Source organism: Pseudaquabacterium rugosum (assembly GCF_038066575.1).
In the GTDB taxonomy this organism is placed as follows: domain Bacteria; phylum Pseudomonadota; class Gammaproteobacteria; order Burkholderiales; family Burkholderiaceae_C; genus Pseudaquabacterium; species Pseudaquabacterium rugosum.
On record NZ_JBBUTF010000016.1, the window covers coordinates 112,536 to 170,206 of the forward strand.

At 74.3% G+C, this 57,671-nt stretch carries 36 protein-coding genes and 2 tRNA genes; 17 read left to right on the plus strand and 21 right to left on the minus strand.

Annotation, left to right across the window (positions count from 1 at the left end):
* Nucleotides 1-68: 68 nt before the first annotated feature.
* A complete protein-coding gene (locus AACH11_RS17450; RefSeq protein WP_341375535.1) occupies nucleotides 69-482 on the plus strand; it encodes a YbaN family protein in 414 nt (137 codons plus the stop codon).
* A gap of 64 nt (nucleotides 483-546) precedes the next feature.
* Here the strand turns inward: AACH11_RS17450 and dinB are convergent, their stop codons facing one another.
* On the minus strand, nucleotides 547-1,695 hold the full coding sequence (dinB, locus tag AACH11_RS17455) for a DNA polymerase IV (RefSeq protein WP_341375536.1): 1,149 nt from the start codon (nucleotides 1,693-1,695) through the stop codon (nucleotides 547-549).
* A gap of 213 nt (nucleotides 1,696-1,908) precedes the next feature.
* Here dinB and AACH11_RS17460 point away from each other — a divergent pair, with 213 nt between their 5' ends.
* The 3 genes from AACH11_RS17460 (at nucleotide 1,909) to AACH11_RS17470 (ending at nucleotide 5,749) form a co-directional block, all read left to right on the plus strand.
* Nucleotides 1,909-3,213 (plus strand): DUF5666 domain-containing protein, encoded by a 1,305-nt coding sequence (locus AACH11_RS17460; protein WP_341375537.1) that lies wholly within the window; start codon nucleotides 1,909-1,911, stop codon nucleotides 3,211-3,213.
* Nucleotides 3,214-3,384: 171 nt separating this feature from the next.
* Nucleotides 3,385-4,452 (plus strand): DUF6502 family protein, encoded by a 1,068-nt coding sequence (locus AACH11_RS17465; RefSeq protein WP_341375538.1) that lies wholly within the window; start codon nucleotides 3,385-3,387, stop codon nucleotides 4,450-4,452.
* The gene (locus AACH11_RS17470; RefSeq protein WP_341375539.1) at nucleotides 4,442-5,749 is read left to right on the plus strand and encodes a DUF5666 domain-containing protein; all 1,308 of its coding nucleotides are present in this window, start codon (nucleotides 4,442-4,444) and stop codon (nucleotides 5,747-5,749) included. The genes AACH11_RS17465 and AACH11_RS17470 overlap by 11 nt, the downstream gene beginning before the upstream one ends.
* Before the next feature lie 25 nt (nucleotides 5,750-5,774).
* Here AACH11_RS17470 and AACH11_RS17475 read toward each other — a convergent pair whose 3' ends face one another.
* The 15 genes from AACH11_RS17475 to argH all read right to left on the minus strand — a co-directional run bounded on the left by AACH11_RS17475 (nucleotide 5,775) and on the right by argH (nucleotide 27,486).
* A complete protein-coding gene (locus tag AACH11_RS17475) occupies nucleotides 5,775-6,341 on the minus strand; it encodes an MSHA biogenesis protein MshP (protein WP_341375540.1) in 567 nt (188 codons plus the stop codon).
* On the minus strand, nucleotides 6,338-7,216 hold the full coding sequence (locus AACH11_RS17480) for a prepilin-type N-terminal cleavage/methylation domain-containing protein (RefSeq protein WP_341375541.1): 879 nt from the start codon (nucleotides 7,214-7,216) through the stop codon (nucleotides 6,338-6,340). The genes AACH11_RS17475 and AACH11_RS17480 overlap by 4 nt, the downstream gene beginning before the upstream one ends.
* A 74-nt stretch (nucleotides 7,217-7,290) precedes the next feature.
* Entirely contained in the window at nucleotides 7,291-7,776 is a 486-nt protein-coding gene (locus AACH11_RS17485; RefSeq protein ID WP_341375542.1) for a type IV pilus modification PilV family protein, read from the minus strand.
* A gap of 4 nt (nucleotides 7,777-7,780) precedes the next feature.
* Nucleotides 7,781-8,284 (minus strand): pilus assembly FimT family protein, encoded by a 504-nt coding sequence (locus AACH11_RS17490; RefSeq protein WP_341375543.1) that lies wholly within the window; start codon nucleotides 8,282-8,284, stop codon nucleotides 7,781-7,783.
* Nucleotides 8,281-11,745, minus strand: coding sequence for a DUF6701 domain-containing protein (locus AACH11_RS17495; protein WP_341375544.1), 3,465 nt, complete (start codon nucleotides 11,743-11,745; stop codon nucleotides 8,281-8,283). The genes AACH11_RS17490 and AACH11_RS17495 overlap by 4 nt, the downstream gene beginning before the upstream one ends.
* The gene (locus tag AACH11_RS17500) at nucleotides 11,742-16,130 is read right to left on the minus strand and encodes a DUF6701 domain-containing protein (protein WP_341375545.1); all 4,389 of its coding nucleotides are present in this window, start codon (nucleotides 16,128-16,130) and stop codon (nucleotides 11,742-11,744) included. Before AACH11_RS17500 ends, AACH11_RS17495 begins: the two co-directional genes overlap by 4 nt.
* A gap of 212 nt (nucleotides 16,131-16,342) precedes the next feature.
* Nucleotides 16,343-16,747 (minus strand): prepilin-type N-terminal cleavage/methylation domain-containing protein, encoded by a 405-nt coding sequence (locus tag AACH11_RS17505; protein ID WP_341375546.1) that lies wholly within the window; start codon nucleotides 16,745-16,747, stop codon nucleotides 16,343-16,345.
* 114 nt (nucleotides 16,748-16,861) lie between these two features.
* Nucleotides 16,862-18,094 (minus strand): type II secretion system F family protein, encoded by a 1,233-nt coding sequence (locus AACH11_RS17510; RefSeq protein ID WP_341375547.1) that lies wholly within the window; start codon nucleotides 18,092-18,094, stop codon nucleotides 16,862-16,864.
* Nucleotides 18,095-18,105: 11 nt separating this feature from the next.
* Nucleotides 18,106-19,821 (minus strand): GspE/PulE family protein, encoded by a 1,716-nt coding sequence (locus AACH11_RS17515; protein WP_341375548.1) that lies wholly within the window; start codon nucleotides 19,819-19,821, stop codon nucleotides 18,106-18,108.
* Nucleotides 19,822-19,854: 33 nt separating this feature from the next.
* Entirely contained in the window at nucleotides 19,855-21,624 is a 1,770-nt protein-coding gene (gene mshL / locus AACH11_RS17520) for a pilus (MSHA type) biogenesis protein MshL (protein WP_341375549.1), read from the minus strand.
* Nucleotides 21,621-22,364 carry a hypothetical protein gene (locus AACH11_RS17525; RefSeq protein ID WP_341375550.1) on the minus strand — a complete coding sequence of 248 codons (744 nt, stop codon included), beginning with the start codon at nucleotides 22,362-22,364 and terminating at the stop codon, nucleotides 21,621-21,623. The genes mshL and AACH11_RS17525 overlap by 4 nt, the downstream gene beginning before the upstream one ends.
* Nucleotides 22,364-23,692 (minus strand): BAR domain-containing protein, encoded by a 1,329-nt coding sequence (locus AACH11_RS17530; protein WP_341375551.1) that lies wholly within the window; start codon nucleotides 23,690-23,692, stop codon nucleotides 22,364-22,366. Before AACH11_RS17530 ends, AACH11_RS17525 begins: the two co-directional genes overlap by 1 nt.
* Nucleotides 23,689-24,777 carry a PilN domain-containing protein gene (locus AACH11_RS17535; RefSeq protein ID WP_341375552.1) on the minus strand — a complete coding sequence of 363 codons (1,089 nt, stop codon included), beginning with the start codon at nucleotides 24,775-24,777 and terminating at the stop codon, nucleotides 23,689-23,691. The genes AACH11_RS17530 and AACH11_RS17535 overlap by 4 nt, the downstream gene beginning before the upstream one ends.
* 35 nt (nucleotides 24,778-24,812) lie before the next feature.
* Entirely contained in the window at nucleotides 24,813-25,721 is a 909-nt protein-coding gene (locus AACH11_RS17540) for a hypothetical protein (RefSeq protein ID WP_341375553.1), read from the minus strand.
* Nucleotides 25,722-26,088: 367 nt separating this feature from the next.
* Nucleotides 26,089-27,486 (minus strand): argininosuccinate lyase, encoded by a 1,398-nt coding sequence (argH, locus tag AACH11_RS17545; protein WP_341375554.1) that lies wholly within the window; start codon nucleotides 27,484-27,486, stop codon nucleotides 26,089-26,091.
* A gap of 260 nt (nucleotides 27,487-27,746) precedes the next feature.
* On the opposite strand from argH, the gene AACH11_RS17550 reads away from it, so the two are divergent.
* Nucleotides 27,747-28,964 (plus strand): sensor histidine kinase, encoded by a 1,218-nt coding sequence (locus AACH11_RS17550; protein WP_341375555.1) that lies wholly within the window; start codon nucleotides 27,747-27,749, stop codon nucleotides 28,962-28,964.
* A 17-nt stretch (nucleotides 28,965-28,981) separates the two neighbouring features.
* Nucleotides 28,982-30,109 (plus strand): LytR/AlgR family response regulator transcription factor, encoded by a 1,128-nt coding sequence (locus AACH11_RS24835; protein ID WP_423228769.1) that lies wholly within the window; start codon nucleotides 28,982-28,984, stop codon nucleotides 30,107-30,109.
* Nucleotides 30,110-30,255: 146 nt separating this feature from the next.
* Here the strand turns inward: AACH11_RS24835 and ppc are convergent, their stop codons facing one another.
* Nucleotides 30,256-33,117 carry a phosphoenolpyruvate carboxylase gene (gene ppc / locus AACH11_RS17565; RefSeq protein WP_423228770.1) on the minus strand — a complete coding sequence of 954 codons (2,862 nt, stop codon included), beginning with the start codon at nucleotides 33,115-33,117 and terminating at the stop codon, nucleotides 30,256-30,258.
* A 301-nt stretch (nucleotides 33,118-33,418) separates the two neighbouring features.
* Here ppc and hemC point away from each other — a divergent pair, with 301 nt between their 5' ends.
* From hemC to AACH11_RS17595, 6 genes are all read left to right on the plus strand, one after another.
* The gene (gene hemC / locus AACH11_RS17570; RefSeq protein ID WP_341375556.1) at nucleotides 33,419-34,366 is read left to right on the plus strand and encodes a hydroxymethylbilane synthase; all 948 of its coding nucleotides are present in this window, start codon (nucleotides 33,419-33,421) and stop codon (nucleotides 34,364-34,366) included.
* A 42-nt stretch (nucleotides 34,367-34,408) separates the two neighbouring features.
* Nucleotides 34,409-35,335, plus strand: a complete 927-nt coding sequence (locus tag AACH11_RS17575) for a uroporphyrinogen-III synthase (RefSeq protein WP_341375557.1) — start codon at nucleotides 34,409-34,411, stop codon at nucleotides 35,333-35,335.
* Nucleotides 35,336-35,675: 340 nt separating this feature from the next.
* Nucleotides 35,676-36,821, plus strand: a complete 1,146-nt coding sequence (locus AACH11_RS17580) for a uroporphyrinogen-III C-methyltransferase (protein WP_341375558.1) — start codon at nucleotides 35,676-35,678, stop codon at nucleotides 36,819-36,821.
* Entirely contained in the window at nucleotides 36,821-38,065 is a 1,245-nt protein-coding gene (locus AACH11_RS17585) for a heme biosynthesis HemY N-terminal domain-containing protein (protein ID WP_341375559.1), read from the plus strand. Before AACH11_RS17580 ends, AACH11_RS17585 begins: the two co-directional genes overlap by 1 nt.
* Nucleotides 38,066-38,140: 75 nt before the next feature.
* Nucleotides 38,141-38,217: transfer RNA gene (locus AACH11_RS17590), tRNA-Arg, on the plus strand.
* Nucleotides 38,218-38,337: 120 nt separating this feature from the next.
* Nucleotides 38,338-38,414, plus strand: a tRNA-Arg gene (locus tag AACH11_RS17595).
* A gap of 40 nt (nucleotides 38,415-38,454) precedes the next feature.
* On the opposite strand, the gene recD is transcribed toward AACH11_RS17595, so the two are convergent.
* The 3 genes from recD to AACH11_RS17610 form a co-directional block, all read right to left on the minus strand.
* Nucleotides 38,455-40,983, minus strand: a complete 2,529-nt coding sequence (gene recD, locus AACH11_RS17600) for an exodeoxyribonuclease V subunit alpha (protein ID WP_341375560.1) — start codon at nucleotides 40,981-40,983, stop codon at nucleotides 38,455-38,457.
* A 518-nt stretch (nucleotides 40,984-41,501) separates the two neighbouring features.
* Complete coding sequence (locus AACH11_RS17605) at nucleotides 41,502-45,800, minus strand: UvrD-helicase domain-containing protein (RefSeq protein WP_341375561.1); 4,299 nt, start codon at nucleotides 45,798-45,800, stop codon at nucleotides 41,502-41,504.
* A complete protein-coding gene (locus AACH11_RS17610; protein WP_341375562.1) occupies nucleotides 45,797-49,369 on the minus strand; it encodes an exodeoxyribonuclease V subunit gamma in 3,573 nt (1,190 codons plus the stop codon). The genes AACH11_RS17605 and AACH11_RS17610 overlap by 4 nt, the downstream gene beginning before the upstream one ends.
* Nucleotides 49,370-49,900: 531 nt before the next feature.
* Here AACH11_RS17610 and AACH11_RS17615 point away from each other — a divergent pair.
* Both AACH11_RS17615 and AACH11_RS17620 read left to right on the plus strand, forming a co-directional pair.
* Nucleotides 49,901-52,600, plus strand: a complete 2,700-nt coding sequence (locus AACH11_RS17615; RefSeq protein ID WP_341375563.1) for a zinc-dependent metalloprotease — start codon at nucleotides 49,901-49,903, stop codon at nucleotides 52,598-52,600.
* 88 nt (nucleotides 52,601-52,688) lie between these two features.
* Complete coding sequence (locus tag AACH11_RS17620; protein ID WP_341375564.1) at nucleotides 52,689-53,069, plus strand: arsenate reductase; 381 nt, start codon at nucleotides 52,689-52,691, stop codon at nucleotides 53,067-53,069.
* Between the two features lie 62 nt (nucleotides 53,070-53,131).
* Here the strand turns inward: AACH11_RS17620 and AACH11_RS17625 are convergent, their stop codons facing one another.
* Entirely contained in the window at nucleotides 53,132-53,968 is an 837-nt protein-coding gene (locus AACH11_RS17625) for an enoyl-CoA hydratase/isomerase family protein (protein ID WP_341375565.1), read from the minus strand.
* A gap of 224 nt (nucleotides 53,969-54,192) precedes the next feature.
* On the opposite strand from AACH11_RS17625, the gene AACH11_RS17630 reads away from it, so the two are divergent.
* From AACH11_RS17630 to AACH11_RS17640, 3 genes are all read left to right on the plus strand, one after another.
* On the plus strand, nucleotides 54,193-55,185 hold the full coding sequence (locus AACH11_RS17630; RefSeq protein ID WP_341375566.1) for a DNA ligase: 993 nt from the start codon (nucleotides 54,193-54,195) through the stop codon (nucleotides 55,183-55,185).
* A 166-nt stretch (nucleotides 55,186-55,351) separates the two neighbouring features.
* A complete protein-coding gene (sbcB, locus tag AACH11_RS17635) occupies nucleotides 55,352-56,809 on the plus strand; it encodes an exodeoxyribonuclease I (protein WP_341375567.1) in 1,458 nt (485 codons plus the stop codon).
* A gap of 214 nt (nucleotides 56,810-57,023) precedes the next feature.
* Nucleotides 57,024-57,656 carry a PEP-CTERM sorting domain-containing protein gene (locus AACH11_RS17640; protein ID WP_341375568.1) on the plus strand — a complete coding sequence of 211 codons (633 nt, stop codon included), beginning with the start codon at nucleotides 57,024-57,026 and terminating at the stop codon, nucleotides 57,654-57,656.
* Nucleotides 57,657-57,671: the final 15 nt, after the last annotated feature.

Sequence of the window (57,671 nt, forward strand, 5' to 3'; positions counted from 1 at the left end):
CAGCGCAAGGGCGGGCCACCGCCTGCGGGCGCGCCGCCCCGGCCGCGGCGCTGGTTAGCATCGGGGGCATGAACCTGCCCGCCGTGCCACCGCCCGAGCCGCCCGCCCCGCCTGCGGCGCGTCCGGCCTGGCTGCGTGCGCTGTGGCTGGCCGGCGGCGTCACGGCGCTGGCGCTGGGCCTGCTGGGGCTGTTCCTGCCGCTGCTGCCGACCACGCCCTTCGTGCTGCTGGCGGCCTTCTGCTTCACGCGGGGCAGTCCGCGCGGGGAGCGCTGGCTGCTGGCCCATCCGCGCTTCGGTCCGCTGGTGCGCGACTGGCGCGCCCGGCGCGCGATCCCGCTGCGCGCCAAGCGTCTGGCCTGGACGATGATGGCGCTGAGCTCGGTCTGGGCGCTGTGGGCGCTGCCGTCCCGGGTGGGCTGGATTCCGGCCGTGTGCTGTGCCGCGGTCGGGCTGTGGATGGCGCGGCTGCCCTCGCGCTGATGTCGCGCTGACCTTGCGCTGATGTCGTGCGGACGTGGCGCCGCACGTCCACGGCCGCGATCGCTCAGGCCCGGCTGAGGTTGGCCACCCGCACGCCCAGCAGGCGGATGCGCTGGCTCAGGTCGACGCGTTTCAGGCACAGGCCGGCGGCCTGGCGGATGGCCTGGGCATCGGCCGTCGGCGCGGTGATGGTCTGGTCGCGGGTGACGGTGCGGAAGTCCTCGAAGCGCAGCTTGATGCCGATGGTGCGGCCGACATAGCCCTTGCGCTGCAGGTCGGCCGCCACCTGGCGCGCCAGCTGGGTGAACACCGTGCCCAGCGTCTCGCGGTCGCGCCGGGCGTGCAGGTCGCGCTCGAAGGTGGTCTCGCGGCTCAGGCTGACCGGCTCGTGGTGGGTGACCACCGTCCGCTCGTCGCGGCCGTGGGCGGCCTGGTGCAGCCAGGCGCCGTAGCTGCGGCCGAAGCGCTCGATCAGCCCGCCGGGCTCGGCCCGGGCCAGCTCGCCGATGGTGCCGATGCCCAGGCCTTCGAGCTTCGCGCCCGCCTTCGGCCCGATGCCGTTGATGCGGCGCACCGGCAGCGGCCAGATGCGCTCGGCGATGTCGTCTGCGGTCAGCAGGCACAGGCCGTCGGGCTTGTCGAGGTCGCTGGCGATCTTGCTCAGCAGCTTGTTCGGCGTCAGGCCGACCGAGCAGCTCAGGCCGGTGGCCGCCCGCACGTTGTTCTTGATCTCCTGCGCGAGCGCGCGCACGCCGCCGTGCGGATCGTGGCCGACGGCCTCCTGGGCGCCGGGCACCTCGGTCAGGTCGATGTAGATCTCGTCGATGCCGCGGTCCTCGATCACCGGCGCGATCTCGGCCACCGCGGCCTTGAAGCGCCGCGAGTACAGCCGGTAGCGCTCGAAGTCGGTGGGCAGCAGCACCGCCTGCGGCGCCCGCAGCGCGGCCTTCATCAGCCCCATGCCGCTGTGCACGCCGAGATCGCGCGCGGCGTAGGTGGCGGTGGTGATCACGCCGCGGCCGGTGTAGTCGCCCAGCAGCGCGTAGTGCCGGCGGCCCTCGGCGTCGGTTTCCGGCTGGTGGCGCCGGCCGCCGCCGATGACCACCGGCTGGCCCCGCAGGTCCGGATAGCGCAGCAGCTCGACCGACGCATAGAAGGCGTCCATGTCGAGGTGGGCGATCCAGCGGCGGGGCGCGGGGCGGGGCGGGGCCATCGGGCCATTGTCGGGGCCCCCGCAGCCGGGTGTGACGCGCCGCACGCATCGCGCAACACGGCTCTACAAATGTGCAGGATGCACATATACTGTGGTCGTGACGGCGCCTGGCGTCGTCACCGCCCGCCGGGGGGAGGGGCGATCCGCGTCATCGCGGCCCGGTCGTACGGGGCCGCCCCACAGCACCTCAGCCTCTCGCACAGGAGAACGGCCATGTCCGATCGACCGTCCCGTCACCGCAGCGCCACCGGCGTCGTGAGCCCCGCCCGCCCGTCCACCATCGCCTTCGCCGCGGCGGTGCGTCCGCGGGGGCGTGGCTCGCTGGCGCTGGCGGCCTGCGCCGTCTCGGCCGTGCTGGCCCTGGTCAGCGCCTGCGGTGGCGGCGGTGGCGCCAGCGGCACGGCCCTCACCAGCACCGACAGCACCACCAGCAGCGCCTCGGCCTGGTCCGAGGGCACGGTCAGCGGCTTCGGCTCGGTCATCGTCAACGGCGTGCGCTACGACGACAGCACCGCCACCGTGGTCGACGACGACGGCCTGACGACGAAGGTGACGCTCGGCGCCCGGGTCGAGGTCACCAGCAGCAGCGTGACCACCGCCAGCGACGACAGCAGCACCGCCGTGGCCGGCAGCATCACCGTGCGCTCGCAGCTCACCGGTCCGGTGGCCAGCGTCGACACCGCCAGCTTCGTCGCCCTCGGCCAGACGGTGGACGTGACCGAGGCCACCGTCTTCGACAGCACGCTGGCCAGCGGCCTGTCCTCGCTGGTGGCCGGCAGCACCGTGGTGCGCGTGCACGGCCTGGTCGACAGCGTGACCGGCCATCTGCTGGCCACGCGGGTCGAGTCCGTCACCGCGGCCACCGCCTACGCGCTGCGCGGCACCGTCAGCGCCCTCGACACCACGGCCACCACCTTCAACCTCGGCGGTGCGGCCATCGTCTACGGCAGCGCCAGCAACATCCCGACCGCGCTGGCCGATGGCCAGTCGGTGCGCGTGGTGCTGTCGACCACGCCGGACAGCGCCGGCCGCTGGGTCGCCACCGCCTTCGGCAAGGCCGCCCGCAGCACGACGGCGGCCACCGACGCCCGCGTGCGCGGCACCGTCACCACCTACACCAGCGCCACGAGCTTCGCCGTCAACGGCATCACCGTCGATGCCAGCGCTGTCACCAGCCTGCCGTCGACGCTGGCCGTCGGCGTCGAGGTCGAGGTCCAGGGCACGCTGGCCAACGGCGTGCTGGTGGCCAGCGCCGTGACGCTGAAGTCCGAGGCCCGCGGCAGCGGCAGCCAGGCCAAGGAGCGCTACGAGCTGCACGGCACGATCAGCGCGCTCGATGTCACGGCGCAGACCTTCGTCGTGCGCGGTGTCACCGTCGGCTATGGCAGCGTCACCAGCTGGCTGCCGAGCGGTGCCAGCGCCGCCAGCCTGGTCGATGGCGTGAAGGTCACCGTCAAGGGCGCCCTCGGCAGCGACCGCAGCACGCTGACGGCCACCACGGTGCGCATCCGCAGCTGATCCGGCGGCTGCGGCATGATCGCCGCCCGGCCGTGGTGACCGGGCGGCGGTGCGTGCCGATGGCCGGTGGCGGGTCCCGCAGGCTTCGCCGGCCGTGCCGACCGACCGACCCGCCCCGACCGTTTCTCTTCACCTGTCACGTCCCCTCGTCCTGCCTTCCCGCCCTGAGCCGTGAGCGATCCGACCGATCCCCCACCGTCGCCCGCGACCCCCGCCGAGGCGGCCGCCGCAGCCGCCGCGCCGCTGGCCGCGCCCGCGCTGGCCCAGGCGCTGCGCGCGCTGCTGCAGCCGCTGGCGCAGCTGGCGCTGGCCCACGGGCTGACGCACGCCACGCTCGACGAGCTGTTGCGCCAGGCCCTGGTGGCGGCGGCCGACGCGCGGCTGGAGGCCGAGGGCGCGCTGCCGGCGCACCGGCGGGCCAGCCGCATCACGACGGCCACCGGCATCCACCGCCGCGACGTCACCCGGCTGCTGGCGCAGCGGCGTGATGGTGGCGAGGCCCAGGCCGTGGCGCAGCGCTCGCAGGCCAGCGAGGTGTTCGCCCGTTGGCGTGCGCTGCCCGACTACTGCGACCGCCGCGGCTCGCCGCGCGAACTGCCGCGCCAGGGCCCGTTGCCCAGCTTCGAGACCCTGGCCCAGGGCGTGACCCGCGACGTCCACCCGCGCAGCCTGCTCGACGAGCTGCTGCGCCTGGGCGTGGCCGCCCACGACACCACGCGCGACAGCGTGCGCCTGGTGCGCGAGCACTTCGTGCCCGCCGGTGACGGCGACGCGATGCTGCAGGTGCTGGGCCGCAACGTCGGCACCCATCTGCAGGCGGCCGTCGACAACGTGCTGGGCGCCGGGCGTCCCGGCGCGCGCCGCCATTTCGAGCAGGCGCTGTTCGCGCGCGGTCTGTCCGACGAGGCCCTGCGCGAGCTGCAGCCGCTGGTCGAGGGCCAGTGGCAGCAGCTGATCGACGCCCTGGTGCCGCGGCTGCAGGCGCTGGTCGACCGCGACGACGCGGCGGCCGAGGCCGATCGCGCCGCCGGCCATGCCCCGGCCGCCCGCGCGCAGTGGCGCCTGGGCCTGTATGCCCACGACCGCGCGCTGCCGCCGCCGGCCCCGGATGCGCCGCACGCCCCGGATGCCCCGCCGGCCCCGGAGGCCGGGCACCCCCCCGATGCCGATGCCGCCGTGCCCGCGGCGCCCCGCCGCGCCCCGCGCCGCACCCGCAGGAATGCCGACGATGCCGTCTGATCCCCACCTGGTCGCCCCGTCGACCTGCCCCCCCGAGCGCGCCGCCGCCGCCGCGCCGCCACCGGCCCTGCGCCGATGGTGGCGGCAGATCCGCGAGTACCTGCCCGACGTGCTGGCCTTCACCGGCGCGCTGCTGGTGGCCGCGCTGGCCGCGGTGCTGCTGGTGGTGCTCGGCGGCTGTGGCGGCGGGGTCGGCACCGAAGGCACCGGCTCCTACACGATCTCCTCGTCCGGCACGATCAGCGGCTATGGCTCGATCGTCGTCAACGACGTGCACTTCGATGAATCGACCGCCGCCATCGTGGCCGACGACGACAGCGCGACCACCGCCGACGTGCTGGCACTCGGCATGACGGTCGAGGTGCAGGCCGGGGCCATCAGCACCGACAGTGCCGGTCGCCAGCGCTCGACCGCCCGCCAGGTGCGCGTGGTGCGCGCCATCCTGGGTCCGGTGACGGCCGTCGACACCGCGGCCGGCACCGCCACCGTGCTGGACCAGACCGTGCAGGTGCGCGCCGACACCGTCTTCGGCGATGGCCTGGCCGATGGCCTGTCGGCGCTGGGCGTCGGCCAGGTGGTCGAGGTCTACGGCGACTGGGATGCCACGGCCCAGCGCTGGCTGGCCACCCGCATCGCGTCGGTGACGACGCCGGTCACCCAGTACAGCCTGCGCGGCGTGGTGACGGCCGTGGCCGGCGCCACGGTCGAGGTCTGCGGCCGCCGCTATGACGCCAGTGCGCTGTCGTCCAGCGGCGTCCAGGCCGGCAGCGAGGTGCGGCTGGTGCTGGCGGCCGCCACGGCCGAAGGCGCCTGGAAGGCCACCGACGGCCAGGCCCGCGAGCGCGACGACGACGACGGCCGCCAGGCCCAGCTCGAAGGGGTCATCGGCCAGCTGCTGAGCGCCCGCCTGCTGCTGCTCGACGGCGTGGTGGTCGACATCGGGGCGGCTGTGGTCTCCGGCACGCCGGCCGCCGGCGCACCGGCACGGGCCATCGGCTACTGGCGCAACGGCCAGCTGGTGGCCACCCAGCTGGTGGTCCGGGCGACGACCCAGGTGCAGACCTTCGTCTTCGAGGGTCAGCTGCGGGCGGTCGACACCACCGCGCGCACCGTGACGCTGCGCAGCGGCAGCGCCGGCCAGGACCTGACGATCAGCCTGGCCGGCAGCAGCCTCGAATGGAAGAACGGCCTGAGCCTGCAGGCGCTGGCCGCGCTGGTCGGCCGCCGCTTCGAGGTCAAGGCGGTGCTGGCCAGCAATGGCGTGCTGCAGGCCACGCAGATCAAGCTGGAGCGATGAGCGCGGCCGGCGCCGCGCGTCCGGCCTATCTGACCACCGTCGCCTGGCTCTTGCGTTCGACGTACCCGCTGCGGGTGGCGGCCGTGTTGTCCGGGCAGCTGGCGGCGCTGCCGTTGCAGGCCACCGATTCCAGCGTGTAGAAGGTGCGCTGCTGCGAGACGCCGGCGCTGCTCTCGCCTTCGTCATAGAGGAGGGCGCTGCAGCGCACGGTGACCTGCACGCCGGTGAGGGTCCTCAGGTCCAGCGTCTGGCTGGTGACGGCGCTGGCGCAGGCGGTGCCCCAGCTCCCCTTGAGCACCTGCCACAGCGCCCAGTCCAGCCCGCTGCGCGCGGCCGCGGCGGCGCGCGTGGCCTGCAGATCCTGCTGCATCGCGGTGTTCGACTGCACCGACAGCCGAAGCACGGCCGCGGCCATCGCCGCCAGCATCACCAGCAGCAGCACGACGGCGATCGCGCCCAGGCCTCGGGCCGGCGGGCGCGGGGCAGGGCGCGACGGTGCCCGGCGGCGCAGGCCGTGGGCGGGGCGGGCGGGACCGGCGGGTCGGGCCGGGCCGGTGGCGGTCAGGGTCGGGGTCGGGCGCGGGGCGGTCATGGCACGTTCATCACGTGGGCGCCCATCGTCAGGCTGGCGCGGGTGTTGGCACGGGTCAGCTCGATCTGCACCGAGATGAAGCCGCTCTGCTGGGTGGCCGCCTGGTTGGCCGTGTAGACGAAGCGGCAGGCGCTGACCTGGCGCGTGACCACGGCGGCGCCGGTGGTCGACGGGCAGGCGTTTGGCGCGCTGGCGTTGAAGCCGTAGTTCTTCAGCCGGTAGAGCACGCCGGGGGCGTCGCCCCGACCGTCCAGCGTGCTGCTGGCGCCGGCGCAGACGTAGAACACCGCGCCCTCGCTGGCCGGCACCACGCTGAAGCGCCCGCCGTCATAGCCGAGCGGGAACTGCTGGGTGTCCACGCGCAGGCGCAGCGTGCCGGCGCTGGCCGGCGGCGTGCTGACCTGGCGGATCACGCTGCGGTTGCTGCCGCTGTAGACATCGTCCGGGTTCTGGTTGTCGACCACCAGCCAGTCGTTGACCTGCGGCGTCGCGCTCAGCGGCCCCAGCACGTCGAACTCGGTGGTCGTGGTGCTGGTGTCCAGCCACAGCGCGCCGTCGCCCGGATGGGCGATGTCGGGGCCGGCGCGGTAGCGGCCGCCGGTGCGCGTGGGCACCAGCTCGAAGCAGCTGGTGTCCGGGCTGCGGATCGAGTTGGGCACCGCGCTGCGCACGTCGCGCAGCATCAGGCGCAGCGCGCCGTCGGCCTCGTCGACCAGCGCGGCGCGGGTGCGCAGGCCGAGAAAGCTCTCGACCGCCGGCCGGTAGAACACCGCCGTCGTCGCCCCCAGTGCCGCGAAGATGACGATGGCCACGATGACCTCGATCAGCGTGAAGCCCGGGCGCGGGCCGGGCCGCACGGCCGGCACGGGCCGCATCGGCCGCATCGGCCGTATGGCTGTCGCGCTGCGGCCGCGGTGATTCCGGGGCTGACGGTGGCTGGGGCGGCTCATCATGAGGCGTAGTCCGTGCGCCAGCCCACCAGCGTGTAGCTGCGGCCGCCGTGGCTGACGGTGATCGTGATGCGCTTGGCCGCGGTCACGCCGACCAGCGTGTCGGTGGCCACGCTGACGCTGACGGTGTAGGCCGCCAGCGCACTGATCGCCGTGCCGTTGACGGTGCAGATGCCGCTGGCCGCATAGCCGTGGTAATCGCTGACGTCGTTGTAGGTGTCGCGCGCGCAGCCGGCCGCGGCGGTGTTGGCCTGCGGCTGCCAGGTCTTGAGCCGGATCTCCTCCAGCAGGTCCTGGGCGATGGCGCTCATCTGGCGCGTGACCACCGGCTCGGCACTGGCCCGGGTGGCGGTGCCGAAGGCGCCCATCACGCCGACCAGGCCGATGCCCAGCACGACGATGGCCATCAGGGCCTCGATCAGCGTGAAGCCGCGGTGGCGGCGGCGGCCGTGGCCGTGGCGGTGCTGGACAGGCACGGACCTCATGGGCTCACTCCACATGACCGGTGTCGCCGGTCACGCTGATCGCGGTCTGGCCGCTGACCGTGATCACGGCGTTGACCGGGGTGTTGCCGGCGCCGTCGCTGGTCACGCGGCCGTCGGACTGGACGTACAGGGTGGCCGGGCTGGCCGCGGTGGCCGGCGCGCGGCTGCTCCAGGCCCAGCGGGCGTCGCCGTCGGGGCCGCGCAGGGTCGCGTCGCAGCTGCTGGCCGGCTGGGCGCTGGCCATCGACAGCGTCACGCTGCCGGTGGCGACGGTCACGCAGACCAGGCGCCGATGGCCCTGGGCCGTGGCGCGGGCCGTGCGCAGCGCGCTGATCACCTGTTCGCGCCAGGCCGTGTCGGCGCTGGCCAGCGCGCTCTCCAGGCGCGGCAGCGCGACGACGGCCAGCACCGAGGCCGCCAGCATGACCACCACCAGCTCCATCATCGTGAAGCCCCGGGAAGCGGCGCGCGGGCCTGGCCGGTGGGTACATCGCGGACGGGTGTTCACGGCAGGTCCTCCTCGCGGATCGAGCGCAGGGTGGTGGCCGGATCGCCCAGCCATTCGGGGCGGTAGATGCCGAAGCCGGCGCGCGCGGCCGGATCGGCCGCCCAGCCGCTGGCGCAGGCGCCCCACTGGCTGCGCAGCCAGGGCCGCAGCCCGCCGCTGGTCGACGGACGCAGGCCGTTGCAGCTGGCGTCCGTGGCGGTCGCACCCAGGTTGAGGGCGACGTCGAACAGCACGCTGGTGCCGGTCGGCGTCGGCGCGGCCAGCGTCAGCTCGCCCAGGCCGGCGCTCAGCGTGGGGGTGATCGACAGCACGCTGCTGTTGGCGCTCACCGTCCGGCCGTCGGCGCCGCGCGGGGCCGACAGGGCGATCTGGGCCGTCGACAGCGTGGTGCAGTGGTCGGCCGTGTGCGGCACCCAGCTGCTGCCGCTCCAGTACTCGGCGCGCAGCGGCAGGCGCAGCGTGCCGGCGGCCGGCCCGTAGCGGCCGAGCAGGCGCAGCCGGCCGCTGCGCAGCAGCACGCTGGCCTCGCTGCCGCCGCCGGCCGGCGCCGAGCTGACCCCGCTGGCATCGGTGGCGCGCCAGCGCAGCGTGGCCGGTCCGCTGGTCTTGCTGCTGAAGGCGTAGACCGGCGCGCCGCTGCCCACGCCCTGGCTGAAGGCGCTGGCGGCCAGGCTGTCGGCGCTGGTGCTGCCGGCCACCGACGGCGTGGGGGTGGCGGTCAGCGTCACCGTCTTCGCGTAGGTGGGGCTGGTGGCCGCCGTGCCGTCGTAGTTGCGGGTCACGCCGCCGGCGGCGTTGCGCGCGGTCACCGTCACCGGCGTGGGCTGGCCGGCATAGGTGTAGCCGCCGCTCAGGCAGGCGGCGCTGGCCGTCAGGTCCAGGTGGTGCGGGATGAAGGGCCCGACGCTGCCCGACGAGGCGCTGTTGATGCCGCTGGTGGCCAGGTAGAAGCAGGTCTTGGTCTGGCCCGGCGCCGGATCGACGCCGCCGAACTGCGCCACCGTGCACGGCAGGCTGCCGCTGCGGTTGCCCAGCGTGCGCCAGGCGGTGGTGGTGCCGTAGGCGACGATGGCGACCACGCCGGTGGGCAGGGTGCAGGTGGCGCCGTCGGCCGCGCAGGTGAACACGCTCAGGTTGCTGCCGCCGCCGGTGTTCCAGCCGGTGCCCAGGTAGTCGGCGCTGGTCAGCAGCGTGGTCAGGTCGATGGTGCCGACCTCGTCGTAGCGGATGTCGCTGATGGCGGCCACGCCGTTGACGAAGCTGCCCAGGCTGGCGCTGAAGGTGCCGCTGACCGCGCCGGCGCCGGTCGGCCGCGCCCGCACGAAGTTCAGCTGCGCCGTCTCCGGCGGGCTCTCGCGGCCGAAGTTGGGCGTCACCGCGCCGGCGTTGTTGATCGCCTGCAGGGTGGCCGTGAACGGCGTGCCGGCCACCTTGGCACCGGCGGCCACGGTCACCGCCAGATACCAGGGCTGGGCGACGAAGGTGTCCGAGCCGGTCATCGACAGCCCGCTCTCGTAGACCGTCGTGCCGGTGTAGCTGGCGCTCACCCGCATCTGGCCGACGTCGGCATAGCGCAGCGTGGTGGTGGCCACGCCGCTGGCATTGAAGTCCAGGCCGATGGCCCGGCCGCCGGCATCGCAGGCCGCGTTGGCATTGGCGCTGGCGTTGAGCGCGCTCTGGAAGCCGGCGGGGCCGAGGCGCACCGCGCGCGTGCCGCTGGCCGGGTTCAGGTAGGTGCAGCTGAACTGGATCGATTTCGTCACCGAGGCGAAGGCCGGTGTGCAGGCCAGGCTGGCGTCGTCGGTCTTGACGGCCGAGACGGTGATCGTCTTCGTCAGGTCCGAGACATGGTGCGGGATGTCGAACAGGAAGCCCGAGGTGGCCGAGGTGTGGGTGCACTCGGGGCTGCCGAAGTCGCAGCGGTTGGTGCTGGCGGGGGCGGGTGATTCGTTCTCGGTGAGGAACTTCAGCGTGCCGGCCTTGGTGACGTGGGCCCGCATCGTCGTCGTGCTGGCGCCCGCGGCGATGGTGAAGGCGGTGGTGTCGGGCCAGCCCACGCTCATGCCGGGCTGGGTGTCGCTGATGCCCAGCGTGCCGCTGACGCCGCCGGTGTAGCGGGTGCTGCAGTCGGCGTTCTGGCAGGCGATCAGGGTCAGGGTGGCGGGCGCGCAGGTCACGCCCTGGCCGGCGCCGGCATGCGCGATGCGCACGTGGTGCAGGCCGCTGACCACCGTCAGCGCGCAGCTGTTGCCGGCTGCGGCGGTCACGCCGAAGCCGCAGTAGAGCGCGGGTGCGGTGGTGGCCGCCGGCGAGACGCCGGTGCTGCCCAGCGTGACGCTGCCGCCGGGGCTGAACGCGGCCTGCACCGTGGCCGTGCTGGCGCCGCTGGCGATGGTGAAGGCCGGGCCGCTGCTCCAGCTGGCCGTGGGCGTGCCGCTGCTGCTGAGGCTGCCGCTGACGCCGCCGGTGTAGAGGCTGGAGCAGCTGGCATTGGCGCAGGCCTTGACGGTGAAGCTGGTGGCGGCGCCCGCGCTGACGCTGGCCGCGGCGCTGGCCAGCTCCAGGTGGTGCAGCAGCGAGCAGGCCGGCGTGGCCGTGCGGTCGGCGTTGATCTCGGTGGTGGTGAGCTCGTGGTTGTAGATGCGCACCGTGTCGAAGTGGCCGTCGGCCGAGCGCTGGATCGGCGTCGCGCTGGAGCGGTTGTCACCGATGTAGAGCGTGCCGATGCCGCTGGCCAGGCCGGGCAGGGCGACGGTGAAGGTCGCCTCCGACATGATCGAGCCGTTGACATAGGTGCGGATGCGGCTGGCCCCGCTGCCGGCCACCAGCTTCCAGGTGACGGTGATGTGCCACCAGGCCCCGTCGGACATCGCGTCGTTCTTGAACACCGCATGTTCGGCGCCACTGGCGCTGTTGACGGTGAAGCCCAGGTCGACGTCGATGGTCGAGGGGCTGGCGCTGTCGTCGTCGCGGTAGATCAGGAACTGCGCGCCGTTGGCGGTCGTCGCGTCCATCAGCACCCGGTCGGAGGAGTCGGTGCTGGTCGAGTAGTACCAGAAGCTGATCGAGCCGGTGCCGCCCACCGTCGAGGGCAGGGCGATGCCGGTGTTCAGCGCCAGCGCGCTGCTGCTGGTGTTGGTGTTGACGTCCAGGCCGCGGCAGGTCTTGCCGCTGGCCGTGGTGGTCACGCCGCCGACGGCGGTCGCGTGGCGGCCGTTGCCGCTGGCGTCCAGCGCCTCGCCGGCCACGCCCGAATAGCCGCTTTCCTCGAAGCGGTACTCGGCCACCAGCGCGGCGCGCACGCTGGCCGGCAGCAGCAGACCGACGGCCAGCGCCAGCAGCGCCAGCAGGTGCTGCACGGACCGCCAGGGCACGGCCTGGCGCATCGGGTGGGGGGCGCAGGGCGTGCGGCGCAGGGCCGATCGCGGGTTCGGGGCGGCATCGATCGGACGGGGGCTCACGGCAGATCCTGGATGTGGGTGGCTCGCTGGCTGTCCGTGCGCGCGATGCCGAAGGTGACGGTGGCGGTCGGGTCGCTGTCCCAGCCGTTGGCGCAGCTGCCCCAGCGGCTGCGCAGCCAGCCCAGACCGGCGGCCGAGCCGCTGCTGCCCGGGGTCTGCGCGCGGCAGCTGCGCGGGTTGCCGGTGCCGCCGAGGTTGAGCGTCAGCTCGAAGGTCGCCGTGCGGCCGGCCGGCGTGGGCGCGGCCAGGCTCAGGCTGCCGACGCCGCCGCTCAGGCTCAGGCCGGTGACGCTGGTCTGGCCGCTGCCGGCCGAGCCATCGGCGCCCCGCACATGGCTGACGACCACCTGCGCGGCGCCCAGCCCCGGTGCGGTGCAGCTGTCGTCGACGCTGGGCTGCCAGGTGTTGCCGCTCCAGTACTCGACGCGCAGCGGCACCTGCAGCGGCTGGTCGACCGGACCGTAGGCATGGGCCAGCACCAGACGGCCGCTGCGCACCGTCATCGCCGTCTCGGTGCCGGTGGCCGAGCCCACGCCGTCGGCGTCGGTGGCCCGCAGCCGCAGGCTGCGCGGGGCGGTCTGCTTGCTCGCGGGGGTCCAGGTCTGGCTGAAGGTGGTGCTGCCGGCGATGAAGGCGCTGGCGGCCAGCGTCGGGCTGCTGTTGCCCAGGCTGAGCAGGGTGCCCAGGCCGGTCAGGTCCAGCACCGTGCCCAGCGTCGCGTCGACCAGCGAGAAGCCGAGCGTGCGGGCGAAGGCGGGGCTGGTCGCGCCGCCGCCGTCGTAGTTGCGGGTGATGCCGCCACCGGCGGCCCGCGCCGTGATGGTGACCGGATAGGCCTGGCCGCCATAGCTGAACACGCTGCCGCAGGCCGGGATCAGCACGGTGTCCAGATGGTGCGGGCGGAAGGGGCCGAGCGTGCCGGTGCCGCCGGCCTGGGCACCGCCGGTGACCACGTACCAGCAGGTCTTGGGCAGGCCCGGCGCCGGGTCGCTGCCGAAGGTGGCGGTGTTGCAGTCCACGCTGCCGCTGCGGCCGGCCAGCGTGGTCCAGGCGGTGGCGGTGCCGTAGTGGACGGTGGCCACCGCATCGGCCGGGATCACGCAGGTGCCGGCGCAGGCCACGCCCAGGCCGGTGCTGCCGGCCACCGTCTGGCCGCTGGCCAGGTAGCTGCCCGAGCTCAGGCGGGCGGCGAGGTCGATGCGGCCGACCTCGTCCCAGTTCAGGTCGCCGGCCGTGGCCGCGCCGCCGCTGAAGCCGCCCAGCGTGGTCGTCGTGCTGCTGCCGCGGCGCAGCGTGCCGTCGACCGCGCCCGCGCCCTGGGGCTGCACCCGCACATGGCCGAGGGTGACCGTCTCGGGGCTGGCCTCGCGGCCGAAGTTCGGGGTGGCGCCCAGCAGCGCGTGGACGGCCGTCACCGTGGCACTGAAGTTCTGGCCGGCGACCGGGCCGCTGCCGGTCGACGCCGTCACGGTGAAGCCGGCCGGCCGCACGACGGCGCTGGCCGAGCCGGTCATCGTCAGCCCGTTGTCCTGCGTCAGCACGCTGCCGGTGTAGCGCGCGTCCAGCCGCAGGCGGCCGACATCGGCGTACTGCAGCGTGGTCGTGGCCTGGCCCTGGGCGTCGAACAGCAGCGGCAGGCTGCGGCCGCCGGCATCACAGGCCGCCGTCGCGCTGCCCGAGGCGTTCAGGCCGAGGGCGGTCAGGCGCAGCGCGCGGCTGCCGCTGGCCGGATCGAGGTAGGCGCAGCTGAAGTTGACTGTGCGCGTGGCCAGCGCGAAGGCCGGCACGCAGCGGGTCGAGGCCTCGTCGCGCTTGATCGCGGTGATGGTCAGCGTCTGCAGCGTCTCGGCCACGTGGTCGGCGAAGGACAGTTGCAGAGCGGCATCGGCCGCGCTGAACGCGCATTCCGGGCTGCCGAAGGTGCAGTGGGTGCCGTGGTCGGCGGCCACGGTCAGGCTGCCGGCGCCGAGCGTCACCGGCGAGTCCGGCGTCAGCACCTGCAGGTTGACGGTGGTGCTGCTGAGCCCGGGCACGATCAGGAAGCCGGCGCCGAGCACACCCGGCCAGCTCACGGCCGCCGTGCCGCTGGCCGTCAGCGTGCCGCCGACGCCGCCGATGAAGGGCGTCGAGCAGTCGGCATTGCGGCAGGCCTTGACCGTCAGCGTGCTCGGCGCGCAGCTCAGGCCGGTGCCGCTGGCATGCTCGATGCGGATGTGGTCGAGGCCGGTCGAGCAGGTGTGGGTCTCGGCATACAGGCCGCTCACGTCGCTGGCGCTGGCCGCGCCGTGCAGGATGCGCAACTGGTCGACCAGGCCGGCGTAGCGGTAGCCGGTGTTCGCGCCGTAGCCGCTGACGCGCACCGTCGACGACAGCAGCGCGTTGGCCAGCTGCGGCGAGCCGGCGCGCTGGGTCAGCGTCCTGGCCGCGCCGTCGATCCACAGCGTGTTGGCGGTGACGCTGCCGTGCGTGAAGACGGCCACCACATGGTGCCAGCCCAGCGCCAGACCGACGCTGCTGGTGCCGTAGAGGTCGGCGTTGTCGGTGTTGAAGCCGAAGTTGGTGCCCGAGAAGAACAGGCCGTACTTGTTGCCCACGCTGACGACGAGCTGGTTGTTGCCGCCGTTCCAGTACATCCAGAACGCGACCGTCATCTGCGCGCCGCTGGCCACCGTCACCGGCAGGCCGTCGATGCGGAACTGGCCGCCGCCGCTGGCCGGGCCCGGCAGGCTGGCATAGCCGCAGCTGCCGGTGGTGCCGACGCGGGCGGGCAGCAGCGTCAGTGCCGAGGGCAGGGGGCTGCCGGCGGCCGTGCCGTGGAAGGGGCCCTCGATGCGGCCGGCCGTGTCCTCCAGCTCGCCGGCGGCGCCGCTCCAGCCGCCGTCCTCGAACTCGTAGCGGCCGATCAGCCGGGCGGCGCAGGCCGTGGTCTGGGTCAGCAGGACCGCGGTCTGGGCCGCGGTCAGGGCCGCGCGGTGGATGCGCACCTCGTCGATCGCGCCGCCGAAGGCGTAGGCCGCGGTGTTCTCCATCAGGCCCAGCAGGTTCAGGCCGGCCGCGTGGGTCTCGCCGCCGATGGTGATCGGCCCGCTGTCGCCGCCCATCGAGGTCTCGCCGAAGCTCTGGGTGGTGGTGTTGAGCAGCGTGCCGGCGGCCGAGTAGACGCGGATGAACTTGGTCTGGGTCTCGAAGTCGATGCCGGCGGCGACGAAGTACCAGGTGCCGCTGGCGATCACGGCCGGCGTGTCGAACGACCCCTGTGACCAGCCGCGCGTGATGAAGCGCAGCCGCCCGGCGCCGCCGTCGGCCAGCGACAGGCCCCAGCCGCCGCTGTTGTGCTCGTCGTCGATGACGATGCGCTGGTCGGGCAGGCTGGCGTCGTCGCTGCGGATCCAGGCGCTGACGGTGAAGCTGTCGCCGCCCGTGCCGAGGTTGGGCAGCCCCGCGGGCAACTGCACGAACTGCTTGGACGCACGGCTGAACTGGCCGTAGCCGCAGCTGCCGCTGGACCCCGGATCGGCCGGGTTGACCAGCCGCGTCGAGGGCCGGGCGCTGCCCAGGCCGCCGGCCTGGCCGTGCCCGCCGTTGCCCGAGCTGTCGAGCACCTCGGCCGCGGCGCCGCTCCAGGCCGCCTCGTTGAAGCGCAGCTCGGCCAGCGCGTTCTCGTTGCGGCGCCACACCAGCGTCAGGCCGTTGCCGATGACGGCGCTGTTGCGGGCGTACTGCACGACGTCGCCGTCGGCGACCTCCAGGCCGACGAGCGCGCCGGCATCGTTGGTGAAGTTGGTCAGGCCGTCATGGGCGCCGCCGTAGCCGTCCACGTTGCCATAGCGGTAGACGATGGTGCCGGACTCGTGGATCTGCACCTGGAAGGTGGCGGTGGCCCACAGGGTCTGGCCCAGCAGGCTGCAGCTCAAGGAGTTGAACAGGTTGTAGCCGCAGCGGTAGTGCGCGTTGATCCAGGAGACGACGAACACGCGGTGGGGTGCCGTGCCGCGGGTCTCGTGGCGGATGTCGCCCGATCCGGGCCACAGGTCGTCCCACAGCGGCATCAGCACCGCGTCGATGGCCGGCTTGCCCGAGGCGCCGTTGAGCGGCAGCGCGCCCTGGGTGCCGGACGTGGACGTGCCGGCGAACTGCAGCATGCCGTTGCTGCTGATGCGCACGCTCGAATAGCTGGTCGAGCCCAGCGTGATCGAGAAGCCCATGGCCTTGGCCGTCGACACCTCGTTGTCAGCCAGCCACAGGCCGGTGCCGGTCCAGCTGATGTCGATCCAGGGCCAGGTGGTGGCATTGGACGCGCTGTCGTCCACGCTCCAGCTGGCGGCGTGGGCCGGCGCCAGCAGCAGTACGGCCAGGCACAGCGCGGTCCACAGCCGCACCAGCACGGCCCGGACGTTCCGCGTCCGCGCGGTCGGCGCGGCGGGCCGGCGCTGGCTGCGGACAGGGCCCGGCAGCGACCGGACGGGCGGAACAGCGGAGACACACATGGTCCGCATGGTGGCGTGCGGGCGGCGGGGGCCAGACGGCGAAAAGCCCGCCAGGGGCGGGCTTGTTCTGCGCGGGAGGCGGGCCTGGCCGGCCCTGCGGCTCACGGCGTTCAGTTGCCGGCGGCGATGCCCTTGAAGGTGCCGGTCACGCTGTCCGGGCCGGTGATCGTGCAGTCGTCCTCGTCGCCGTTGGCCACCGTCGCGTCGCTGCCGTCGATCGGCAGTGCGGTGGGGGTGTAGCCCGTCGGCAGACCGCCGACCAGCAGGGTGCCGATCTGGTTGCAGTTGCTGATCTGCCGGCACTGCGTGCCCGTCAAGTGTCCGGTCAGCGAGCAGCCGGCGTAGTTGACGGTCATGGCGCTGGCGGCCGCACCGACGACGCCCTGCATGGCCGCGCTGCGGGCATTCGTGCCCACATCGAGGAAGCGGGGCATGGCGACGGCGGCAAGCACGCCGAGGATGACGATGACGACGATCATCTCGATCATCGTGAAACCTTGGCGACGAGGCATCATGGTCTGGGCTCCAATGTCGGTAATGCAGCAGGTGATGAGGCGGTGGTTGTTCCGGGGCGGAACGTGGCCTGCTGCCGACGCTCGCCCTGCGGGTACCTGGGTTGTCGGCCGCCGTCAGCCGTTCTTGAATGCCGCGTTGCCCAGTTCCCACATCGGCAGGAACACGCCGAGGGCGAGCAGCAGCACGAGGGCGCCCATGATCACGATCAAGATCGGCTCGATCTGCTGCGACAGCGTCTTGAGCTCGTACTGCACGTCGCCGGTGTACAGGCCCGCGATCTCGTCCATCAGCTCGTCGATCGAGCCCGTCTCCTCGCCGACGGCGATCATCTGCAGCACCACCGGCGTGAACACGCCGGCGGTGATGGCCGAGCGCAGCAGCGTGTCACCGCGCTCGACCTGCTCGCGCATGCCCTCGACCCGGGCGGCGATGAACTCGTTGCCCACCGTCTGCGCGGTGACGGTCAACGTCTGCTCGATCGGCAGGCCGCTGCTGAGCGCCAGCGACATCGACCGCGCGAAGCGCGCCAGCGTGGCCTTGCGCACGATGCTGCCGGCCAGCGGGAACTTCAGCACCCACTGGTCCCAGGTGCGCCGTCCCGCCTCGGTGTGGATCCACTGGCGCCACAGCGCCCACCAGGCCACGCCGACCAGCGCGATCAGCCAGCCCCAGTCCAGCGTCAGCCGCGAGCTGGCGATCAGGATCTTGGTGGCCAGCGGCAGCTCGGCCTTGAAGCTGGCGAAGACCTGCGCGAAGGCCGGCACCACCATGACGTTGATCACGCCGATGGCCGCGGCCATGGCCAGCATCACGAAGCCCGGGTAGCGCAGCGCGGACTTCACCTGCTGCGCCATGAACTGGTCGAATTCCAGCTGGTCCGACAGGCGCTTGAGCACCTCGTCGAGGCGGCCGGTCATCTCGCCCACGCGCACCATCGCGATGTAGAAGGCGCTGAACAGCGGCTGCTGTTGCGCCATGCACAGCGACAGCTCCAGGCCGGATTCCAGGCTGCGGCGCATCTCGCCCAGCGTGTTGGCCAGGCGCGGGTTGCCGCAGCCCTCCTGCAGGCCGGCCAGTGCCCGCAGGATGGGCACGCCGGCGCGCAGCAGCACGTGCAGCTGGCGCGAGAACAGCATCAGCTCCTGCACGCTGACGCGGCCCTGCAGCCACTGCGGGCGCGCCCAGCTCACCGGCTTGGACAGCGCGTCCAGCCGCTGGGCGGTGATGGTCAGCGGCACGATGCCGCGCGCCTGCAGCTGGGCGGCGGCGGCGGCCGTGTCGTCGGCCTGCAGCAGGCCGCTGACCGGCTGGGCGCCGCTGCGGCCGGTGAACAGGAAATCAGGCATGGTGGTGCGTCTCAGTCCTCACCCTGGTTGCCGGCGCGCATCGCTTCGTCGAGCGTGGTGCGGCCGTGCAGGGCCAGGCGCAGCGCGTCGCGGCGCAGCGTGTGGCCGGCCATCTGCTGGCGGGCGGCCAGCGCGAAGCGGGCCGGGTCTCCGCTGCTGATGGCCTCGGCCAGTGGCGGCGTCATCTCGACGAGCTCGTAGATGCCGGTGCGCCCGCTGTAGCCGGTCTGGTTGCAGTCGCTGCAGCCCTGGCCCTGGCGCAGGCGCGAGAGATCGACCTGCTGCTGGCCGAGCTGCACGCGCAGCCATTCCTGCTGCTGGGCGGTCGGTGACACCGGCGCCGCGCAGGTCGGGCAGACCGTGCGCACCAGGCGCTGGGCCAGCACCAGCTGCAGGCTCATGGCCACCATGTAGCGCGGCACGCCCATGTCGATCAGGCGCAGCGGCGTGCTGGCGGCGTCGTTGGTGTGCAGCGTCGACAGCACCAGGTGGCCGGTGATGGCTGCGCGCACGCCGATCTCGGCCGTGGTCTGGTCGCGCATCTCGCCGATCAGCAGCACGTCCGGGTCCTGGCGCAGCGTGCTGCGCAGCACGCGGGCGAAGCTCAGGTCGATCTTGTCCATCACCTGCACCTGGTTCAGACCGGGCAGGCGGTACTCGACCGGATCCTCGACGGTGATGATCTTGCGCTCGGTGTCGTTGAGCTCGTTGAGCGCCGCGTACAGCGTGGTGGTCTTGCCCGAGCCGGTCGGGCCGGTGACCAGGATCATGCCGCTGGGCCGGGCCAGCGCCCGGCGCAGCGCGACGTCCGCGCGTGGCGGCAGGCCCATGCGGTCGAGCGACATCAGCGCCGCGCTGCGCGTGAGCAGCCGCATCACCACCGATTCGCCGAACTGTGTGGGCAAGGTGGAAATCCGCACATCGACCGCGCCGGCCTGCACCTGGACCTGGAAGCGGCCGTCCTGCGGCAGGCGTTTCTCCGAGATGTCGAGCCCGCTCATCAGCTTCAGCCGCAGTGCGACGGCCGAGGCGATCTTGGGCTCGGTCTGGGTCTGCACGTGCAGCACGCCGTCGATGCGGAAGCGGATGCGCAGGTGCCGCTCCATCGGCTCGATGTGGATGTCGGACGCGCGTGAGCGCAGCGCCTGTTCGAACATCGAGGCCAGCAGCCGCACCACCGGTGCGTCCTCGGCGCTGAGCGCGCCGGCCCCCATCAGGCTGGCCAGGCCATCTTCGACGCTGCTCAGTTCGCTGGTCAGCTCGCGGGCGAAGCCGGCGATCTCGTCCTCGGCGCGGAAGGCCTGCTCGATGGCGGCCAGCAGCTGGCTCTCCGGCACCACGACGAGGTCGATCTCGCGCCGCGTCAGCCGTGCCACCTCGTCGTAGGCGCCCAGATCGGTCGGATCGGCCAGCGCGACGTAGAGCCGCCCGTGGTCGCCGAGCGCGATCGGCAGCGCGCGCAGGCGCCGGGCATGGACCTCGGGCAGCAGGCGTGCGGCTTCGGGCTGCGGCGGCTCTTCGCTCAGGTCGACATAGGGCGCGCCGATCTGGCCCGCCACGGCCTGGGCGATGCCGGCCTCGGTCACCCATTGGCGGTCGATGAAGACGCGGCCCAGCTTGCGCCCGCTGCGTTTCTGCTCGGCCAGGGCGTCGTCCAGCTGCGCGGGCGTGATCAGGCCCTGCTGGATCAGCAGGTCACCGAGGCGAAAGCGTTGCGGGCGGGCCATGGTCGTGCGTGGCGCGGGGGGGCCGGTCCGGGTTCAGCGGCCCAGGCTGGACGGCAGCGCGCTGCGGCCGGCCGCGGGCAGGCCCGGGACGGCGCGGCCGGGCGACGTGATCTCGTGCGGCACGGCCGGCGCCGTCGCCGGCGCATCGAGCTCGCGCACGCTGCGGGCCTGGACGATGGCGTCGGTGCGCGGGGTCTGCGGCACCTGCATGTCGGGCCAGCGCTGTTCCTCGCGGATCACGGTGGGCTTGAGCAGGATCACCAGCTCGCGCTTGGTCTGCACGGTGGCGGTCTGGCGGAACAGCGCGCCCAGGATGGGCGTGTTCTGCAGGCCCGAGACGCCGCTGCGGTCGTCGCTGGACGAGGCCTTCATCAGGCCGCCGATGGCCACGATCTGGCCGTCGCGCACGCGCACGATGGAATCGGTCTCGTTGACCGCGCTGGTGGCCAGCGGCAGCGTGTAGGAACCCAGCGAGCCGAGGTTGAGGTTCTTGCTCTTCTCGGTCACGGTCGAGATCGTCGGGTGCACGTGCAGGATCACGTTGCCCTCGTCGTCGATCTGCGGCGTCACGTCCAGCGAGATGCCGCTGAAGAAGGGCTGCAGCACCACCGTGGGCATGGTGCTGGTGCTGGTGCTGGTCGAGGTCTGGCTGCTGGACACGCCGGTCACGTACAGCTCGTCGGAGCCGACCTTGAGCACCGCCTTCTGGTTGTTCAGCGTCGCGATGCGCGGGCTCGACAGCACCTGCACGTCGCCCTGCGTCTCCAGGAAGTTGAGCAGGCCGGCGAAGTTCGAGGCCTGGAAGGCCAGGCCGTAGAAGCCCTTGCCGACCGCGCCCGCCGCCAGGCTGACGCCGGAGGCGATGGAGGTGGCGTCGCTGGTGCTCAGGTTGCCGCTGGTGCCCAGCACCGAGCCCGGCGCGGCCACGCCGATGGTGGTCGAGACCTTGTCGCCCAGGATCTTGCCGAAGCCCGACCAGTTGATGCCGGTCTGCTGCTCCTTGCTCAGCTGCACCTCGATGATCTTGGCCTCCAGCATCACCTGGCGCTCGATCGACAGCTGCACCGCGCGCAGATAGGCCTCGACCTGGCGCAGCTCGGTCGGCGAGGCCTTGATCACGATGACGCCGGCCGCCGGGTTCATCACCACGTTGCGGCCTTCCTTCTCGCCAACCATGGTGGTCAGCGCCGCCTGGACCTCGCGCCAGAAGTCGGCATCCGAGGTGGTGCGCACCTTGGCGTTGTCGGCGCTGCCGCCATTGCCGTCGCCGCCGGTGTTGCCACCGGCCGCGCCGTTGGCCGCCTGGGCCGTCGCGCCCCCGGCGCCGGCCGTCGAGATGCTGCCCGAGGTCACCCGCAGGTCGCTCGAACCCTGGCGTCGGCCGGGCAGGTAGTTGATGCGGTAGAGCCGCGTCTGCACCGTGTTCGGGTAGATGAAGACCCGCTTGCCGGCGATGCGGAAGTCATAGCCGAACAGCTCGCGCAGCGTCTCCAGCGCCTCGGGCACGGTGGTGTCCTTGAGCGTGATCGACAGCGAGCCGCTGACCTCCGGCGCCACCAGCATGTTGTAGCCCGAGCCCTGGGCCAGTTGCAGGAAGACCTGGGCCGCGGGCGCGTTGCTGACGGCGAGGTCGAAGCGCGGCTCGGCCGGGCTCGCCGGGGCGCCGGCCGCCGTCGCCGGGCTCTGTGCCGCGGCCGGTGCGCTGGCGCCCAGCCACAGCGCCGGCAGCAGCAGGGCCGCGGCCAGCACCGGGTTCAGGGCCGCCGGGCGGGGCGGGCGGGGGACGGAAGGGCGCGACATCATGGGGAGCTCCTCGGGCTGCGGCTGTCGGTGGGCGGCGGCGCCGCGCTGCGGGTCGGATCGGACACGGGGGCCGAGGCCGGGGGATCGGGCTCGCCGTGGCTGTAGCGTGCCGGGCGTTCGTTGCGCAGCGCGGTGCCGCGGCTGACGGTCAGGCTGCCGGCCGGCAGCTTGGCCGCCGTCTGCAGCAGGTTCAGCCGCAGCGGGCCGCGCTGCGGGTGGCGCAGCGTGACGCCCTCGCCGTCGATCGATTGCACGCGCCAGGCCCCGAGCTGATCGCCGGTCAGCACCAGGCGGCCGTCGATCAGCGCGGTCGGTGCGTTGCGGCTGCTGAGCTGGACGCCCTGCAGCTGCGGCGTGGTCTCGGCGGCGCTGGCCGCACTGGCCGCACTGGCCGCCGCCGCGGCGCTGCCGGCCGGCGAGGGCAGGGCGGCCGGCACCGGGCCGGCACGGCCGGCGGCCGGCGCCAGCGGGGGCGGCAGGAGGCCCGTGGCCGGGCGCGTGGCCGCCGGGCCCTGGCCGGTGCGTGCGCTGGCGCTGGCCTGCTGGCGCAGCACGGCCTCGGGCGGGCGGGTCGGATCGGCCCCGGCGGCCTGCACGGTCGAGGGCTGCAGGGCGGCCACCGCGCCGGTCACCGCCAGCAACAGGGCCAGGGCCGACAGCAGCCAGGCCCGGCGGTCGAGTGCCGGCCCGTCGGGCGGCGGTGCGGCCCCGGCCGGAGAACGGTGAGGACGGGCCATCATCAGATCTCCATCCAGTTGCGGTCGCGGCTCAGTGTGTAGACGCGCAGCGTCAGCACATTGGTCGGGTAGCGGGAGGCGTCGAGCGACAGCTCGCCCCACAGCACGCGCTGGGGCATCTGCTCGAGCGCGCGCAGCCAGCCCAGCAGATCGCCGAACGGGCCTTCGACCACCAGCTCCACGCCGTGGCGGTAGAGCGCCGGTGCCGCAGCGGCGGCCCGATCGGGCGCCGCCCCTGCCGCAGCCCCCGCGCTGGCCGCACCCGCGGCGGGCCGGGCGCCGAGCAGACGCTCACCCAGTCCGTCGAGCAGTTGCGGTGCGGCGCCGTGGGTGGCCTCCCGGGTGGACGGTGCCGCTGCCGGGCCGGGCCGGGTGGCCGCCTGCGCGGCCGCCAGACGGGCGGCGGCGGCGGCCGGCGAGCCCAGCGGGGCCGAGGCGGCGGCCGCGGCACGCGCCACCGCGTCGGGCTGGCTCAGGTCGACCGGGGCCATGGTCTGCAGCTCGCGCAGGCGCAGCTGGCCGCGGGCGGCCAGCATCGATTCCAGCAGCCGGGGCATCTGCGTGGGGCTGACCAGTGCGCGCTCGTAGCGCAGCAGCTCGTGCTCGCCGTCCCGCACGCGGGCCTGCCAGCCGGCCAGCTCGTCGGCGTCCATGCGCTGGCGCCGTGCGTTGTGGTCGGCCAGCTGGCGCAGATCGCCGAGCAGGCGCGATTCCAGCGTCTGCGCCTCGCTCAATTCGGTGCGGGCCTGCTGCCAGCGCTGCAGCGTGGGCCGCAGCCACAGCGCGTCGGTCAGCGCGCCGCAGACGGCCATGCCGGCGACGGCCATCAGCACGCGCTCGCGCAGCGGACGGGCGTCGAACTGACGCATCAGGCGCTGCAGGCCGGGTGGCAGCTCCAGCCGGGTGGCCGCTGCCGCGACCGCGGCCGGCGGCACGGCGCTGCCGGCGGCGCCGGGTGCGGCCGTGCCCGGCGCACCGCCGGCGCTGCCGGGGCTGCCGGCCGGCATCGTGTCACCGGCCGGGCCGCGGGCCGTGGCCGTGCCCGGCCGGCTGCCGGCCGACAGGGGGCGGGGGGCGGCGTTGCCGGCCGGCGACGGCGAGGCACCGGCCAGGGCGCCCGGCGCAGGGCCGGAGGCCGCGGCCGCGCTGCCGCCCGTGCCGAGCCCGCGGCGGGCGCCCGACAGGGTGCCGGGGCCGGACGGGCCACGGGTGCGTGGCGTCGCCAGCGTGCCGCCCGCCAGCGCCGCCGTGGTGTCGCCGGACACGGGCGGCGGCAGGTCCTCGGCGCGCGCGGTCAGCGTCAGCTCGGGGGGCGCGTGGTCGGGGCTCATGGCTGGTCTCCTCGGCGCGCATCGGCCGGTCCGGCCTGGGCCAGTCGGCGGATCTCGGGGGCGGGTGCCGCGGCGGCGGCCGGGGCCTGTCCGGGTGTCTGCACGGGCGACTGTCCCGGCGTCTGCGTCTGCGTGACGCGCGCCAGCAGGGCCTGCTGCTGCAGACGCTGCAGCTCGTGCGGCGGGACGGTCTCCTGCAGCTCGTGGCGGCGCTGGCCGGGGCGGCGTGCCGCGTCCACCCGGTCGGCCACCGGCGTGCCGGCGGGGCGGCCCGCCGGGCGCAGGGCGACCTTCACCGGGTCCGCCGTGGTCGTGTCCGGGGCCACCGCCGCCGCGATGCCACCGGCCCGTGCCGCAGCCGAGGCCGCCTGGGTCGCGGGCGCCGTGGCCTTGTGGACCGGCAGCTCGGCCGCCGGGGGGGTGATGCGTGCGCGCTGGGTCGAGGTCAGCGTGAACACGGTCAGTCCGGGGGCGGCCTCGGGCGCGCTGCGGGCCTGGCTTTCGGCGGCCGTGGCGTCCCCGGCCTGTGCGCTCATGCGCAGCTGGCTGAACGGACGCCCGCGGAAGCGGGGTTCGGCATTGAGCCGCTTCAGATAATCCGCGAAACGGGCGGTCTCGGTCATGTTGCCGCGCAGCTCGACCTCGCCGCCGTCCTCGCCCACGTGCAGGCCGGTGATCCAGACATGGGCGTTGGCCTGGCGAGCCAGCGCGGCCAGGGTTTCGGCGTGGCCGTCCCCCTGCCCGGCGATGCCCGAGCGCAGCAGCTGCAGCACCCGCTGCTGCGCCTGCTCGCGCGTCTGCAGCGAGTTCAAGGCCGGCGAGGGGGCGGCCGCGGCCGTGGCGCTGGCCGCCGGGGGCGGGGCCACGGCCCGGCCGAGGGCGGCGATCTGCTGGCGCATCGGTTCGAGCTTGGTGGCGATGTCGCGTGCCTGCGCCTCGTCACGGCTGGCACCCAGGCGCAGCAGCTGACCGCTGACGCCCAGCGTCAGCAGGAACAGGGCCGCGCCGAGCGCGACCTGGCGGGCCGAGCAGGGCAGCGGCCGCGGCACGAAGCGCAGGTCCTGGAGGTTGAGCTGCTGGGGCATGGTGACGGAGTCCCGGGTCTGGGGCGGCGGTCGGATCAATCGCTGCGCAGGGCGGCGCCGATCGCGCACAACATGCGGTTGAGCATCAGCGGGTCGCGGGCCAGACCGGGCAGGCCGGTCAGGTCCAGGTGGCGGGTCGGCTCGTAGGGGGTGACCGGCACGTACAGCAGCGGGCGCAGGTGCTCGCACAGCAGCTGCTGCTCGGGCATCGGCGTGATCAGCAGGCCCGCCAGCGCGACCTGACCGAAGCTGCGTTCGATGCCGTCGAGCGAGCGCTGCAGCTCCAGCCCGGCCTGGTCCAGCGCCTGCTGGCGCGGTGCGTCATCGCTCTGGCCGAGATGGCCCAGCGTGAGGTCGATCTGGCGCGACCACAGCAGCTCGCCGCGGAAGGTCACCACCAGCGTCGCGTGCGTGGCCTGCACATGCAGCAGCGCCTGCGAGCGCTCGGGCGGCGCGGCCAGCGCGCACAGGTTGCGCAGCGCGGTCTCCTCGATGTCGATGGCCGTCCACTGCAGCTTGACCTGGTGCGCGGCCTCGACCTGTGGCCGCAGCATCTGCGCGCCGGCGGCCACCGCGATCAGCTGCGAGCGGGCGCGGTAGCTGGCGCCGTCGGGCACGGCCAGCACGTCGATGGCCGCGTCATCGACGGGGAAATCGACCAGGTCCTTCATCTGCCAGCGCATGGCCTGCGGCCAGTCGGGGCGTGGCAGATCGTTGGGCACGTCCAGCGTGGCCAGGCGGTACTGCGTCGGGCTCAGCATCAGCACCCGCCGGTGGCGGGCCAGTGCATGGCGGTGGCCGACCTGACGCAGCGTGCGCGTGGGCCAGGTCCAGTCCTCGCTGGCCACCCACTGCACCAGCGGGCGGTCCTCGTCGCGCGACTGCACGCAGGCGAACTGCGCCTGACGGCCTTGCGGCACGCAGGCCACCCAGCCCGGCAGCATGGACGTTTGGCGGAAGTGGAACACCGTGACCCCGATCTCGCAGCCTGCACCACGGCGTCAGCCCGACCGGCGCATCGGCGACGGTCGGCACGTGGCATGGACAGGCTGGTCACACCACGACGCGCTGGGCGCATCGTTCCATGCGGCCCCTTCGGGCGATGGCCCGAAAAGCGCGGCAAAGTGGCGTGAGATGCGACACGGCCCGGTCAGTCCGTGAGGACTGCCGGGCCGTGGGGCGGGCAGGGTGGGTGCGGGGCCGCGGGCGGGCGGCCGATGGCCGCGCACCGTCGGGGTCAGCGCCCCCGCGGGGTGGGCCTCCGGGGCGCACCGGGCGCACCGGGCGCCGGGGGCTTGCGGCCCCCCGGGCTCAGCCCAGACGGGCGCGGTGGCGTGCGACCTGGGCGCGGGCCTGGACCGGTGCCGTGCCGCCCCGCACGTTGCGGGCGTTCAGGCTGCCGGTCAGGGTCAGCACGCCGGGGGCGTCGTCGCCCACCAGCGGGTGCAGGGCCTTGAGTTCGTCGAGCGACAGCTCGGCCAGATCCACCCCCCGTTGCAGGCCGAGCTTGACGGCATGGGCCACCACCTCGTGCGCGTCACGGAAGGGCAGGCCCTTCTTGACCAGGTAGTCCGCCAGATCGGTGGCCGTGGCATAACCCTTGCGCGCCGCGGCCTCCATCGCCTGCGGCTTGACGGTGATGCCCGCCACCATCTCGGCCATGATGCGCAGCGTGCCGGCCAGCGTGTCGACGGTGTCGAACAGCGGCTCCTTGTCTTCCTGGTTGTCCTTGTTGTAGGCCAGGGGCTGGCCCTTCATCAGCGTGATCAGGCCCATCAGGTGGCCGATGACGCGGCCGCTCTTGCCGCGGGCCAGCTCGGCCACGTCCGGATTGCGCTTCTGCGGCATGATCGACGAGCCGGTGCAGTAGCGGTCGGACAGGTCGATGAAGCCGAAGTTCTGGCTCATCCACAGCACGATCTCCTCGGCCATGCGCGAGACGTGCACCATGGTGATCGCGGCCCAGGCCAGGAATTCCATCGCGAAGTCGCGGTCGCTGACGGCGTCCAGGCTGTTCTCGCAGACGGCGTCGAAGCCCAGCGCGGCGGCCACCGCCTCGCGGTCCAGCGGATAGCTGGTGCCGGCCAGCGCGGCGGCGCCCAGCGGCAGGCGGTTCAGGCGCTTGCGCACGTCGGCCAGGCGCTCGGCGTCGCGCGCGAACATCTCGACATAGGCCAGCAGGTGGTGGGCGAAGCTGACCGGCTGGGCCACCTGCAGGTGGGTGAAGCCGGGCATCACCGTCTCGGTGTTCTTCTCGGCCACGTCGACCAGCGCGCGCTGCATGTCGACCAGCAGGCCGCTCAGCGCGTCAATCTCGCCGCGCAGCCACAGGCGCACGTCGGTGGCCACCTGGTCGTTGCGGCTGCGGCCGGTGTGCAGGCGCTTGCCGGCGTCGCCCACCAGCGTGGTCAGGCGGGCCTCGATGTTCAGGTGCACGTCCTCCAGGTCGAGCTTCCACTCGAACTGGCCGGCTTCGATCTCGGCCGTGATCTGGGCCATGCCGCGCTGGATGTCGGCCAGATCCTGGGCGCCGATGATGCCTTGCGCGGCCAGCATGCCGGCGTGGGCCAGGCTGCCCTGGATGTCGGCGCGCCACAGGCGTTTGTCGAAGTCGACGCTGGCCGTGTAGCGCTTGACGAGCTCGCTCATCGGCTCGGAGAACAGGGCCGACCAGGCCTGGGATTTCTTGTCGAGTTGGTTGCCGGACATGGCGCTGCGGGGCAGAGGCTGCACGAAAGGGACCGCGACCCCGTGGAGCCGGCCGGGGCGGCGAGGCGCCCCTGCAGGCGGCGCGGGGCCGGGCCCGCGCCCCGGACCGGGGGGTCGGGGTGACGGTGCGGCCGCCGGCACGCTTGGGGAGCGCGGGCAAAGCCCCGTATTATCCCGCGCCGGGGCGGCCTGGCCGGCCCGGCCGGTCTGACGCGCCGTGCTGCGCGGTCCGTCCCCGCGCCCCTGCGTTCCCGCCTGTCATGCCTCTGACCTCGCCCCGGCCCCGCCCTGCCGCCGGCCCCGCCGATGGGGTCGGCGCGGCCTCGTCGGCGCCGCACGATGCGGCCGACGCGCTGGCGCCGGACACCAGCATCTGGCCACAGGCCCTGCACGAGGCGCCGGACACCCGGCTGGACAGCCACGTCGAGCTGGAGGCCATCGGCACCTTCGACCCGCGCCAGGACGATGGCGCACCGCCGGAGCGCGCCGCCGCCTGGGGCCCTCTGTGCGAGCCGGGTCTGGTGCTGCGCCTGCTGCTGTGGGGCAGCGTCACCACGCTGCTGCTGGCCTGGCCGGGCAGTGACGGCCCGCACGACTGGCTGGCCCGCAGCTCGGTGCTGCTGTGCGTGCTGCTGGCCGGGCTGCCGCCCTGGATGGCCGTGCTGTGCCTGTGGTGCCGTCATGTCCGGCCACGCTGGCCACGCCACCGCACGGCCTGGCTGACCCGGCTGCTGCCGTCCTTGCTGGGCGCCCTGGTGACCGTGCCGGGCTGGGGCCTGTTGCAGCTGTTCGGTCTGGTGCGACCGGGCCTGTGGCCGCTGGCCGGTCATCTGCTGGTCGGCGCCGCGCTCGGCCTGGGGCTGGACCGCGGGCTGCGGCTGCGGCAGGCGCGGCACCGTCCGGCCGATGCCCGGGCCCGCCTGGCCGAGCTGCAGTCACGCATCCGGCCGCATTTCCTCTTCAATGCCCTGAACACCGCGCTGGCCCTGGTGCCGGCCCGACCGCGCCAGGCCGAGACCGTGCTGGAGGATCTGGCCGCCCTGTTCCAGGTCGCCTTGGCCGAGAGCGGCAGCGCGGTCACGCTGGCCGACGAGCTGGATCTGGCCCGGCGCTACCTGGCCATCGAGCAGATGCGCTTCGGCGAACGGCTGGTGCTGAGCTGGGACCTGGACCCCAAGGCCGCCCGCGCCCGCCTGCCCCCGCTGGTGCTGCAGCCGCTGGTCGAGAACGCGGTGCGTCACGGCATCGAGCCCTCGGCCACCGGCGGTGAGCTGCGGGTGCGCACCCGCTGCTGGGGCGGCATCGTCCGCATCGAGGTCATCAACACGCTGCCGCCCGAGCCCGGGCCGCCCGGCAGCGGCCTGGCCCTGGCCAATGTGCGCGAGCGCCTGCGCCTGATGCACGATCTGGCCGGCCGCCTGCACACCGAGCGCAACGGCGAGCGGCATCTGGCCCTCATCGAGGTGCCACTGGGTTGACCCTGCTGCCGATGCCGATGCCGATGCCGATGCCGATGCCCCCGCCGACGCCGACGCCGCTGCGCCTGATCCTGGTCGATGACGAGCCGCTGGCCCGCCTGCGCCTGCGCCAGCTGCTGGCCCGGCCGGAGCTGCCGCCCAGCGTGGTGCTGGCCGAAGCCGGCCATGCTGCGGCTGCCCGGCAGGCCCTGGACCAGCATCCGGACTGCGAGCTGCTGTTGCTGGACATCGCGATGCCCGGCCTCGACGGCCTGCAATGGGCGCGTGCGCTGCAGGCGCTGCCGCGGTCGCCGGCGGTGGTCTTCGTCACCGCCCACACCGAGCACGCCCTGCAGGCCTTCGCGCTGGAGGCGCTGGACTATCTGCCCAAGCCGGTGCGCGCCGAGCGCCTGCAGCAGGCGCTGACACGGGCGCTGCGGCGGCGCGGGCCGGACGCCACGGCCGGCGGGGAGGCGCTGGCCGGTGCCGAGGGGGCCGGGGGGACGGTGGCGGATGCGGCCGCCGCCGCCGTTGCCGGGTCTGCGTCCGGGAGGGAGGCCGGAGTCGGCGGGGCCGGCCCTGCTGCCGGAGCCGAAGGCGGGGCCACAGCCGAAGTCGGAGTCGGCACCGGCACCGGCACCGGCACCGGCACCGGCACCGGCACCGGCACCGCCGGTGCTGCTGCAGACGCCGTGGCGGGCGCCAGGATGGCCGCGCCCGACCTGCTGGTCTGCCACGACGGCGGCCGCCTGCTGCGCCTGCCGCTCGACGAGCTGCTGTACGGCCGGGCCGAGGACAAGTACGTCTGCCTCGTCACCCGCCACGGCCGCCATTGGGTCGACGACAGCCTGGCCGACATCGAGCAGCGGGCCGCCGGCCGCCTGCTGCGCGTGCACCGGGCCGTGCTGGTGGCGCCCGCGGCGGTGCGGGCGCTGGAGCGCGCTCCGCTGTCCCGGGAGGTCCGAGAGGTCCGCGCAGGGGCTGGCGAGCCGGTCGCCCCGGTCACGGCCGATCCGGCCGCGCCGGCCCGCCCGGCCGCACCCGGTGCACCCACCGCACCCGCCGCACCCACCACCGAGGGCTGGGTGCTGCGCATGGCCGATGGCCGCACGCTGCCGGTCGCGCGCCGCCAGCTGGCGGCCGTGCGCGAGGCCCTGCGCGGCTGAGCCGGCAGGGCCGGCCGGGGCCCAGGCCGCGGGTGGGCCGCGGGTGGGCCGCCCTTGGGCCCGGGCCGCGTGTCCAGGCTGCGTGCCCAGGCCGTGAACCCGGGCCGCAGGCCCAGGCCGCGGCTGCCGGCCCTCCCGGCCCGGCCTCAGCCCGTGTTGCGCAGGCCGGCGGCCACGCCGTTGATCGAGATGTGGATGCCGCGCTGCACCCGCTCGTTGTCCGGGTCGCCGTCCTTGCGGGCGCGGTAGCGGCGCATCAGCTCGACCTGCAGGTGGTTCAGCGGATCCAGGTAGGGGAAGCGGTGCTCGATCGAGCGCGCCAGCGCCGGGTTGGCCGCCAGACGGTCGGCCTCGCCGGTGATCAGCGACAGCGCCTCGTTCGTGCGTTCCCACTCGGCCTTGACGAGCGCGAAGATGCGCTTGCCCAGCCGCTTGTCCTCGACCAGCTCGACATAGCGCTGGGCGATGCGCAGATCGCTCTTGGCCAGCACCATGTCCAGGTTGGACAGCAGGGTGCGGAAGAACGGCCACTGCTTGTGCATCTTCTGCAGCAGCTTCAGGCGCGTGTCGCGGCCGCCCGCACCGTCCGCGCCCTCGCTGCCGTCGCCGGCCAGGAAGCGCTCGATGGCCGAGCCGAAGCCGCACCAGCCCGGCAGCGCCACCCGGCACTGGCCCCAGCTGAAGCCCCAGGGGATGGCGCGCAGGTCCTCGATCGCGCGGGTGGCCTTGCGGCTGGCCGGGCGCGAGCCGATGTTGAGCTCGGCGATCTCGCGGATCGGCGTGGCCGAGAAGAAGTAGTCGGTGAAGCCGTCGGTCTCGTAGACCAGGTCACGGTAGGCGGCGAAGCTGGCGTCGCTGATCCGCGCGGCGGCCTCCAGGAAGGCCTTGGGCGCGGCCGACTTGCCGCCGGTGTGCAGCAGCGTGGCCTCCAGCGTGGCGGCCACCAGCGTCTCCAGGTTGCGGCGGCCGATCTCCGGGTGCGCGTACTTCGAGCCGATGACCTCGCCCTGCTCGGTCAGCCGGATCTGGCCGTTGACCGTGCCCGGGGGCTGGGCCAGGATGGCCTGGTAGCTCGGGCCGCCGCCACGGCCCACCGTGCCGCCGCGGCCGTGGAACAGGCGCAGCGTGATGCCGTGCGCCTTGCGCAGCGGGTTGAACATCGCCACCAGTTCCAGCTCGGCCTGGTAGAGCTCCCAGTTGCTGGTGAAGAAGCCGCCGTCCTTGTTGCTGTCGCTGTAGCCCAGCATCACGTCCTGCTCGCCGCCGGAGGCGATCACCAGCTCGGTGATGCCGGGCAGGGCGTAGAACTCGGCCATGATGGTCGGTGCCAGGCGCAGGTCGCCGATGGTCTCGAACAGCGGCACCACGATCAGCGGCGTGCGCGTGCCGGCCTCGCCCAGCACGCCCAGGTTGGGGCCGGTCAGCAGGCCGGTCTCCTTCTGCAGCAGCAGCACCTCCAGCAGGTCGGAGACGCTCTCGGTGTGGCTGATGATGTAGTGGCGCAGCGCCTCGCGGCCGTAGCGCGAGAGCATCTCGCGCGCGGTCTCGAAGATCGCCAGCTCGCTCTCCGCATGCTCGCTGTAGCGGTGGCCGCGCACGCGCAGCGGGCGGGCCTCGCGCAGCAGGCCCAGCAGCAGCTCGCGCTTGGCCGCCTCGTCCAGCGACGAGTAGTCGGCGTGCACGCGGGCGGTGGCCAGCAGCTCGGCCACCACCTCCTCGTGCTTGTCGCTGCTCTGGCGCAGGTCGACCGTGGCCAGGTGGAAGCCGAAGACCTGCACCGCGCGGATCAGCGGCTTCAGGCGCGGGGCGGTCAGCGCCTGGGCATGGTGGGCGGCCAGGCTGGACTCGATGGTGCGCAGATCGGCCAGGAACTGCCCCGGCGTCTCGTAGGCGTTCTGGGGCGGCACGGCGTGGCGCAGCGCCTCGGTGCCGGTCAGCGCGTGCAGCGTGGCGGCCAGGCGGGCGTACATGCCGATCAGCGCGCGGCGGTAGGGCTCGTCCTCGCGGTGCGGGTTGCGGTCCGGCGAGCCGTCGGCCAGCGCCTTGAGCTCGGGCGTCACGCCGGCCAGCATCGCGCTGACCGACAGCTCGGCGCCCAGCTCGTGTACCTCGGTCAGGTAGAAGCGCAGCGCCACCTCGCTCTGGCGCGACAGCGCCATGCGCAGGGTGGGCGCGGTGACGTTCGGGTTGCCGTCACGGTCGCCACCGATCCACTGGCCCATGCGCAGGAAGTTGGCCACCTCGTGGCCCTTGAGCTGCTGCTCCAGCTCGCGGTAGACGCGCGGGATCTGGCGCAGGAAGGTGCTCTGGTAGTAGCTGAGCGCGTTCTCGATCTCGTCGGCCACCGTCAGCTTGGTGTAGCGCAGCATGCGCGTCTGCCACAGCTGGGTGACGCGGGCGCGCAGCAGCGCCTCGTTGTCCTCGCGCTCGGCCTCGGTGCGCAGCTCGTCGCGCTGGCCGACCAGCTCGGCCACCGCGCGCTCGGCGTCCAGGATGGACTTGCGCTGCACCTCGGTCGGGTGGGCGGTGAGCACCGGCGAGATGTAGGCGCCCTTGAGCATGGCGGCGACGTCGGCCGCGCGCACGTCGGCATCGTGCAGGCGCTCGAAGGTCAGCGCCAGCGAGCCTTCCTGCAGATGGCCCTGGGCCTGGTGCACCTGGCGCCGGCGCACGTGGTGGCGGTCCTCGGCGATGTTGGCCAGGTGGCTGAAGTAGCTGAAGGCGCGGATCACGCTGACGGCCTGGTCGGCGCTCAGGTTCTTCAGCACCCGGTCCAGCACGCGACCGGCCGAGGCATCGTTCTTCAGGCGGTAGGCGACGCTGAGCTGGCGCACCCGCTCGATCAGCTCGAAGGCCTCGTGCCCTTCCTGCTCACGGATCACATCGCCCAGGATGCGTCCGAGTAACCGGATATCCTCCATCAGCGGCTTGTTCTTGCTGGCGGCGTCTTCCGCTGCAGAGGCCGGGGGCGTCGCCGTGGCGGCGCGGCGGGTACGTGAACTGGGCACGAAACATCTCCTGTTGGTGTAACCCGGTTACCAATCCGGTGTCGACGGGCACTCTACCAGCGGCCGCGGGCAAAGGCCAGCACGACCTGTGCCGGCCCGTCCGGCCGGGCCGGTGCCGCTGCCGGGCGCCGTGTCCGACGGTTGGCTGCGCGGTGGTGGTGCGTGTCGCGCCGTTCGTGGGCATCGCGGGGGCGCACCGGGCGGGGTCACGGGCCCTGCACTTGATCCAGGACAGGTCGGCGCCGGTCGTCGGCGCCGGCCGGCTGGCCATAATCGCGCCCACGATGAGCACCTCCCCGAAATGAGCACCTCCCTGAAGATCGCCACCCGCGAAAGCCGTCTCGCGCTGTGGCAGGCCGAGCACGTGCGGCACCTGCTGACGCGCCAGTTCGGCCTGAACGTCGAGCTGCTGGGCATGACCACCCGCGGCGACCAGATCCTGGACCGCACGCTGAGCAAGGTCGGCGGCAAGGGCCTGTTCGTCAAGGAGCTGGAGGTCGCGCTCGAGGAGGACCGTGCCCAGCTGGCCGTGCACTCGCTCAAGGACGTGCCGATGTCGCTGCCCGAGGGCTTCGTGCTGGCCGCCGTGCTGGAGCGTGAGGACCCGCGCGACGCCTTCGTCAGCAACCACCACGCCGACGTGATGGCGCTGCCCGAGGGCGCGGTGGTCGGCACCAGCAGCCTGCGCCGCGTGGTGCAGCTGCTGGCGCTGCGGCCGGACCTGCGCATCGAGCCGCTGCGCGGCAACCTCGACACCCGGCTGCGCAAGCTCGACGATGGCGGCTACGACGCCATCGTGCTGGCGGCCGCCGGCCTCAAGCGCCTGGGTTTGGCCCAGCGCATCCGCGCCGTGTTCACGCCCGAGCAGATGCTGCCGGCCGCCGGCCAGGGCGCGCTCGGCATCGAGGTGCGGGCCGAGCGCCGCGCGCTGGTCGAACAGCTGGCCACCCTGACCGACACGCCGACCTGGCTGGCCGTGCATGCCGAGCGTGCGGTCTCGCGCACGCTGGGCGGCTCCTGCAGCATGCCGCTGGCCGCCCACGCCGTCTGGCAGGACGGCCGGCTGCAGCTGTCGGCCGCCCTCGGCGACGCCTCGCGCCCGGCCGAGCCGCTGCTGCGTGCCTACGCCGACGGCCAGCCCGCGGACGCCGCCGCCGCCGACGCGCTCGGCGTGGCCGTCGCCCGGGCGCTGCTGTCCCAGGGCGGCGACGCCTACCTGGCCCGGCTGCCGCAGCCCGATCCGGCCTGAGCCGGTCCGGGCGCCGGCCTGCCACCCTCCGCGAGCAGCCCCATGTCCGTGAGCCCCGTGCCGGCGCCGCAAGCCCGTCTGGTCATCACCCGGCCGCAGCCGCAGGCCGATGCCTGGGTGCGCGCGCTGCGCGCGCTCGACGTGCCGGCCGAGGCCCTGCCGCTGCTGGAGATCGGCCCGCCGGCCGACGCGGGCGCGGCCATCGCCCGGGCCTGGGCGGCGCTGGACGCCCCTTGCCTCCGCCATGGCGGTGCCCGTGACGCCAGCGGTGGGGGGGCTGATGCCGGCCCCGGCCCCGGCCCTGACGACGCGGACACGGGCGTTGAGCTGGACGCCGCCCCCGATGCCACCCCGCCGCGCCTGCTGATGTTCGTCAGCCCGGCGGCGGTGGACCGCTTCTTCAGCGCCGGCCGCGGCGGTGCGCAGCCGTCGGCCCACCGCTGGCCGGCCGGTGTGCTGGCCGGCAGCACCGGGCCCGGCACCGAGCGCGCGCTGCGCGAGGCCGGTGTGCCGGTCGCGCAGATCGTCAGCCCGGCGCCGGACGCGCCGCGGCTCGACAGCGAGGTGCTGTGGACGCTGCTGCGCCCGCTCGGCGGCTGGGCCGGCGCGACGTCCTGGATCGTCCGTGGCGAGGACGGCCGCGACTGGCTGGCCGACACCTTGCGCGCCGAGGGCGGCCAGGTGCGCTTCATCGCCGCCTACCGCCGCCGGCCGCCGCAGGCCGATGCCGCGCTGCGCCAGCGCCTGCAGGATCTGGCCGACGCCGCGGCGCGGTCCACCTGGGTCTTCAGCAGCAGCGAGGCCGCCGGCCATCTGCGCACGCTGGCGCCCGGGGCCGACTGGTCGGCCGCCGCCGCGCTGGCCAGCCATCCGCGCATCGCCGAGGCGGCGCGGGCCCTCGGCTTCGGCCGCGTCCGCCTGGTGCGGCCCGATCCGCAGGCCGTGGCCGAGGCCTGGCGGCAACTCTGAAGCTCCTGAGGCCCCTGAGGCCTGACGTCTGCCGCACGCGGCAGCGATCGGCCGGGCCACGGTCTATAGAATCGATCGGATCGTGAATCCGCCCGACACCCCCCTGCCGCCGGATGCCGCGTCCGCGCCGGCCTCCGCCCCTGGCCCGGCTGCGGCCGGTTCGCGTTCCGACCCTGCGGGCCGCGTCCCGGAGGCCTCTGCGGCCCCCGCGGCTCCTGTGGCTCCTGTGGCGCCCGTCGCCGCCGCGGCGCAGGGTGCAGCCCCGTGGGCGCCGGAGGGCACGCCGCAGCCTCTGCCGCCTGCCGCGGGTGCTCCGCTGCCCCCGTCGGCGTCCGCGTCCGTGGCCGGCGGCGGTGCTACGGCGTCGACGCTCGGCGCCCAGGTCGCCCGCACCAGCCTGTCCGGTCCGGTCTGGCTCGTCGGGGCCGCGCTGGCCGGCGCCTTGAGCGTCGCCGCCATCACGCTGGCCGTCTACGGCCAGCAGCGGGTCAAGGCCCTGGAGCAGGAACTGGTGCGCCGCCAGCAGGACAGCCAGGGCCAGGCCGTCGAGGCCCGCACCCTGGCCCAGCAGGCCCAGGACACCGCCCGTGCGCTCGATTCGCGCCTGGGCCTGCTGGAAGCCCGGCTGGCCGAATCCGCCCTGCAGCGCAGCCAGCTGGAGGAGCTGATCCTGCAGCTGTCGCGCTCGCGCGACGAGAACGTGCTGGCCGACGTCGATGCCGCGCTGCGCGTGGCCCAGCAGCAGAGCGCACTGACCGGCAGCCTGGAGCCGCTGGCCGCCGCGCTGCGCCAGGCCGACGACCGTCTGGCGCGCCTGAACCAGCCGCGGCTGGAGCGCGTGCGCCGTGCGCTGGCGCGCGACATCGACCGCGTGCGCGCGGTCAGCGTCTCCGATCTGTCGGCGCTGGTGATCCGCCTCGACGAGGCGGTGCGCAGCGTCGACGAGCTGCCGCTGCTGGCCCAGCCGCTGCCGCGCGGCACCGCGATGGCCGCCGCCGCGGCCTCCGCCCAGGCGCCGGCCGCGGTGGCCTCGCGCGGCCGGGCCGCCAGTGCCACGGCGGCGGGTCAGGCCGCGTCGGACGGCATCGGCGACTGGCTGGTGCGGGGCTGGCGCTGGACGTCCGCCCAGGGCGACCAGCTGCTGACCCAGGTCGGCGACGAGCTGCGGGGTCTGCTGCGCGTGACCCGCATCGCCAACCCCGAGGCTGCGCTGGTCGCGCCCGAGCAGGGCTGGTTCCTGCGCGAGAACCTGAAGCTGCGCCTGCTCAACGCCCGGCTGGCCTTGCTGGCACGCCAGTTCGACACCGTGCAGAGCGACATGCGCGAGGCCCTGACCACGCTGGACCGCTACTTCGATGGCCGGACCCGGCGCGTGGCCGTGAGCCGTGAGCTGCTGCAGCAGGTCGCCCAGCAGGCGCGGCAGATCAGCCTGCCGCGTCCGGACGAGACCCTGGCGGCGATCGCCGCCGTGCAGGCGGGCCGCTGATGCGCAGCGTCGTCTGGTTCATCGTCCTGGCGGTGGGCGCCGTCGTGGCCGCGCTGGTGCTCGGCGACAACAGCGGTCTGGTGTCGTTCTACTGGTCGTCCTGGCGTGTCGACCTGTCGCTGAACTTCTTCCTGCTGGCGCTGGTGCTGCTGGGCCTGGGCCTGCACACGGCCGTGCAGGCGCTCGGCGCCTTGACCGGCCTGCCCCAGCGCGCCCGTGAGTGGCGCACGCTCCGGCTGGAGCGGGCGGCCCAGGCCGCCCTGCGCGAGGCGCTGACCGAGTACTTCGGCGGCCGCTACAGCCGGGCCCACAAGGCCGCCCAGCGCGCGATCGCGATGCGTGACGAGGTGCCGGTGCTGGCCGGCGATCGGCCCTTCCAGTCGCTGGCGCTGCTGCTGGCCGCCGGCAGCCTGCACCGGCTGCAGGACCGCAAACGCCGTGACGAGCTGATCGAGCGCCTGCTGGCCGCCGACCGCGCCGCGCCGGGCACGGCGATGGACGAGGGCGCACGCCTGCTGGCCGCCGAATGGGCACTCGACGACCGCGACGGCACGCGTGCCGACACGCTGCTGTCCGAGCTGCCGCCGGGTGTCGCCCGCCGCACCCAGGCCCTGCGGCTGCGGCTGCAGGCCGCCCGCCTGCAGCGCCGGCCGTTGCAGGCGCTGCACACCGCACGTCTGCTGGCCAACCATCAGGCCTTCAGCAGTGCGGCGGCCACCGGCCTGCTGCGCTCGCTGGCCTTCGAGGCGCTGGACGCCGCACACGATGTCGAGCAGTTGCGCCGCACCTGGCTGCAGCTGGATGCCGCCGATCAGCGCGACCCGTATGTCGTCGCCCGCGCCGCGCGCCGTGCCGCCACGCTCGGCAGTGCCGAGGACGGCCGCCTGTGGCTGCGTCCCTTGTGGGACCGGCTGGACACGCTCGATGCCGAGGGCCGGGCCGAGCTGGCCGCCGCACTGGGCGACTGCATGGCCGGCCTGGGCAGCGACTGGCTGCCGCGGCTGGAGTCCGCCCAGCGGGCCTGGCCGACCGAATCGGCCGTGCAGGGGGTGGTCGGTACCGCCTTCATCGAGCGTCAGCTCTGGGGCAAGGCGCGCCGGCCGCTGGAGCTGGCCGCCCGCGACCTGGCGCTGCAGCCGCGCGCCCGCCGTGCCGCCTGGCGGGCCCTGGCCCTGCTGGCCCGTGAGCAGGGTGACGAGGCGCGGGCCAGCGACTGCGATCGCGCGGCAGCCGCCATCGATTGAGGGCTGTTGAAGAAATTTCGCGAGGGGGCTTGCGCAGTTCCGAGAAACCGTCCTATACTGCGAGGCTTCCACAGCGCGGCTGTAGCTCAGTTGGATAGAGTACTTGGCTACGAACCAAGGGGTCGTGGGTTCGAATCCTGCCAGCCGCACCAACTGCTTCAAGCGCCATCACCGGTTCCGGTGGCGGTACCTGAAGTCAGGGATGTGCTCACCGATGTGACGCGACGTGGAAGATGAAGGTCAGCGGATCGCCCCAGGCGGTCTCGCGACAGGCGGCTGTAGCTCAGTTGGATAGAGTACTTGGCTACGAACCAAGGGGTCGTGGGTTCGAATCCTGCCAGCCGCACCAACTTGAAACGGGTCAGTTCCTCACGGGACTGACCCGTTTTTCATTCCGGCCTGCCGATGAGCACCTGCTCACGCAGGCGTGCCAGCAGGCCGCTGTGCCGGCGCGTCGGGCTGGCCACGGCCGCGCGCAACACCGCTTCCGGTCCGGCCAGGCAGACCGCGCGCTTGGCGCGCGTGACCGCGGTGTAGACCAGCTCGCGGCTGAGCACCCGGGTCGGCCGTTCGGGCAGCAGCACCAGCACCGCGTCGAATTCGCTGCCCTGGCTCTTGTGCACCGTCATCGCGTAGGCGCTCTGGTGTTCGGGCAGCCGCAGGGGCGGCACGGCGCGCAGCCCCTGGCCGTCGGCGCGCGGGAACCACACCATCAGCTGGCCGTCGGCGTCCGGTGCGCACAGGCCGGTGTCGCCGTTGAACAGGCGCAGCACCGGGTCGTTGCGCAGCACCATCACCGGCCGTCCCGGATACCAGGCCTGCTGCGGCTGGCGGTCGGCCGCGCCCAGGCGCTCGCGCGCCAGGCGCGTCATGCGGGCGTTGACGGCGGCCATGCCGCGTTCGCCCTCGCGCACCGCGCACAGCACACGGAAACGGTCGAACTGCGCGGTCAGGGCCTGGGGATCCGGGGTGCGGGTCGCGGCCAGGGCGAACAGCGGCGCCAGTCCGTCCTCGATCGCCTGCCAGACCGCGGCCGCAGGCTGCGGCTGGGCGTCCTCGATCCAGCGCACCGACGGGTCGGCACCGCTGCGCAGGCCGTCGACCAGCGCATCGGCCTGGCCGTCGCGCATCTCGCGCGCGATACGGCCGATGCCGCTGTCGGCCGCGAAGCGGAAGTTCTGCGTGAACCACACGGCCATGTCCTGCAGCGGGCTGTCGGTCGTGGCGGACGGTGCGCGGATCGTGCCCGGTGCCAGGCCGCACAGTGCGTCCAGGGCCGTGGTGGTGGCCGCGCCCAGGTGCGGGCTGGCGCTGAGCTCGGCGAAGACCGCGCCGCTGTCGACCGCGGCCAGCTGGTCCTTGTCGCCGAGCAGGATCACGCGGGCGCTCTCGGGCACCGCTTCCAGCAGCCGCGTGGCCAGCGACAGGTCCAGCATGCTGGCTTCGTCGATGACCAGCAGATCGAGCGGCAGGCGGTGGCCGGCATGGTGGGTGAAGCCGCCGTCGGCCATCGGATTGACGCCCAGCAGGCGATGGATGGTGTAGCTGTCGGTCGGCAGCAGGGCCCTCAGGTGCTCGGGCAGGCCGCTGGCGCGCTGGCGTACGGCCTCGGTCATGCGGGCGGCCGCCTTGCCGGTGGGCGCGGCCAGGGCCACGCGGGCATCGGGTTGCTGGGTCAGCACGCAGGCCAGCAGGTTGACCACGGTCGTGGTCTTGCCGGTGCCCGGGCCGCCGGAGACGACGACGATGCGCTGGCGCAGCGCCAGCGCGGCCGCCACCTGCTGCCAGTCGGGCACCGGGGCCGTGCGGCCGGGCGCGGGCGCGAACAGCGCGCGCAGCTGGTGGGCGACCGCGTCGGGCACGGCCAGCGCCGGGGCCCGGCTGGCGGCCATCAGGCGCGTCGCCAGGCGCTGCTCCTGGTCGAACTGGCGCTGCAGGTAGAGGCGCTGCGCGTCGTCGAGCACCAGCGGCAGGCCTTGGGTGGCGGCATCCTGCGGCCGCCCGCAGACGCGGCTGGCCAGCAGGTGGTCGCGCCAGTGCGCGCCATCGGGCAGCGGCGGCAGGCGGTCGAGCTGCAGACAGACATGGCCGTCGGCCAGGGCGCGCGACAGGCGCCGGCCGGCCTGTGCCGCGGCCTGGGCGCTGCGCGCGTCCGCTCCGGCCGCCAGGGACCACTGGCGCAGGTGCCAGCCCAGGCCGATGGCCAGCGCCTCGGCGCCGAGGGCCGGGCCGTGGCCGGCCAGCGCGGGGCCCAGCAGCGGGCTGTCGTCGTCGTCGTCCTCGTCGGTGGTCCCGGCGGATGCTGCGCGGCGGGGGGCTGCGGGGTCCTGCGCGGGGGGGAGGTGGCCGGGGCCGGGCGTTGATGCCTGCGGTCCGCGGACCGGCCAGCCGCTGCCGGCATCCGCTGCGTCGCGGGGCGGGTCGGCGTCGGCAGCGCCGGCTGGGGCGCGGCCGCGGCCACCGCCCTGGCCGTCGAGCAGGGCGTCGAACGGGTCATCCGCCGGGGTGGCGTCCGCATCCTGGTCGGGGCCTGGGCTGGCGTCGGCCTGCCGGTCGGCGGTGTCGTCGTCGTCGTCGCGGAGGCGGTCGTCCGCGCCGGACATGGCGTTCATGGCGGCGTGGTCGGCCCAGCCTTCGTCGTCCGGCGGCGGGCCGTCGTCGAAGGGGTCGCCGTGGTGCAGCGGGCCTCGGCCGTCGGCCTCGTCCATCAGGGATGCCCAGGACAGATCGTCCTCGGCACCGGCATCGGTCAGGGCGTCGTGGTCATCGCGCGGGCGGGGCGGCCAGTCCAGGTCGACGGGCAGGTCGGCGGCCAGATGGGCGGCCAGAGGGGCGGGCGAGGCAGCGTCGATGGCGTCGTGTCGCGTGCGGTCCGTGGCCGTGTGGGTGTCGGCCGCGTGCGCGCGGGCACCGTTCATCGTGTCCGTCCTCTCCGCGTCCGTGCCGGTGCGTGAGGCCTGCGTCGCGGGCCGGATGGCGGCTGTGGTGGCAGGGCTGGCCGCGGCACCGGGTGAGGGCGGGGACGGTGGTGGAGGCAGAGGCAGAGGCAGAGGCGCGACCGTGACCGGATCGCCTGGCGTCGCCTGGCTCCACAGATCCGGCGTCGGCCCGGTCCGGTCGGGGCCGGTGGCGGAGGGGGCGGTCGCTTCGCGGCGCGGGGCCCGTCGCCGGGGGGATCCGGCGCGCGCGCCCTTGGACGTCGCGGCCGTGGTCGCGGCCGCAGTGCCACCGTCGCCGGACGGGCACGGCCGGTCCGCGGTGTCCGCCCCTGGCCCGGGCATTGGCCCGGGCGCTGATATGGGCGCGGGCGCACCGGCGGCACCATCCGGCGCACCGCCGCCGGCGCTGGCCGCCGCGGCGGCCTCATCCGCAGGCGGGCCGCCGAACAGGTCGGGTTGCAGGGCCGGATCGGGGGCGGGGCGGCGGGGGGCGCGGCTCATCGGCGGTCGGGGGAGGGGAACAGCGCCGAGAGTTCGGCGATCAGGCGCGGGTCGGTGTGCTGCTGCCACAGGCCGCAGGGCTGGCCGGCGGGCAGCGCGGTATCGGCATGGCGCTGGATCCAGCCCGGCCGCAGCCCACGCAGGAACAGGTAGATCACGCCGCCGAAATGGCGCTGCGGATCCCAGTCCGCGATGCGGCGCGCCAGCCAGCGCTGCAGCGCCACCGTGTAGAGCAGGTGCTGGAGATGGTAGCCCTCGCGGGCCATCGCGGCGTCCAGACCGGGGCGGTCGTAGTCGGCGGCCTGCAGGCCCAGGTGGTTGCTCTTCCAGTCCAGCAGCCACCAGCGGCCTTCGTGGCAGAACACCAGATCGATGTAGCCCTTGAGGTAGCCGTGCAGCGGGCGCCGTGCGTCGAGGGCCGGCATCGGCACCTGGTGACGTGCCAGCAGCGCGTTGAGCCGGCCGCCGTCGAGGGTGTCGACCGGCAGGTGGAACTCGAACTCGGCGCGGCGCTGCGGGGCCGGCACGTCCGCCAGACGCAGCGGCCGGGCATGGCCGGCCAGCGGCAGTGGCGTGTGCAGCGTGTGGTCCAGCACCCGCAGCAGGCCGGCGTGCAGCGCGGCGCGCAGGCTGGCGGGGTCGGTCGGCGCAGCCGGCGGCCGGGGCCCGGCGGAGGGTGAGGGCGGTGCGGCCTGGGCCGCACGGGCGTCGCGCAGGGCCTGACCGAGCAGCGCCGGGTAGGCGTCGAGCGCCGCGGCGGCGGCCTGCGGCCAGCCCGACGGGTCCCCGAAGTCGGCGCGTTCGAGCGCCTGGTGCAGGCTGTCGCCGGCCTCGGCGCCGCGTGGATAACGCAGCGGATCATCGGCCGGCAGCGTGGCCGGATCCGGGGGCTGTGGCGTGGGTAGGGGTGGGGCCGGGTTCGCCGCGGGCGTGGCCGGTGTGTTCCGGGCCGGGGTGGGCGCGGTGTGGCCCGGCTCCGGACCGGGGGCGGCATGCGCATCGTGGTCGCGTGCGGACAGCTCGTGCGTGGCGCCGCGCAGCAGCGCGCTGTAGCTGCCGATGCGCCAGCCCCGCGGCAGGCGCTCCGGGGTGGGCAGGGCCACGTGGGCGATCGGCCGCCCACCGTCCGTCAGGTCCAGCGGCAGGGCCGGCGGGAAGGGCAGGGCGCGCACGGCGATGGCGGTCTGACCGTCGACCTGAGCGTCCATCGGGTCGCGGGTCGGGGTGTCGACCTGAGGGGTCGACGGGGCCGACGGTGCCGTCACGGCCGCCGCCAGCGTCGCCCAGGCGGTGTCGATCGCCGCTTGCTGCGGCGCCTTGATGTCCCGTGTCAGCCAGGCGGTGGCCGGCTCGATCTCCGCGCTGCCGGCGGCCAGCCAGTTCAGCAGGCCATGGCCGGCCTGCCGGGCCGAGAAGCCGCGGCCGCTGGCCACGCGGTAGCCGCCCACCGGCAGGTGGCAGCGGTGCACGGCGCGGGTCAGTGCGACGTAGATCAGGCGCAGCTCCTCGGCGGCGCGGTCGGCGGCCAGCGCGGTCGACATCTGCGACAGGCGGCGCAGGCGGCCGTCCTTCGGATCGACCTGGGTGCGCCAGTCGACCACCAGACGACCCGTGGGGTCCTCGGGATCGCGCCAGACCGTGCCGTCGCAGGCCGGGGCCTCGGGCGGGGCGGCGGCGCCCAGGCCCAGGAACGGGCAGAACACCAGCGGGTACTCCAGGCCCTTGCTGCGGTGGATGGTGACGATCTGCACCAGGTGGCGATCCGATTCCAGGCGCAGCTGGGTGCGCTCGTCGCCGCTGGCGGCCGGCTCGGCGCGCCGGCTCTGCAACCAGCGCAGCAGGGCCTCGGGCGAGGGCAGGCTGTCGGCCGCCTCGTGCAGGGCCTCGGCCAGGTGCAGCAGGTTGGTCATGCGGCGCTCGCCATCGGGCCGTGCCAGCAGCCGGGCGCACAGGGCGGCGTCCGCCAGCAGACGCCGCAGCAGCACGCCCACGCCCTGGCGCAGCCACAGCGTGCGCCAGTCGGCAAAGCGCTGCATCTGCGCGAGCCAGCCGCTCTCGTCCTCGGCCCAGGCCTGCAGCTGAGCGGCATCGGCGCCCAGCAGCGGGGTGGCGAGGGCCGCGCGCAGCAGGGGCTCGCGCGTGGGCTCCAGCACGGCGGCCAGCAGACGCTCGACATCAGCGGCATCGGGGCTGGACCAGATGCTGGCGGCCGACAGCTCGACCGCGCCGATGCCGAGCGCGGCCAGCGCCTGCCGCACCTGCGCCGCCTGGCGGTGGCTGCGCACCAGCACCGCGATGTCGCCGGCGGCCAGCGCCCGCGTGCCCAGCATCAGCTGTGTGGGGCCGCCGGGCGTGGCCGGGTCCAGCGGGGTGCGGGCGGCGCGCAGCAGGCGGGCGATCTCGCCGGCGGTGGCCTGCAGCAGCAGTGGCAGCACCTGTGCGCGCAGCGGCCAGGGGTCGCCGTCGGTGCCGGCCGGCCAGGTCCACAGCTGCAGCGCGGCGGTGGCGGCGGGGTCGGCCTGCGGGCTGCGGTCGATCAGCGGGGTGCGCGGTTTCTCGCCCAGGCCCACCGGCTGGTAGTGCAGGCCGTCCTGCATGAACGGGCGGTCGTGGCGGCGCCACAGCGTGTTCATCGCCGTGATCAGCGGGCCGACCGAGCGCTGGTTGTCGGCCAGCGTCCACACCGCGGCGGCCTGTCCGCGGGCCCGCAGATAGGTCGGCAGGTCAGCGCCACGGAAGCTGTAGATCGCCTGCTTGGGATCGCCGACCAGGAACAGCGGCCGCTCCGGCGCGAGGCCGTCGACCGCGGGTGCCGCGGCCGGTCCGCCGTGGACGTCGTCGACGGCGCCTTCGTGCGCGTGTGGCGCCGGGACCTCCGCGCCGCTCATCCGGCCCTCGGCCGCGAGGCGATCGCCCTCCGGGCCGTACAGGCGCCAGAAGATCGCCCACTGCAGCGGATCGGTGTCCTGGAATTCGTCGATCAGGGCCGCCGGGTAGCGCTGGCGCAGGCGGCGCAGCAGGGCCGGCCCGCCCTCGTCGTCGTGCAGGCGCTGGTGCAGCTGGCCCAGCAGGTCGTCGAAGGCCAGCAGACGGCGCTCGCGCTTGAGGGCGGCCATCGCCTGCGGGGCCGCGTCCAGCAGGCGGCGCAGCAGGCGCAGGCGCTCGCGTTCGAGCCGGGCGGTGTCTTCGGCCTGGGCGTGCAGCAGGGCCGCGCTGGCGGTCAGGAAGGCGTGGTCCAGCGGGGCGGGCGGTGACTCTCCGGCGGCCACGGCCTTGGCCGCCGCACCCTTGAGCGCGGCGCGCAGCGCGTCGGCCGTCAGCAGCGGCATGCGCTCGCCGAGCGGTGCCAGCGGATCGTCGGCGGCGAACCAGGCGTCCCAGGCGTCGGCGGCGGCCTGCAGCCGCTCGGCATTCACGCTGCGGGCGTTCAGCAGCGTGGGGGCCACATCCTGCAGGGCCTGCAGCAGGTCGCGGCCGTCGCGCAGCCAGAGCGCGTGCGCCGTCCTGTGCAGCGTCTGCAGCCGGGCGTGGGGGGTCTGCAGATCCTGCTGGGCCGCGCCGGTGGCCTGCGCGCTGCGGGCGGCGTCGGCGCCGAGCGTGGCTTCGTCCAGATCGAGGGCCTCCGGCCAGCGGCTGTGGGCCAGCGGCAGGGCCAGTTGGCGGCGCACCAGCGTGGCCCAGCGCTCGGGGCTGTCGCCGCGGGCCAGCAGATGGCCGGCCAGGCCCGGCGGCAGGGCGGCCTGCGCCACGGCATGACGCCAGAAATCAGCGGCCAGCTGCAGGTGCAGGGCGTGGTCGTCGGTGCTCAGGGTCTGCTCCAGCGGCAGGCGGGCGCTGAAGGCGGCTTCGGCCAGGGCGCGCTGGCAATAGCCGTGGATGGTGTGGATCGCGGCCTCGTCGAAGCACTGCAGCGCGGCATGCAGGCGCAGCAGCAGGGTGGCGGGCTCGATGCGCCCGCTCTCGATCAGGCCGATCAGCCAGGGGCCGAGGAACTTGTCGTCCACCGGCTCGCCGTGGATCAGGCGCGGCACGGTGGCCAGTGCCTCGGCCAGACGGGCGCGGATGCGGGTGCGCAGCTCGGCCGTGGCGGCCTTGGTGAAGGTCACGACCAGCACCTGGTCGACGCTCAGGCCCTGCTCGACGACCAGTCGCAGCACCAGGCCGCAGATCGCCCAGGTCTTGCCGGTGCCGGCCGAGGCCTCGATCAGCTGCACGCCCGCGAGCGGGCCGTCGATCAGGTCGAGGGGCCGGGCCTGGGGTGGGGCGGCGTCCGGGCGCAGGTCAGGGGCGGTCATGGCAGGTCGCCGATCAGGTGGTCGAGCAGCGGGTCGAGCAGCCGGGCCGACAGGGTCTCGAAGGTGAGGGTGTCCTCGGTGCAGGGATCGGGCAGGCCGCGCCAGACCAGTGCGTTCCAGGGATCGTCGCGTTCACCGGTGATGCCGGTGCGGCCGCACCAGACGGCCCGCGCCCGGCTGAACTGCCGCGGTGGCTGGGCCCAGGCCCAGGCGCTGCGCGGCAGCCAGGGCACCGGTGCGCGCAGGCCTTGCGCGTACAGCAGGACCCAGGTCGCCAGATGGGCGCGGGCCTGCTCGGGCGGGCAGGGGGCGAAGCGGGCTTCGCCGCCGCGGCCCAGCCAGCGCGTCCCGGGCTGCACGCCCACGGGCGCGGCGGCGCACAGCACCAGATGGTGCAGCCAGGCCTCGACCCGGTCGGCGGCGCCCAGGCGGCCGCTGCGGTGGCGCAGCAGGCCCGACGGACGCAGATCGCCGAGGTCGCCCTCCAGACGCCAGACCTGCGCGTCCTGCGCCACGTCCAGCCGCAGCGTGGCGGGCGGGGCGGCGGGTTCGGCACGCCAGGTCCGCAGCTCGGCGGCCATCTGTTCCAGGCCCCGCAGTTCGGCTTCCAGGGCCTCCGCACCCAGGCTGCCGGCGGGCAGCTCGATGCCGGCCTCGGCCAGCTGCTGCAGGGCCGGGCCCTCGCGGCCGTCGAGCAGGGCCGGCAGCAGGCGGCGCGCCAGCGCGTTGCGCGCGCGGCTGTCGGGCACGAAGGGCTCGTCGTCTGCCAGCTCCTCGTCGGCATCGGGCAGGGACAGGCCCAGGCGGCGGCGCAACAGCGTGCGTGCCGGGTTGCGCGCGAACTCGACCAGCTGGCCCAGGCTGATCTGGTGCCAGGCCGGCTCGGGGGCGGGCAGTGGGGCGCTGAAGAACGGCGGCAGGCCCGCGGCCGGCGGCGGGTCCTCGTCGGCCGTGTCGGCGTCGCCATCGCCATCGGGCGCATCGGGCGCGGTGGCGGTGACCGGCCCGGCGGCGGCCGAGGACACCGCCGCCGCCTGCAGGGCCCGCCGTGCGGCCTCGGCCTGGTCGAGTGCCGCGGCCAGATCGGCCCGGTGGCTGCGCAGCCGCGGATCGCTCGCGGGGTCGAACAGCGAGGGATCGAAGGCCTGCAGCGGGTGGCGCAGCGTCAGCCGCGCGGCGGCCTGGCGGTCGCCCAGACCGGTGGCCAGCGCCTCCATCAGCTCGGTCACCAGCACCGAGGGGGGCAGCGGTGCGTTGTCGCGCAGACTGCGGCCGGTGTGGCTCAGGTGCAGCACGCGGCGTGCCGACAGGATCAGGTCGAGGAAGAGCTGGCGGTCATCGTCGCGGCGCACGCGGTCGCCGGCACGCGGCGCATGGGCCAGCAGATCGAACTCCTCAGGTCGTGGATTGGCCGGGAACACGCCGTCGTCCAGACCGAGCATGCACAGCACGTCGCAGGGCAGGCCGCGCAGGCTGCTGTAGGCCGAGAAGGTCAAGGTGCCGGTGGGCACGCCACCGCGCACGGCGGCGTCCAGCAGGCCCTGCAGCGCCTGGCGCACCACCGGCAGCGGCAGCTTCGCCTGCAGACCGGCGCGTTGCCACTGCGCGGCCAGATCGGCCAGCAGCTGCTGCAGCTCGCGCAGGGCGTCGAGCTCGCCGGGCTGTTGCGGATCGGGCTCGACCAGCGCCTCCAGCAGCTCGCCGAGCAGGGCGTGCCAGCGGGCGGCGCTCAGCGGGCGGCTGCAGCGCTGGCGCAGGCGCGACAGCAGCTGCACGCAGCGCCACAAGGCGCCGAGCGCGTGGGCCCGGCCGCTCTCCGCATCGCCGGCCGGCAGCAGGCCGGCCAGGGGCGCGCCGGCCAGCCGCGGCAGCGCATGGCCGAGGAACAGCCGCTCCAGCGCGCGGCCCAGGGTGTGGCGGGCCTCGCCGGGCAGGCCGAGGGCGCGTTGCTGCTCGGCATCCAGGCCCCAGTGGGCGCCGGCCTCGCGCAGCGCGTCGTGCAGCACGGCCAGGTCCTCGGTGTCCAGGCCGTGGCGGCGCGCGACCACCGGCTGCTGCAGCAGCGCCATCAGCGCGCTGGCCGGCCAGCGCGAGTCCACCAGCGCCAGCGCGTCCATCAGCGCGCGTGCCGGCGCGTTGACGCTCGACAGCGCGCGGCCGGTGATCGTGTAGGGCAGGAAGCGCTCGGGCGGCGCGGTGCCGAAGACGGCGTCGATCAGCGGCGTGGCGGCCTGCAGATCGGGCAGCAGCACGACGATGCGGTCCAGTGGTGGCGCGTCCGGCTCGCCCAGCAGACCGAGCAGCCGTTCCTGCAGCACCTCGAGCTGGCGCGACAGCGAATGGGCGTCGTGCAGCTCGATGCTGCGGTCGCCCGGTCGCAGCTGCAGGCTGCCCGGCACCAGGTCCTGCAGCCGCAGCACGCTGTCGTGCAGGCCGGCCAGCAGCGTGGGCTCGTCCAGCGGTGCGTAATCCTCGGTCTCGACGGCCTGTCCGGGCGCCAGATCGAACAGCAGGCTGCGCAGCTGACCCTGGGCGCTGCGGCCCCACGCGGTCAGCAGGCCGTGGCCGGTCTCGGCATGGTCGGCCGCGCCGCGCTGCAGCAGGCGCATCAGGCGCTGTTCGTCGACCAGATCGAACCACTCGGCCTCGCAGGGGTTGAGCAGGTCGAGGTGGATGTCGATGCCACGTGCCAGCTGCTGCAGCAGCGCCAGATGCAGCGGTGGGATGGCCGGCAGCAGGTGCAGGTGCACGGTGGCGGGCAGCTGGGCCGTGGCCAGCCGGCGGCGCAGCGTGGCGTCGTCCATGCCCCGCAGGGCGGCCGTCAGGCGGGCCAGCGCCTGGTGGCGGCTGGGGGCGCTGCACCAGGCGGCGCTGTCGTCCCAGGCGGGGATGCCGGTGCCAGCCGCGCCGGATCCGGTGTCGCGGCCCGGACCGGTCCGGTCGGCGGCGGGCGGGCGGGCCTGCGGCAGGGCCTGGGCCAGCAGCGCCCGGTACAGCGCGGCCTGCCAGTCGGCATCGGGTTCACCGCGCAGTTCGGGTGGTTGGCGGCCGACGGCCCAGTCCTCCAGCCATTCGGGCCGGAAGGCGCCGTACTGGTCGTAGAGCCGGGCCAGGCGCTGGGCCAGATCGAGCCGCATCGACGCATCGGCCTGCTGCAGATAACGTCGCAACCGGGGGTGCGCACCGGCCTCGGCGGCGAGGTCGTCCGCGGGCATGCCGTCCGACGGACCCCGGCGGCCCTCGGCCGTTGCCTGTCCGTCGGCCGGCACCTGCTGGAACAGCTGCCACAGCCGCCAGGGCAGGGCGTCGGCGGCCAGCGGCGAGTCCTCGGGCAGTTCGGGCCGCAGGGCGCGGGCCTGTTGCCACAGCCAGGGGGCGAGGTAGCTGAAGCCCACGCCCGCGCACACGCCATGGCTGCGCGCCAGGGCCAGCGTCAGCGCGCGCTGCACGGCGGCGCTGGGCACGATCAGCGCTTCGGGGCGCAGCGGGTCGGTGCGTGGGCCGTCCAGACGCGCGATCAACGCGTCCTGCAGGCGCTCGGCCCGGTTCGACAGGTGCAGGTGCAGCATGCGGGCTCGGATATCGGGCGGCTATGCTGCCACAGCGCCGGGCGTCGCCGCGCCCGCCCCCGGAACTCGGCGGCCGGCCCGGTCTCTGACCACCATGCGGCGATCCACAATGCAGCGCGGCATCGGCTCATTCCGCTGTCCGTCGTCCTCACTCCCGTTGCGTCCGTCATGCGCCTGAAGCGATCGAAGTTCCTGCCAGCGGTCGTCCGCTCCCCGTCCTGCGCCTGGCCGCCGCGTGCACGGTCGTGCGCGGGGGACAGGCCGTGGCCCGGGCGTCTTGCGCTCGTCGGTGCGGCGGCACTGCTGGTCGCCGGCTGTGCCGGGCCCGGTCCGGCGGCCATCCGTGTGGTGGTGGCGGGCGCGCCGGTCGCTGAAGCGTCAGGGGCGGCCGGGGCGGCTGGTGCGGCTTCAGCGCCGCTGCCCGCCGGTGCGGCCGGTGGGTCTCCTGCCGCCGGTGCTGCATCGGCTGCCCCATCCGCCCCCGCAGCCGCCGCCCAGGCGCCGGCGCGCCCGGCCGCCGCCGCGGCACCGGTGGCCGCGCCCGCACCGGCGCCCGGCACCCCGCCGCCCTTCGCCCAGCTGATCAAGGACACGAAGAAGACCGACGGCTTCTTCGCGGCCTGGCAGAAGGACGACAAGCTCTGGCTGGAGATCCAGCCCGAGGACTTCGACCGCCCCTTCTTCCTGTCCCCCAAGCTGGCCGGCGGCATCGGCGAGGCCGGCCTGACCGGCGGCCTGATGGCCTACGGCGTGCCGCGCCTGGTGATGCTGCGGCGGCTGAACAACCTGGTGCAGCTGGTCGCGCTCAATGACGATCAGGTGGCGCGGGCCGGCACGCCCGAGGCGCGTGCGGTCGAGGCTGCCACCAGCGTCAGCCTGCTGGGGGCGATGCCGGTGGCCAGCCAGCCGCACCCGATCCGCAAGAGCGTGCTGGTCGAGGCCAACGGCCTGTTCATCGGCGAGATGCTGGGCCTGGGGGCCTCTCTGCAGCGCAGCTACCGCCAGGGCTATCAGCTCGACGGCCGCAACTCCGCGCTGACGCAGGTGCGCGGCAAGCCCGATCTGCTGGTGGTCGAGGCCAATCTGCACTACTACGCGCAGCAGATCCAGGTGCTGCTGCCGGGCATGCCGGTGAGCGGCCCCGGGCCGTCGACCCCCGATTTCGTGCCCGATCCGCGCAGCCTGTTCCTCAAGGTGCACTACAGCCTGATGCGCCTGCCCAAGGACCTGATGGTCCGCCGTGCCGCCGATCCACGCATCGGCCACTTCACGCAGTCGGTCGACGACTACAGCGACGATCTGTCGCGCACACCGCGGCTGCGCTACATCAACCGCTGGCGGCTGGAGAAGCAGGACCCGCAGGCCGCGCTGTCGCCGCCGGTCAAGCCGATCACCTACTGGCTGGACCGCAACGTGCCGCTGAAGTACCGCGACACCATCCGCGACGCGGTGCTGGAGTGGAACAAGGCCTTCGAGCGCATCGGCTTCCAGGACGCCATCGTCGTGCGCCAGCAGGAGGACGACGCCGACTTCGACACGCTCGATGCCGATGTCGCCTCGATCCGCTGGATGAGCAGCCATGCGCCGGGCTTCGGCGCCATCGGCCCGACCCACGTCGATCCGCGCAGCGGCGAGATCCTGGATGCCGACATCGGCATCGAGAGCCTGAGCGCGCGCAGCTGGCGTTATGTGCGCAGCCGTCTGCTGCCGTCGGACGCGATGCGCGCGGCCGCCGAGTCCGGTCTGCCGGCGCCCGATGCGGCCGCGCTCGCGCTCGGCGATGCGGCGGCGCTGCAGGCCCAGGCCGCGCGAGACCAGGCCCGCAGCGCCGCCTGGGCGCGCCTGATGCAGATCGGTGCGCCGGCCTCGCTGGCCGGTGCGCGCGGTGCGGCCCTGTCGGCCATCGCCTGCCAGCAGGCCGATCTGGCCGCCGAACAGCTCGGTTATGCGATCACGCTGGCCGCACCGGCCGGCGAGCTCGATCCCGACAGCCCGCAGGCCGAGGCCTTCGTCCAGCAGTACCTGCGCGAGACGGTGATGCACGAGGTCGGCCACACCCTCGGCCTGCGCCACAACTTCCGCGCCTCGGCCGCGGTGCCGGATGCGCAGGTCGTCGATCCGGCGTTCTCGCAGGCGCAGGCCCACGTCGGCTCGGTGATGGACTATGCGGCGATCAACCTGCCCAGCCCGGGCCGGCCGGCGCCACGTCCCTTCATCGGCACGCTCGGCCCCTACGACTACTGGGCCATCGAGTACGCGTACAGGCCGCTGGCGGCCGACGAGGAGGCCACGGCGCTCAAGGCCATCGCCGCACGCTCGGCCGAGCCGGGTCTGGCCTACGGCACCGACGAGGACAATCTGCTGGGGCTGGATCCGGAGTCGCTGCAGTTCGACCTCGGGGCCGATCCGCTGGCCTTCGCGCAGCGTCGCTTCGCGATCGCCGCGGACGCCTTCGCCCGCCAGGCGAGGCGTGAGCTGCCGCCCGACCAGGACTACGCGATCCTGCGCCGCAGCCTGGACTACGCGCTGCGCGACGCCGGCCGCGCGGCCGGTGTGCTGCTGCGCCAGATCGGCGGCCTGCGCACGCTGCGCGACTTCCCCGGCAGCGGCCGCGATCCGATGCAGCCGGTGCCCGCGGCGCAGCAGCGCGCCGCGCTCGATCTGGTGCTGCGGACCGTGCTGCATCCGGACGCCTTCGAGATCAGCCCGGCGCTGCAGCGCCGGCTGGCGCCGGACTACCAGGCGCGCGGCGAGCAGCCCGGGCGGGTCGGCACCGAGTATTCCGTGGCCGCGCAGCTGCGCGACATGCAGGCCGCGGTGCTCGATCGTCTGATGGGGGACGCGCTGTCGGCCCGCCTGCTGGACAACCTGGGCCGGCTGGACGAGCCGGCGCGTGGCCTGGCCCCGGCCGAGGTCGCCGCCCGCTTGCAGTCGGCGATCTGGCCGGAGCTGGCGGCCGACCCCGTCGGGGGCCGGTCGGTCGCCATCGGGCTGGACCGCCGCGAGCTGCAGCGTGGCCATGTCGCCCGCCTGGCCCTGCTGGTGCAGCGGCCGGCCTTGCTGAGCCGCGCCGACACCCGTGCGGCGGTGCGCGGCCAGGCCCAGGCGCTGGCGGCACGGCTGGAGGCGGCCGCCCGCGTGGCGGGCCGCGACGCCACCACCCGGGCCCATCTGCGCGACTGCGCCGAGACGCTGCGGGCCGCGCTGCGGGCCCAGCTGCAGCGGGCCTGAGCGACGGGCCTGAGCGACGGGCCTGAGTGATGGGCCTGAGCGACGGGGCGTCCGCCGGCCCGGAGGTCGCGGATGCGATGATCACCGCATGAGCGCATCTCCTTCCTCCGCGGCCGTGCCGGTGCTGCACGGCATCCCCAACTGCGGCAGCGTCAAGAAGGCCCGCGAGTGGTTCGCCACCGAGGGCCTGGCCGTGGTCTTCCATGACTTCAAGAAGTCCGGCGTGCCGGCCGACCGGCTCGACGCCTGGATCGCTGCGGTCGGCTGGGCGAAGCTGGTCAACCGCCAGGGCACCACCTGGCGCCAGCTGGACCCGGCGCAGCAGGCGGCCGTCACCGACGACGCCGGCGCCCGCGCGCTGATGCTGGCCCAGCCCAGCGTCATCAAGCGCCCGGTCATCGACTGGCCCGATGGCGGTGTCAGCGTGGGCTGGGACGCCGCGGATCTCGCGCGCCGCAGCGGGCGCTGATCGGCGCTGATCAGCGCGGCGGGGCGTGCCCCCCCCGGCCGCGGCGGCCGGGCGGCGTGGCCTCAGCGGCCCTCGAAGCGTGGCATGCGCCGCTCGGCCTGCGCTGCCGTGCCTTCGCGCAGGTCATCGCTGGCGGCGCAGCGGGCCTCCCGCGCGCGCAGCCGCGCCAGGTCGACCTCGCCGCGCGCGATCTCGTTGAGCGAGGCCTTCATGCCCTGGACCGCCAGCGGTGCACCGGCGACGAGCGCCTCCACCAGCGCGTCGACGGCCGCGTCCAGCCCGACCTCGTCGTCGGCCAGCGTGTCGAGCAGGCCCAGTTGGCGCAGGGCCTCGCCGTCGAGCGTCGGCGCCAGCAGGAACAGCCGCTTGGCTGCCTGCAGGCCCAGCCGGCTGACATAGCGCCGCAGCCCGCTCGGGTAGTAGTGCAGGCCCAGCCGTGCGGCCGGCATGCGCAGCGGCATGTCGCGCAGGCCGACGCGGAAGTCGCAGGCCAGCGCCAGATCGATCGCCCCGCCGTACAGGCCGCCTTGCAGCCGTGCGATCGTCGGCACCGCCAGATCCTCCAGCCGATCGACCGTCTGCTCGAACAGCCGTGGCCCCCGGGTCGCGGCCTCGGCGTCGCCCGCATCCAGGTCGCCCAGGTGGAAGCCGGCGCTGAAGCTGCGGCCTTCGGCCCGCAGCACCAGCACGCGCAGGCCCGGCAGCGCCGCGGCCTCGTCGATCAGCCGCTGCAGCTGCAGCAGGTCCTGCAGCGACAGTCGGTTGTGCTGCCGCGGCCGGTTGAGCTGCAGCGTGGCGCATCGGCCGTCGGCGGCGCAGGTCAAGGTCGGCGGGCCGCCGTCGTCGTCGGCAGCGGCGGCGGGGGGCTCGGGACGGCTGGCGGGCGCGGGGGCATGCATGGCCGCAGTATCGCGGCGCCGGCTGGACGGGGACTGGACGCCGCGCATCCGCCACCGCCGCGGGGGGGCCGCGTGCCCGGTGATCTCCCCCGACCGGGGGCCTTCCCCCGGTGGCCTCGCCAGCGTGGCGGGCAGTCGCTACGCTGTCGCTCGTCCACCCGGATCTCGTGCATGCCGTCCGCGCGGTCCCGGGTCGTCGTGCACCGTTCGCTGAAGGCCAGATCATGCCCGATCCCCTGCCCGATCCCGTGTCCGAGCCCCTGTCCGAGCCCCTGTCCGCTTCCCCGCCCGATGACCGGCCCGATGACCGGCCCGACGGCCGCGGCCGCCTGCGGGTCATCTCCTCGACGGCTCAGGCCTCGCCCTGGCTGGTCTGCCCGCTGCGGCGGCGTCTGCTCGGGGCCGGTCTGGGTCTGTTGCTGACCCGGGCGGCGCAGGCCGCCGCACCCCTGCCCCTGATGCTGGCCCGCGAGTGGCCGGCCGATGCCGATCCGGCCGGCCATCTGGTCAGCGAGAAGTTCGACGGTCTGCGCGCGCTGTGGGATGGCGAGCGCCTGCGCCTGCGCAGTGGGGCGCTGGTGCTGGCGCCCGACGGGTTCACCCGTGACCTGCCGCCCCTGCCGCTGGACGGCGAGCTGTGGGCCGGCCGCGGCCGCTTCGAGGAGGCCAGCGCGACGGTGCGTGCGGCGCGTCCCGATGCGGCGGCCTGGCGCCGCATCCGCTTCCAGGTTTTCGAGCTGCCGGCCGGTGGTGGCCGCTATGTCGAGCGGGCCGCGCAGCTGCAGCAGCTGTGCGCGGATGCGGGGCTGGAGCACCTGGTGGCCGTCACCCAACGGCCGGTGCAGGACCGTGCCGGCCTGCAGCGCTGCCTGGACGACGTGCTGGTGCTCGGCGGCGAGGGCGTGATGCTGCACCATGCCGACGCCCCGGTGGCCACCGGCCGCCATGCCGGGCTGTGGAAGCACAAGCCCCTGCATGACGCCGAGGCCACCGTCATCGCCCATCTGCCCGGGCAGGGCCGTCTCCAGGGCCTGCTGGGGGCGTTGCAGGTGCGTGGCGATGACGGTGTGGTGTTCGCCATCGGCACCGGCCTGAGCGATGCCCAGCGTGCCGATCCACCGCCACCGGGCAGCCGCGTCACCTACACCCACCGCGGGCGGACGGCCGCCGGGGTGCCGCGCCACGCCAGCTTCCTGCGCGTGCGTCCGCCGGGCTAGGCCGCGGCGATCGATCGGCCCCGGGCCGTGGGCTTCGGGTATCGTGCGCGCCGCACGGTGCCCGCCGCCTGTCCCGCCCCGTTCCGGGTGCCGCTGCGCGGTGCGATGCCGCACCGGTGCCGTTCCGTCCCCCCTCCGTCCTGACCGCGTTCCGGCGCGGCCCCGCATGAGCGTCAGCCCCACCTTCTTCTGGCACGACTACGAGACCTTCGGCCGTGTGCCGCGGCGCGACCGCCCGGCCCAGTTCGCCGGCGTGCGCACCGATGCCGAGCTCAACGAGATCGGCGAGCCGCTGATGGTCTACTGCCAGCCGCCGCTCGACACGCTGCCCGACCCCGAGAGCTGCCTGCTGACCGGCATCACGCCGCAGCACTGCCAGCGCCACGGCCTGCCCGAGCACGCCTTCGCCGCGCGCATCGCCGAGGCACTGTCGCAGCCCGGCACGGTGGGCGTCGGCTACAACACGCTGCGCTTCGACGACGAGGTCACCCGCCACCTGTTCTGGCGCAACCTGATCGATCCCTATGCCCGCGAGTGGCAGAACGGCTGCGGCCGCTGGGACATCCTGGACCTGGTGCGCACCGCCTGGGCGCTGCGGCCCGAAGGCATCGAATGGCCGCGCCACGAGGACGGCCGCCCTTCGTTCAAGCTCGAACACCTGAGCGCGGCCAACGGCCTCGCGCACGAGGCCGCCCACGACGCCCTGTCGGACGTGCGCGCGACCATCGGCCTGGCGCGGCTCATCCGCCAGCGCCAGCCCCGGCTCTACGACTTCTGCCTGAAGCTGCACCGCAAGGACGCGGTCTGGGCCGAGATCGGCGGCCAGATCGGCACGCCCCAGGCGCGGCCGCTGCTGCACATCAGCGGCATGTACGGCACCGAGCGCGGCTGCATGGCCGTGGTCTGGCCGGTGGCCCCGCATCCGACCAACCGCAATGAGCTCATCGTCTGGGATCTGGCCCACGACCCGCAGGAACTGCTGGCGCTCGACGCCCAGACCATGCGCGAGCGGCTCTACACCCGCAGCGACGAACTGCCCGAGGGCGTGACCCGGCTGCCCCTGAAGACGCTGCACGTCAACAAGAGCCCGGTGATCATCAGCGCGCTCAAGACGCTGCCGGCACAGCGCGCGCAGGACGTCGGCCTCGACCTGGATCAGGTGATGCGCCATGCCGAGCTGGCGCGTGCCCAGGCCGCGGCGCTGGCCGCGGGCCCCTGGGCCGAGGTCTTCCGCCGGCCGCCGTCGGACGCCGTCGTCGATGTCGACGAGGACCTCTACGGCGGCTTCGTGCCGCCGGGCGATCGGCGCCAGCTCGAACAGCTGCGGGGCCTGGACGGCGCGGCACTGGCCGCCCGCCGCCCGGCCTTCGAGGACGGACGGCTCGAGGAGCTGCTGTTCCGCTACCGCGCCCGCAACTGGCCGCAGGCCCTCGGCGAGGCGGAGCAGCAACGCTGGCAGGCGCTGCGCATCGAGCGCCTGCACGGCGGTGCGGGCGGTGGCCTGAGCGTCTCGCGCTTCCTCGAGCGCATCGACGCACTGAGCGAACAGGCCGACGAGCGGGGCCAGGAACTGCTGGCCGAGCTCTACGACTGGGCCGAGGCCATCGCGCCTGAACTGGACTGAGGGGCTCCCCAGAAAGCCGGGGGTTGCGACTCGTGACAAATTGCCGGATAAGTGTCGATCGTCCTTACAGTTTGTTTGCGGTCACTAACGGACATCGGTTCAACTGATTGATTTGATTGATGAAATCGGGTTTTCTCGGGGGTGGCCCAGGGTTTGCTCATGTAAGTGGTGTGCGTCGTGAGACCACGCATCTGTCTGAAAAACTGGAGTGAACATGAAGAAGGCCCTCGTTTCCCTGGCTGCCCTGGTTGCAGTCGCCGGCGCTCAAGCTGCTGTCGTCACCATCGACGGTTTCGACACCCCGGGCGTGTCGAACACCGGTTCGTTCACCAGCACCGACGCCGTCCGTACCGTGACCGTCAACGCCACGGCCAGCACCTCGTCGCTGGACATCGGCTCCACCTCGAGCACCGGCAGCGCGCTGGAAGTCTCGAACCGCGTTGGTCAGGATTCGACCGTCAACCTGTCGTGGACCCTGGGCGCCCTGTCGCTGCCGTCCAACGCCACCAACATCGGCTTCTTCCTGCAAGTGCTGGAGTCGGACGGCAACCCGACCTCGCTGGACTTCACGCTGAACGGCGCCGCCCTGAGCTCGTTCACGATCCCTGGCAACACCGTCGGCGCAGGCCTGTCGTTCTCGCTGACCAGCTCCGAGTGGGCCACGCTGTCGGCCGGCGGCACCCTGGGTCTGGAGCTGAACGGCGCTTCGGGCTGGGATCTGGCCATCGACACCTTCGGCGTCAGCTACGACGTGCCGGTGCAGGCCGTTCCGGAACCGGGCTCGCTGGCCCTGGTCGGCTTGGCCCTGGCTGGCGTGGCCGTCGCTGCCCGTCGCCGCAAGGCCTGATGAGTGCGGCAGTAC

Excerpts from the sequence above, each read along its gene's own strand:
- AACH11_RS17640 (WP_341375568.1), top strand. The coding sequence starts at position 57,024 with ATGAAGAAGGCCCTCGTTTCCCTGGCTGCCCTGGTTGCAGTCGCCGGC.
- hemC (WP_341375556.1), top strand. The coding sequence starts at position 33,419 with ATGAGCACCTCCCTGAAGATCGCCACCCGCGAAAGCCGTCTCGCGCTG.
- AACH11_RS17535 (WP_341375552.1), bottom strand. The coding sequence starts at position 24,777 with ATGCCCCAGCAGCTCAACCTCCAGGACCTGCGCTTCGTGCCGCGGCCG.
- AACH11_RS17470 (WP_341375539.1), top strand. The coding sequence starts at position 4,442 with ATGCCGTCTGATCCCCACCTGGTCGCCCCGTCGACCTGCCCCCCCGAG.
- AACH11_RS17630 (WP_341375566.1), top strand. The coding sequence starts at position 54,193 with ATGCCCGATCCCCTGCCCGATCCCGTGTCCGAGCCCCTGTCCGAGCCC.
- mshL (WP_341375549.1), bottom strand. The coding sequence starts at position 21,624 with ATGATGTCGCGCCCTTCCGTCCCCCGCCCGCCCCGCCCGGCGGCCCTG.
- argH (WP_341375554.1), bottom strand. The coding sequence starts at position 27,486 with ATGTCCGGCAACCAACTCGACAAGAAATCCCAGGCCTGGTCGGCCCTG.
- AACH11_RS17620 (WP_341375564.1), top strand. The coding sequence starts at position 52,689 with ATGAGCGCATCTCCTTCCTCCGCGGCCGTGCCGGTGCTGCACGGCATC.
- AACH11_RS24835 (WP_423228769.1), top strand. The coding sequence starts at position 28,982 with ATGCCGATGCCGATGCCGATGCCCCCGCCGACGCCGACGCCGCTGCGC.
- dinB (WP_341375536.1), bottom strand. The coding sequence starts at position 1,695 with ATGGCCCCGCCCCGCCCCGCGCCCCGCCGCTGGATCGCCCACCTCGAC.
- AACH11_RS17475 (WP_341375540.1), bottom strand. The coding sequence starts at position 6,341 with ATGACCGCCCCGCGCCCGACCCCGACCCTGACCGCCACCGGCCCGGCC.
- AACH11_RS17485 (WP_341375542.1), bottom strand. The coding sequence starts at position 7,776 with ATGAGGTCCGTGCCTGTCCAGCACCGCCACGGCCACGGCCGCCGCCGC.
- AACH11_RS17550 (WP_341375555.1), top strand. The coding sequence starts at position 27,747 with ATGCCTCTGACCTCGCCCCGGCCCCGCCCTGCCGCCGGCCCCGCCGAT.
- AACH11_RS17515 (WP_341375548.1), bottom strand. The coding sequence starts at position 19,821 with ATGGCCCGCCCGCAACGCTTTCGCCTCGGTGACCTGCTGATCCAGCAG.
- AACH11_RS17450 (WP_341375535.1), top strand. The coding sequence starts at position 69 with ATGAACCTGCCCGCCGTGCCACCGCCCGAGCCGCCCGCCCCGCCTGCG.
- AACH11_RS17575 (WP_341375557.1), top strand. The coding sequence starts at position 34,409 with ATGTCCGTGAGCCCCGTGCCGGCGCCGCAAGCCCGTCTGGTCATCACC.
- AACH11_RS17480 (WP_341375541.1), bottom strand. The coding sequence starts at position 7,216 with ATGCGGCCCGTGCCGGCCGTGCGGCCCGGCCCGCGCCCGGGCTTCACG.
- AACH11_RS17530 (WP_341375551.1), bottom strand. The coding sequence starts at position 23,692 with ATGAGCCCCGACCACGCGCCCCCCGAGCTGACGCTGACCGCGCGCGCC.
- AACH11_RS17505 (WP_341375546.1), bottom strand. The coding sequence starts at position 16,747 with ATGATGCCTCGTCGCCAAGGTTTCACGATGATCGAGATGATCGTCGTC.
- AACH11_RS17460 (WP_341375537.1), top strand. The coding sequence starts at position 1,909 with ATGTCCGATCGACCGTCCCGTCACCGCAGCGCCACCGGCGTCGTGAGC.
- AACH11_RS17625 (WP_341375565.1), bottom strand. The coding sequence starts at position 53,968 with ATGCATGCCCCCGCGCCCGCCAGCCGTCCCGAGCCCCCCGCCGCCGCT.
- AACH11_RS17540 (WP_341375553.1), bottom strand. The coding sequence starts at position 25,721 with ATGCTGCCGGGCTGGGTGGCCTGCGTGCCGCAAGGCCGTCAGGCGCAG.
- AACH11_RS17610 (WP_341375562.1), bottom strand. The coding sequence starts at position 49,369 with ATGCTGCACCTGCACCTGTCGAACCGGGCCGAGCGCCTGCAGGACGCG.
- AACH11_RS17585 (WP_341375559.1), top strand. The coding sequence starts at position 36,821 with ATGCGCAGCGTCGTCTGGTTCATCGTCCTGGCGGTGGGCGCCGTCGTG.
- AACH11_RS17510 (WP_341375547.1), bottom strand. The coding sequence starts at position 18,094 with ATGCCTGATTTCCTGTTCACCGGCCGCAGCGGCGCCCAGCCGGTCAGC.
- sbcB (WP_341375567.1), top strand. The coding sequence starts at position 55,352 with ATGAGCGTCAGCCCCACCTTCTTCTGGCACGACTACGAGACCTTCGGC.
- AACH11_RS17525 (WP_341375550.1), bottom strand. The coding sequence starts at position 22,364 with ATGATGGCCCGTCCTCACCGTTCTCCGGCCGGGGCCGCACCGCCGCCC.
- AACH11_RS17605 (WP_341375561.1), bottom strand. The coding sequence starts at position 45,800 with ATGACCGCCCCTGACCTGCGCCCGGACGCCGCCCCACCCCAGGCCCGG.
- recD (WP_341375560.1), bottom strand. The coding sequence starts at position 40,983 with ATGAACGGTGCCCGCGCGCACGCGGCCGACACCCACACGGCCACGGAC.